This window comes from Mycetocola manganoxydans, from assembly GCF_003667545.1.
Lineage (GTDB): Bacteria > Actinomycetota > Actinomycetes > Actinomycetales > Microbacteriaceae > Mycetocola_A > Mycetocola_A manganoxydans.
This window is the reverse complement of sequence record NZ_RCUV01000012.1, coordinates 1-56,551: the sequence shown is the minus strand read 5'-3', so window position 1 is coordinate 56,551 and position 56,551 is coordinate 1. Positions and strand designations below refer to the sequence as shown.

The following is a 56,551-nucleotide window of genomic DNA, read 5'->3' as shown; positions in this document are numbered from 1 at the left end:
GCGCCGAACTCCGCCGCGCGCCGTTCGAGGTCGGCGAGGAGATCCTTGCCCCAGCCCTTGCCGCGCGTTTCCGGCCGAAGGAACAGGTGCTTGACCTCGTACTGATGAGGGGCGAGACGACGGATGCCGCCGCAACCGACAGCGCGTCCGCCGTCGCGCACGATCACGAAGACGCCGGCGGGAGGGTCGAACTGTTCGGGGGAGGGGAACGTGACGGCGTAGGTCCCGCCGACGAACGTGAGTTCACGGCTGGAGAAGTACTCGGACAGCAATTCGTGGGCGGTGGTATCGGTGACGGGAGCGGTCGTGAACTCGGGCATTCGTTCAGCCTAAACCGGCCGGGCGGCAACGGGGCGCGCTGTAGATTGGAACCATGGTTACGAGCGTGGCAGTGGTTGGTGCGAACGGCACGATGGGGCGGTTGTTCACGCGTCTGATCGACGAGGCACCCGGGTTCGAGGTCACCGCTCGACTCGGTTCGTCGAGTGCCCTCACCGAGATGGACGGTGCGGACATCGTCGTCGACGTCACGGCCCCAGCCGTCTCACCTCACGTCGTCGAGCACGCACTCAACTCCGGCGCGAACGTTCTCGTCGGCACCTCCGGCTGGTCACAGGAGAGGCTCTCCGCGCTGCGGACCCGCCTCGCGGATGCCGACAACGGCGCCATCATCATCCCCAACTTCTCGCTCGGTTCGGTTCTCGGCACCACGCTCGCCACCATCGCCGGCCGTTTCTTCGACTCGATCGAGATCGTTGAAGCGCACCGAGCAGCGAAGGTCGACTCGCCGAGCGGTACGGCCGTGCGCACCGCTGAGCTGATCGGCCAGGCACGCGCCGGGCTCGGACCGGTCGAAGCGCCACACGTCGACCAGCGCGCCCGCGGACAGCAGGTGTCGAGCATCCCGATCCACAGCCTCCGCCTTGCCGGCGTCGTCGCCCGCCAGGAGGTCACGTTCGGTGGAACCGGGGAAACGCTGACGATCACCCACAACACGGTGGACGGCAGTTCGTACGAGAAGGGCATCCTGCTCGCCCTCGAGGCAGCCCGCACCGCGACTGGACTCACCGTCGGGCTCGAGAATCTCATGGATCTGGGGATCACCCGCGCATGACCACCCGTATCGGGGTCGGCGTCATGGCCGCACTCCTTGTTCTGTACCTCGTGGTCGTCGGCGACCGCGCTTTCAAGTTCCTCGCGACGGGGCAGCCGGTCGCGATCGTCATCGGCGTCGCCCTGCTCGTGCTTCCGGTCATCGGCGTCTGGGCTCTCGCGCGTGAGCTGATGTTCGGCGTCCGCGCCGAGCGCCTCGGACGTATCCTCGAGGCGGAAAATGCCCTTCCCGCCAACGAGCTGCCGGTGCGGCCCAGCGGTCGGCCGGAGCGGGATGCCGTCGACGCGATCTTCCCCGAATACCGGGCGGCCGTCGAGGAATTCCCGGAGGACTGGCGCGCCTGGTACCGCCTCGGCATCGTGTATGACGGTGCTGGCGACCGCAAGCGTGCGCGGCACGCGATCCGTGAGGCGATCAAGTACAGCTCGGCGCGCTGACGGGTTCTCGCAGCGGCGGCGGCATCCGTCGATCGGTCCCAAACGGTTGTTCCCGCGATCGATCGGTCCCAAGGGGTCGTTCCCGCGATCGATCGGTCCCAAGGGGTCGTTCGTGGTCGGCGTGCATCGCCCTTTGGGCCCGATCGATGGGTGCTGCGCGATGGTGAGCGTGTGGCATCCGCCGAATCGCCACGAAATGTCACTTCACGTGCCTTCGTAGCGCAGATCGTGGCGTTTCGTGGGCGCGGTGCAGCAGTTTGTGGTCACTCGAGCGTTGGCGTCGAGGTCAGTTTCGGTTGATCTGTCGTCAGCGGATGCTCATGTGTTCGATCGGTCCCAAACGGTTGTTCCCGCGATCGATCGGTCCCAAGGGGTCGTTCCCGCGATCGATCGGCCCCAAAGGGTCGATCGTGGTCGGCGTGCATCGCCCGTTGGGACCGATCGATGGGTTGTGCGCGATGGTGAGCGTGTGGCATCCGCCGAATCGCCACGAAATGTCGCTTCACGTGCCTTCGTAGCGCGAAGTGTGGCGATTCGAAGCCAGCGAGCAGCAGTTTGCGGTGACTCGACGCGTCAACGACGCCGGCGAAGCGCCGCGTCCACGGCCTGCTCGACCGTCGTGTGCCTGAAGACATACCCGTCGTCGAGGAGCCGCTTCGGGTGCGGATGCTGGTCCACGAGCAGCAGGTCGCGGGCGGCGTCCCCGAGAACCGCCGTCACGGCAAAGCCGGGCACCGGCAGGAAGAACGGTCGTTTCATGCGCGCGGCGAGGTGCCGCATCAGGTCGTTCGCCGACCCGGGGGTCGGGCCGACGAGGTTCACCGGACCGGACACGGTGCCGTCGAGCACGTGCAACAGCCCACCGATCTCATCGTCGAGGCTCACCCACGGCCACAACTGCTTCCCGCCGGCGAGGGGCCCGGAGATCCCGGCGCGCGTCAGCACCAGGAGCGGTTTGAGCACGCCGTCGGTCGCGACGACGATACCGCTCCGCGCGAGGACCACCCGGGTCACATCCGCCGCCCGCAGCGCCGTGCGTTCCCACTCGGCGGTCACATCGCTCAGGAACCCGGTGCCGCGCGGACTCTCCTCGGTGAGCTCCTCCCGCGGGCGAGAACCGTAGAACCCGGACGCTGACGCACTCACGAAGACCTCAGGCGCAACCCGGGCGGCGGTGATGGCGGTGACGAGCGTGCTCGTCGCATCGATCCGCGACGACAGGATCTCCCGCTTGTAGCCGGAGGTCCACGGTAGACGCCCAATGGATGCCCCCGACAGGTTCACGACAGCGGTCGCCCCGTCGACGACACCGGCATCGAGCCGGCGCTCGGCCGGGTCCCACAGCACATCGCCCGGGCCGGGGTTCGCGCGAACCAGGCGCACCACCTCGTCGCCGCGGGCGCGAAGCGCGTCGGTGAGTGCTGTTCCGATGAGGCCGGACGCACCGGCGAGAACGACGCGCTTCACAGCATCCGCCCGCTTCTTCGCGCCGACGTCAGGCGAGGCTCGCCTCGATGGTGATCGTGATCCCGGCAAGCGCCTGCGACACCGGGCAGGTCGCCTTGGCCTCGTTGGCGATGCGGTCGAAGTCTTCTTCGCTGATGCCGGGCACATTCGCGCTCACGAGCAGGTGGCTTCCGGTGATGCCTGTCCCCGGCTGGAACGTCACAGCCGCCGTCGCCTGGATGCTCTCCGGCGGGTTTCCGGCTTCGGTGAGCATGTTCGAGAACTGCATGCTGAAGCACGCGGCGTGCGCGGCCCCGAGCAGCTCTTCCGGAGTCGTGACGCTGTCTGACCCTTCGGCGCGGGCCTTCCAGTTCACGGGCAGTTTCGCGGCTGTCGACGAGTCAAGCGAGACGGTGCCCGAGCCCTCGAACAGTGTTCCATTCCATACGGTCGTTGCTTCGCTGGTTACAGCCATGGTGTCCTCCAAGAAATGCTCGCGCGGCGGTCTCGCCGCACAGCCGAGCCTAACGGGAAGCCCCCACGAGGTCACCCGCTTGCGGAGCATCCCCAGCGGATGCCACACCGCACACGGATGCGACGGCATCCGCTCGCGCGGAAAGGCCCCCGGGGTACGCTTGGAGCCATGGCTGAGACGATCCCCACCCCGTACGAGGACCTCCTGCGTGACACTCTCGAGAACGGCACCCGCAAGGGTGACCGAACGGGTACAGGGACACGGAGCGTCTTCGGGCGCCAGCTCCGGTTCGATCTCGCCGAGGGCTTCCCGCTGATCACGACGAAGCGCGTGCACTTCAAGTCCATCGCGTACGAATTGCTGTGGTTCCTGCGCGGCGAGAGCAACGTCGGCTGGTTGAAAGAGAACGGCGTCAGCATCTGGGACGAATGGGCAGACGCCGACGGCGAACTCGGCCCGGTCTACGGTGTGCAGTGGCGCTCCTGGCCCACCCCCGGCGGTGACACGATCGACCAGATCTCCGAGGTGATCGAAGCGATCCGCACCACCCCTGACTCCCGCAGGCTCATCGTCTCGGCGTGGAACCCCGCCGACATCCCGACCATGGCGCTCGCGCCCTGCCACGCGCTGTTCCAGTTCTACGTGGCAGACGGCAAACTGTCGTGCCAGCTGTACCAGCGCAGCGCCGACCTCTTCCTCGGCGTTCCGTTCAACATCGCGAGCTACGCACTTCTCACCCACCTCGTCGCCGACCAGGTCGGGCTCGAGGTCGGAGATTTCGTTTGGACCGGCGGTGACTGCCACATCTACGACAACCACGTCGAGCAGGTCACCGAACAGCTCACGCGTGACCCGTACCCGGCGCCGAAACTTCGGATCACCGCGAAACCGGACGACATCTTCGGGTACTCCTTCGAAGACCTCGTCGTCGAGGGGTACCAGCACCACCCGGCGATCAAGGCTCCGGTGGCGGTATGAGCCTCCCACGCGTCGGGCTGATCTGGGCCGAGGCGCGAAACGGAACCATCGGCAAGGGCGGGGTCCTTCCCTGGCATCTCCCGGAGGACCTCGGTCATTTCAAGGAGATCACCCTCGGCAGCCCGGTCGTGATGGGCCGCAGAACCTGGGAGTCCCTCCCCGAACGCTTCCGCCCACTGCCGGGGCGCCGCAACATCGTGATCACCCGCCAACCGGAATTCGAGGCGGAAGGGGCAGACGTACGCAACTCGCTGGCATCCGCTCTCGAACTCGCCGCGACGGACACCGGCACCGACGGCATGGTCTGGGTGATCGGGGGAGCCGAAGTGTTCTCAGCGATCGTCGACACCGCCGACCGCCTTGAAGTGACGACGATCAACGCCGACATCGATGGGGATGCTGTCGCTCCAGCGATCACGGAACGCTGGCACGTCGCCGCGGAGGACCCCGTCGATGCCTGGCACACGGCCGCCAACGGCACCGAGTACCGTTTCGTCCGCTACGAGTCGCGCTGATCCGCCGCGCACGAGACGTCATTGCGGTGCGGCCGCGCCAGCACCCGGTACCCTGATACCTGTGTCTAACGTCGTGAATCCCTTCGGTCAGGTCCTCGTAGCGCTCGTCACCCCCTTTACCGCTGACGGTGAAGTCGACTGGCCCGGCGTCGAGAAGCACATCGACGACGTCATCACCGCTGGAGCCGACGGCATCGTCGTCACCGGAACGACGGGGGAGACCTCCACCCTCACCGACCCGGAGAAGCTGCGTCTCGTCGAGATCGGCAAGTCCGTCTCATCCGGCCGGGCGAAGATCATCACCGGCGGCGGATCGAACGAGACCGCCCACGCCATCGACCTCTACAAGAAGAGCGAGAAGGCCGGCGCAGACGGTGTCATGATCGTCACGCCGTATTACAACAAGCCCACCCAGGCGGGCGTTCTCACCCACTTCCGGATGATCGCGGATGCCACGGACCTGCCCGTGATCCTCTACGACATTCCCGGGCGTACCGGCATCCCGATCACCTACGAGACGATCCTCCGCGCCGCGAAGCACCCCAACATCCTCGCGGTGAAGGACGCCAAGGGTGACTTCTCCGAGGTCAGCCGGGTTCTCAACCAGACCGACCTGCTCTACTTCTCCGGCGACGACGCCAACGCCCTCCCGCACCTCTCCATCGGTGCGGCAGGACTCATCGGGGTCACCGCCAACATCGCGGCGACGCCGTACCGCCAGATGGTCGACGCCGTCAACGCCGGAGACCTCACCGCGGCAACCACCGCACACAAGCAGCTCGAGCCCCTCGTCCGTGCCGTGATGACTCACGTGCCGGGAACAGTGGCCGCAAAGTACATCCTGCACGGGCTCGGCCGCATTTCGAGCCCGCGCGTTCGCCTCCCCCTCGTCGGACCAGAGGAATGGGAAGCAGCACAGATTGAAGACGAGATCGATCTCGTCCGGAACATCCCGGGAGTGGACTTCTCCAACTTCCGTCCAGACCGCAACGCGGCAGCTGGCGGTGCACTGCCTCAGGTGCACGGCACCACTCGCTGACGCACACATCCAAGGAGGGCATATGCCCACATCCGTTTACAATCCGCCTGCCCTGAAGAAGGGGACGCTCCGCGTCATCCCCATCGGTGGCCTCGGCGAAATCGGCCGGAACATGACAAGTTTCGAGATCGACGGCAAGATCCTCATCGTCGACTGCGGCGTGCTGTTCCCCGAGGAGCACCAGCCGGGCGTGGACCTCATCCTGCCTGACTTCAGCCCGATCAAGGACCGCCTCGATGACATCGTCGGCGTCGTCCTCACCCACGGTCACGAGGACCACATCGGCGCGGTTCCTTACCTGCTGCGCCTGCGCAAGGACATCCCGCTGATCGGTTCGGGCCTGACCCTCGCGCTCGTCGAGGCCAAGCTCAAAGAGCACAGGATCCAGCCGTACAGCCTCACCGTCACCGAGGGCCAGAAGGAACAGCTGGGCCCGTTCGATCTCGAGTTCGTCGCGGTCAACCACTCCATCCCTGACGCTCTCGCCGTCGCCATCAAGACCGACGGAGGCACCGTCCTTGCGACCGGTGACTTCAAGATGGACCAGCTGCCGCTCGACGGCCGCCTCACCGACCTCCGCGAGTTCGCCCGCCTCGGTCAGGAGGGTGTCGACCTGTTCCTCGTCGACTCCACCAACGCCGACGTCCCCGGCTTCACCCCGCTCGAGCGGTCCATCGGCCCGGTCCTCGAGCAGGTCATCTCCAAGGCGCCGCGACGTGTGATCGTCGCGAGCTTCTCGAGCCACGTCCACCGGGTGCAGCAGGTGCTCGACGCCGCCCACGCCAACGGTCGCCGCGTTGCACTGCTCGGCCGTTCGATGGTCCGCAACATGACCATCGCCGCTGACCTCGGCTACCTCAAGGTTCCCGAGAACGTACTCATCGACTACAAGAAGGCCAAGGACATCCCCGACGACAAGATCGTCTACATGTCCACGGGTTCGCAGGGCGAGCCGATGGCCGTTCTGAGCCGCATGGCCAACATGGATCACGCGATCGAGGTGGGGGAGGGCGACACCGTCATCCTCGCCTCGAGCCAGATCCCCGGCAACGAGAACGCCATCTACCGCGTGATCGACGGCCTCACCAAGCTCGGTGCGAACGTCGTTCACAAGGGAAATGCGAAGGTACACGTCTCCGGTCACGCCGCCGCGGGCGAACTGCTCTACTGCTACAACATCATCAAGCCCAGGAACGTGCTTCCCGTTCACGGTGAATACCGTCACCTCGTCGCCAATGCGAAGCTCGCGATCGACACAGGGATTCCCGAGGAGAACACGATCCTCGCCGAGGACGGCACCGTCATCGACCTCAAGGACGGCGAAGCTCGTGTCGTCGGCCAGCTCGAGATCGGGTTCGTCTACGTCGACGGCTCCAGTGTCGGCGAAATCACGGACGCCGACCTCAAGGACCGACGCATCCTGGGTGAAGAGGGCTTCATCTCGATCATCGTCGTCGTCGAAGCGCAGACCGGCAAGGTCATCGTGGGCCCCGAGATCCACGCCAAGGGATTCGCCGAGGACGACCGCGTCTTCGACTCCGTCAAGCCCAAGATCGTGCAGGCCCTCGCCGAAGCCGCGAAGAATGGCGTCCGCGACCCGCACGCCCTCTCGCAGATCGTGCGTCGTACTGTCGGTCGCTGGGTCAACACGTCCTACCGCCGCCGGCCGATGATCGTGCCGCTCGTCATCGAGGCGTAACCCCGCCATCGAATTGCCCGGTTTCGCGGGTCCCGGCCCGCCCGGACCCGCGAAACCGGGCAATTCGTGTTTGTTCATCCGGGCGAAACACTGGCGGCGTAGCATCCGTCTCATGGCCGGGTTCACCCTCCGGGAAGCGACGGGCAGCGATGCCCGCTTCCTCGGCGACATGCTCGTCGAGGCGTCCGAATGGATGCCTGGACGCACGCGGTCACGCATCGACGTCCTCTCGGACCCTGACACAGCGAAATACATCGACCGCTGGCAACGGCCGGGGGACGCGGGAACCGTCGCAGTCGACAGCGCCGGTTCACCGATCGGCGCCTGCTGGTTCCGGCTCCTTCCCGTGCACAATCCCGGTCGGGGTTTCGTCGCGTCCGGCGTTCCCGAGCTGACTCTCGGGGTCGTGCCGGTGTGGCGGGCGCAGGGTGTCGGCCGGGCGCTCATCTGTGCGGTGCTCGAGCAGGCCCGAAGCGCGGGCTATTCACGGCTGAGCCTTAACGTCGGCCGGGCGAACTACGCCCAGCGCCTGTATCTCAGCGAGGGGTTTCTCCCGGTAGTGCGCGGTCCCGATTCCGACACGATGGTGCGAATCCTGCGCTGACCCCTGGACCGGACTGGCCCGGGTCAATGCGGGGCAAAGTCGCCGGCCCAAAGTAGCGTGGAACCATGGCTACGACTAGCAAATCGTCCAGCCGCGGTCGGGGCACGTCGGCGCGCGGAGGAAACTCGAGCGCCACCAAGGCGACGACCAAGACAACGCCGGCAAAAACGGCGACGGCAAAGACCACCAAACTCCCGGCAACGAAGACCGTGGCGTACCCGGCAGCGGAGACTCCCGAGAACGTTTTCGTCAAGATGTGGCTGGGCCTCGCCCACCTCGCCGGCGGAACCGCTCGCGCCTTCGGGCCGGAACGGTTCAGCAAGGAGGAGCGCCGCGACGGCATCCCCTTCCTGATCCTTCTCCTGTCGATCGTCGGCATGGTGGTGCAGTGGTTCGGCGTCAACAACGAGGTGGCCCAGAACCTCAACAACTTCACCTTCGGCGGTATCTTCGGCCGACTGGCGTTCGCTCTTCCCGTCGTGATGCTGCTGCTCGCGATCTGGCTGTTCCGCCACCCGAGTTCGGTCAACGACAACGGCCGGATCGGCATCGGCCTCATTCTCGCTCTCGTCGCGACATCCGGTCTCTGTCACGCGTTCGGCGGTCAGCCCAGCCCCAGTGAGGGGATGCCGGCTCTCGCGGTTGCCGGGGGACTGGTCGGCTGGATCGTCGGGGCGCCTCTCGTCGCCTTGACTACCCAGATCGGCGCGGCGATCATCCTGTCGCTCGTGTTGTTGCTGAGCGTCTTCATCATCACCAAGACCCCGCCGAACAAGATCGGCTCTCGCCTCCGTCAGCTGTATGCCTGGACCTTCGGTACCGAGCTGCCTACCGAAGAGGAGCGCGAAGCCGCGAAGCTCGAGCGCACCAAACAGGTCGAACTCGACGGCATCGACGGCGACGAGTCCGACGATGAATCGCTGCCGTGGTGGCGACGCAACAAGGGCCAGCGCGAGGTCGACCCCGCCTTCGATTCAGCGATCGAAGCCAACGACATGGACGAACTTCTCGGCGGCCCTGCCCGCGGCAACGGTGAATTCGACTCGGCGCTCGAGGGCCAGGACCTCGACATGTTCGGGAACCCGATCGACGACGAGGCGATGACGGAGGTCATCGGCGACCTTTCCGCCGCCGAGGCAGCGCTCGGTGCATACGAGAACGCCGCAGAGCCCACCTCCGGTCTCCACGACGACGGCCCCAACGCAGAGACCGATGTGCTCCCCGGCATGGAGGGCCTGGGACTGATGGGCGACACCAGCCCGCAGAAGATGGCGCGACCCACGGCGCCCGTAGCGCCGTACCGGTTGCCGTCCGCATCCACCCTCGGCGCTGGAGACCCCGCGAAGACCCGCTCGGCTGCGAACGATGACGTCGTGGCTGCCGTCACGAGCGTGCTCCAGCAGTTCAAGGTCGACGCGAAGGTCACCGGGTTCTCCCGCGGCCCGACCGTCACGCAGTACGAGATCGAAGTCGGTCCCGGCGTGAAGGTCGAGCGCATCACAGCGCTCACCAACAACATCGCATACGCCGTCGCCTCGAACGAAGTCCGCATTCTCGCGCCGATCCCCGGCAAGAGCGCCATCGGTGTCGAAATCCCCAACACCGACCGTGAGATCGTCACGCTCGGCGACGTGTTGCGCTCCGCGAACGCGACGAAGAGCGTTCACCCGATGACCATCGGTGTCGGCAAGGACGTCGGGGGAGGGTTCGTCGTTGCGAACCTCGCCAAGATGCCTCACCTCCTCGTCGCCGGATCCACCGGTTCCGGAAAGTCCAGCTTCATCAACTCGATGATCACGAGCCTGCTCATGCGGGCGAAGCCTAGCGACGTCCGCATGGTGCTCATCGACCCGAAGCGCGTCGAGCTCACCTCGTATGCCGGGGTTCCGCACCTCATCACGCCCATCATCACCAACCCGAAGAAAGCGGCAGAAGCGCTGCAGTGGGTGGTGAAGGAGATGGACATGCGGTACGACGACCTCGCCAGCTTCGGCTTCCGCCACATCGACGACTTCAACAAGGCCGTCATCAACGACGAGATCGTGCTTCCCGCGGGCAGCGAACGGCAGCTCAAGCCGTACCCGTACCTGCTTGTCGTCGTCGATGAGCTCGCCGACCTCATGATGGTCGCGCCGCGTGACGTCGAGGACTCGATCGTCCGGATCACCCAGCTCGCGAGAGCATCCGGCATCCACCTCGTTCTCGCGACGCAGCGTCCGTCCGTCGACGTCGTCACCGGTCTGATCAAGGCCAACGTGCCGTCACGCCTCGCGTTCGCCGTGACGAGCGTCACCGACTCGCGTGTCATCCTCGACCAGCCGGGCGCAGACAAGCTCATCGGCCAGGGCGACGGGCTGTTTCTCCCGATGGGAACGAACAAGGCCATCCGCGTGCAGGGCGCCTGGGTTTCAGAGACCGAGATCGAGAAGGTCGTCAAGCACGTCACCCAGCAGGCGCGGCCGGAGTACCGCAAGGATGTCGCCGCCGTTGTCGAGAAGAAAGAGGTCGACGCTGACATCGGTGACGACCTCGACCTGCTGCTCGCGGCGACGGAGCTCGTCGTCGGTACCCAGTTCGGTTCCACGTCGATGCTCCAGCGCAAGCTGCGCGTCGGCTTCGCCAAGGCCGGTCGTCTGATGGACCTCATGGAGTCCCGCGAGATCGTCGGCCCGTCCGAAGGTTCGAAGGCGCGCGACGTTCTCGTCACCGCAGAACAGCTGCCGGGGCTTCTCGCGAAGCTCAAGGGTGAGGACGGACCAGCGTTCGCGCCGTCGACGACGGACGATCGCTACGCCGGAGACAAGGTCGAGGAGCAGTTCGCCGGTTACGATGAGGAGGAGGGCGACTCCGACGAGGACGCCTGGCAACTCACCGGCAAGGACTAGATCATGGCTTCCTCCAGCGCCGCGCAGCCGCGCTCCGCCAATCTCAACCTGCCGAATACGATCACCGTCGTTCGCATCCTGCTCGCTCCCGTCTTCGTCTGGATGCTGCTGGCCGACGGGGGCGCGGACGGTGGGCTCCGCTGGGCCGCGGCTGCCCTGTTCGTCCTCGCCATCGCGACCGACGGAATCGACGGCGCCATCGCGCGCCGGTACGGCCTCGTCACCGACCTCGGCAAGCTCCTCGACCCGATCGCCGACAAAATCCTCACCGGCGGAGCGCTCATCGCCCTGTCGATCCTCGGCGAACTGCCGTGGTGGGTCACCGCCATCGTCCTCGTGCGTGAACTCGGTATCACCGTGCACCGGATGATCGTCGCGACCGACCATGTTGTCGCCGCCGCGTGGATGGGCAAGCTCAAGACCCTTGCCCAGGCCATCGCGATCTCGATGGCGCTCGCACCGCTCTACCTCGTCGTCGGCGAGTGGGTGTTCTGGCTGAACGGTGCCCTCATGAGCGTCGCTGTCGCGCTGACCGTCGCCAGCGGCATCGACTATGTGATCACAGCGGCGAAGGCCGGCAGGCGGAGATGACTTCCGCCGGCGGGCGCGAGGCGGATCGAACAGCCGCGTTGATTCGCCACCTCACCGCGCGAGGATTGACCCTCGGGGTGGCCGAGTCGCTGACCGGGGGACTGCTCGCGGCCGAACTCATCCGGCCGGCGGGGGCATCCGCTGTCGTTCGCGGGGGCGTCGTGGCATACGCGACAGAGGTCAAGGCATCCGTGCTGGGCGTGAACCGGGATCTCCTCGCCGAACACGGCCCTGTTCATCCGCAGGTCGCCGAGCAGATGGCGGCGGGGGTGCGCCGCGTCCTGAGCGTCGACGGGCGTGAGGCGGACATCGGAATCTCGACAACGGGGGTCGCCGGCCCGGACCCCCAGGCGGGCAAGCAACCGGGCACGGTCTACCTCGGCCTCTCGATGGCCGGTGGAACGAGATCGATCGGGCTGACCCTTTCGGGAACGCGGGATGCCATCCGGCGCGACACCGTGACATCCGCCATCGATTACCTGCTCGCGATCACCGGGGCAGGGTCGGGAAGCGCCTGATCGAAACGTATGTGATCGCTGCGGAATACGACGGCGGCAATCCGCGTTGGGCATGACAGATTCACAAGAAAAGATCAGTCAGCAACACTAAGGTTTGTATCTGGATCGGTGTAGTAATGTTGCCATCCACAGACTTACCCGGCGGTGAGACTGACCGGCAGAGAAGGAGGGGTCAAATGATACTTGTTCGTCAAGAAATCGGCGACGTGCTTCGTGACTTCCGGCTGCAAAAAGGGCGGACTCTTCGCCAGGTTGCAAGCAAAGCGAGCGTGGCTCTTGGCTACCTCAGCGAAGTCGAGCGCGGACAGAAAGAAGCATCGAGCGAGATTCTCGCTTCGGTCGCTGAAGCACTCGAAACGCCCATATCGGTGATCATGCGTGAGGTCGGAGATCGCCTCGCTGTCCTCGAAGGCATCGACCCCATCCCCGACACGGTCCCGGACGAATTCGTCGCCGAGCTGGATGCGAACCTCGTACGCCAGTAACGACAAGAGTCGATACCCCGGAGTGCTCTGGCGCTCCGGGGTATTTCTCTGTTTGGCGCCAGTACGCTTGATTGCGTGAAACTCAGCGAATTCTGGACGGCCATGACCACCGAGTTCGGTGGCGCGTATGGGCGCGTTCTCGCCAGCGACCTCGTCCTGCGCGAGCTGGGTGGCCGGACGGCGAAAGAAGCGCTGGCCGCGGGTGAGTCCCCGCGGACCGTCTGGCTGGCCCTGTGCCGCGAGACGGATGTTCCGGTCGAGCGACGCCACGGTGCCGGAGTGCCGCCGCCCCGCGATTGACCTGGGCGGTCGCCCGCAGCGAGCGAAATTGACTTCGACACGCCGAGCGACGTCTCTCGAACATCTGTTCGGATTGGGTTAGGCTCCTTCACAAGGGCCCTTCGGGTTCGTTTACTCCACTGTTTTCCTCCTCCCGATATCAATGTCGGGGGTGCACAATACAGTCGAGAACGTTCCTGACAGACGCTCCCAGCCTTGTCACAGCACCGGAATCCACCGGGCGCGACAGCCTACAGGCGCACCGATATCGACAGAGAAAGAGGCATGACATGCCATCACCAGAAAACCGCGAGAAGTCCCTCGAGACCGCGCTCGCGCAGATCGACCGCCAGTTCGGCAAAGGTTCCGTCATGCGCCTCGGGAGCGATGAACGCGCCCCTGTCGCTGTCATCCCCACCGGATCCATCGCGCTCGACGTCGCGCTCGGCGTCGGAGGGCTCCCTCGTGGCCGGATCGTCGAGATCTACGGGCCTGAGTCGTCGGGTAAGACGACACTCACCCTCCACGCCATCGCCAACGCGCAGAGGGCGGGCGGCATCGCTGCCTTCATCGACGCCGAGCACGCACTCGACCCCGAGTACGCCAAGAAGCTCGGCGTCGACATCGACGCCCTCCTGGTGTCGCAGCCAGACACCGGTGAGCAGGCCCTCGAGATCGCCGACATGCTCGTACGCTCGGGTTCCATCGACCTCATCGTGATCGACTCCGTCGCCGCTCTCGTGCCTCGTGCCGAGATCGAGGGCGAGATGGGTGACTCCCACGTCGGGCTCCAGGCACGACTGATGTCGCAAGCCCTCCGCAAGCTCACCGGTGGGCTGAGCCAGACAAACACCACCATGATCTTCATCAACCAGCTGCGCGAGAAGATCGGCGTCTTCTTCGGCAGCCCGGAGACCACGGCCGGCGGTAAGGCACTCAAGTTCTACGCCTCGGTCCGGCTCGACATCCGCCGGATCGAAACGCTCAAAGACGGTACGGATGCCGTCGGTAACCGCACACGCGTCAAGGTCGTCAAGAACAAGATGGCCCCTCCGTTCAAGCAAGCCGAGTTCGACATCCTCTACGGCGTCGGCATCTCCCGCGAGGGAAGCCTCATCGACTTCGGTGTCGAGCACCTCATCGTCAAGAAGTCGGGCTCCTGGTACACCTACGACGGCGAACAGCTGGGGCAGGGTAAGGAGAACTCGCGCAACTTCCTCCTCACCAACCCCGACATTGCCAACGAGATCGAACACAAGATCAAGGTCAAGCTCGGCATCGGCGGCGCCGTCGCCGCACCGGAGGCCGCTGTCGAGGCCCCCGTCACTGGCAAGGCCGCCAAGGCTGCCGCTGACCAGCTCGCCGCGCGGCGCGGCGCGTAGGGCGGTCGCAGATGGTCCGGTTTCTTGACCCCGACGACGACTCGACGGAGAACGGTGGAGACCGGATCGCGCCGGTGACCTACCTCCCAGGCGCGGCGCGGGAGCCTGACGCTCCCGTCGCCGAGCCGCAGGCAGAGCCCGAGGCGGTCGAAGCTGCCCTGGTGCGGAAGCTCGCGCGCCGAGCGCTCAGCGAAGCCGAGGTACTCGCCTTCGGCATGGATGAAGGTCTCGACGCCTCCCAGGCCAATGCGGTGCTCGATCGCCTGCGCGACCTCGGTTACGTCGATGATCACGTGCTGGCCGAGCAGTTGAAGCACGCGTTGTACGAGCGCAAAGGCCAGAGCAAATCCGTGGTCGGTCGAGCGATGGCCGGGCGGTCGATTCCGCGCGACGTGATCGACGAGGTACTCGACGACATCGACTCAGGCGACGAGTTGAGCGCCGCGACCGAGCTCGCCGCGAAGCGAGCATCGCAGCTCAGCGGTCTCGACAAGCAGACTCTCGAGCGCCGGCTCGTTGGATTCCTTGCGCGGCGGGGGTACCCGGGCAATATCGTTCGGGAGGCTATTGCTCCGCTCCTGACCGGGCGGTCCAGCGCCTCCGCGTCGACGGTGCGGTTCCGCTGACACGTCTGTCTGAACCCGACCCGACCCGGCCTGTGTCGATCACTCGTGATCGACACAGGCCGGTCTTCGTATCGACACGACAACACCGGCAGGTGTCCGTCGCCCGGTCCGCCGGGCGAACGTAGACTGGAACGATCATGAGCACGCTGCAGGAACTCCCCACCGTCATTCCGGCGTCAGCCGCCGCCATCGACGGGTCAGGGCGAGCACGAACCTACGAAGTCCGCACTTACGGGTGCCAGATGAATGTGCATGACTCGGAACGCCTGGGCGGCTCACTCGACGCCGCCGGGTACGTCAAAGCCGACGGGGTCGAGCCGGACGTCGTCGTCATCAACACGTGCGCCGTGCGCGAGAACGCCGACAACAAGCTCTACGGGAACCTCGGCTACCTGGCTTCGGTCAAGAAGCGTCACGCGGGCATGCAGATCGCCGTCGGTGGCTGCCTCGCCCAGAAAGACAAGAACGTCATCCTCGAGAAGGCACCGTGGGTGGATGTCGTTTTCGGCACCCACAACATGGGCTCACTGCCGAGCCTGCTCGAACGGGCTCGCCACAACGACGAAGCCCAGATCGAGATCCTCGATTCCCTGGAGACGTTCCCGTCGACGCTCCCCACCAAACGTGAATCGACCTACAGCGGCTGGGTGTCCATCTCGGTCGGCTGCAACAACACCTGCACCTTCTGCATCGTGCCCGCTCTGCGTGGCAAAGAGAAGGACCGGCGCCCGGGCGAGATTCTCGCCGAGATCCAGGCCCTCGTCGACGACGGAGCGATCGAAGTCACCCTGCTCGGCCAGAACGTCAACTCTTACGGCGTCGAATTCGGCGACCGGCAGGCATTCTCGAAACTGCTTCGCGCGGCCGGCGCCATCCCGGGACTGGAACGCATTCGCTTCACCAGCCCTCACCCCGCTGCGTTCACCGACGACGTCATCGATGCCATGGCCGAGACGCCCAGCGTCATGCCCCAGCTGCACATGCCGCTTCAATCCGGCTCCGACCGCATCCTGAAGGCGATGCGCCGCTCGTACCGCAGCGAGAAATTCCTCGGGATCCTCGACCGGGTCCGGGAACGGATGCCGCACGCGGCGATCTCGACGGACATCATCGTCGGGTTCCCCGGCGAGACGGAGGAAGACTTCCAGGAGACTCTGCGCGTCGTCGAAGCGAGCCGCTTCGCGACCGCGTTCACCTTCCAGTACTCGATCCGTCCAGGCACGCCTGCGGCCACGATGCCCGACCAGGTCCCGAAGGCGGTCGTCCAGGAACGCTACGAACGGCTGACCGCGCTGCAGGACCGGATCAGCCTTGAAGAGAACCAGGGCGTGATCGGACGCGAGGTCAACCTGCTCGTCGCCGTCGGTGAAGGCAAGAAGGACGCCGCAACGCACCGCATGTCCGGCCGTGCCGAAGACTCGCGGCTCGTGCACTTCGACGTACCCGCCGGTTCCGAGATCCCGCGTCCCGGAGACGTCGTGACCGTCCGAGTGAGCCAGGCCGCACCGTTCTACCTCATCGCAGACACAATCGACGGCGCACCACTGCGCGTGCGCCGGACGACCGCCGGTGATGCCTGGGACCGCGCCCAGGCCGAGTCCTGCGGTGTGCCCGCCACCCCATCCGCGACGCCCGGCCGGGTGTCGCTCGGGTTGCCGTCCCTGCGCGTCGGTCCGCCGGCATCCGTTGCCGGCGCTACCACCCCGATCTACGACGCGTTGGACGGTCAGCGCTGAACCCGTCGCCCGGTGCCGAAGTGATCTGCATCATCGGCCCAACCGGCACCGGAAAATCCGAGCTCTCGCTCACTCTCGCCGAGCGCCTGGCGCGTGCGGGGCGTCCGGCTGAGATCGTCAACGCCGACGCGATGCAGCTGTACCGCGGAATGGACATCGGCACCGCGAAACTTTCCCCCGAAGAACGCCGCGGCATCCCCCACCACATGCTCGACGTGCTCGACGTCACGACCGAATCGACCGTCGCGGGCTACCAGGCGGATGCCCGGGCAGCGGTCGAGGACATCATCGCGCGGGGCTCCACCCCGATCCTCGTCGGAGGCAGCGGGCTGTATGTCGCGAGCGTGATCTACGACTTCCAGTTCCCGGCATCCGACAAGGCGGTGCGCGCGCGGCTCGAGGCGGAACTGGAGTCTCACGGACCCGGTGAACTCTTCCGCCGCCTCTCCGCCCTGGACGCGGACGTCGCGGCACGGATCGGTTCGCAGAACACGCGCAGGCTCGTGCGCGCCCTCGAGGTCGCCGAGCTCACCGGGTCGCCCGTCGCCGGGATGCTGCCCGAGGCTCCGGTCTACTGGCGGCCGACACGCATCCTCGGGTTGCGTGCGCCCAGGGACCAGCTTGTCGCCCGCCTCGATGAGCGGGTCGAGCGGATGTGGAGCGCCGGCCTTCTCGACGAAGTCCGCGGCCTCGTGCCGCAGGGAATTGAGCAAGGCGTCACCGCATCCAGAGCGATCGGATACGCGCAGGCGCTGCGACAGCTCGCCGGGACGGCGACAGAAGCCGAAGCGATCGACGAGACGCAGCAGTTGACGCGCAGGTATGCCCGCAGGCAGGTGAGCTGGTTCCGGCGTTACGCCGACATCGTCTGGCTCGACTACGACGCGGCCGACCTCGGAGACGCTGCCGAGGCATCCGTCACCGGCTAGCGAACCCTAGACTCGAGCCATGGCATTCACGCTCCCGTTCACCAAAGGCCACGGCACCGGCAATGACTTCGTTCTCTACGCTGACCCGGATGGCAGGATACCGCTGAGCGTGGAGCAGATCGCCGCGATTTGTGACCGGCACTTCGGCGTCGGCGCCGATGGTGTCATCCGCGCCGTGCGTTCACGGAACCTCGAAGCGGGTGCCGCCGCACTCGCCGAGGACGAGAACGCCGAGTGGTTCATGGATTACCACAACGCGGACGGGTCGATCGCGGAGATGTGCGGAAACGGCATCCGCGTCTTCGTTCGCTACCTGCTCGACCAGGGCCTTGTGGAACTCGAGTCGGGTGACACCCTCGCCATCGGCACACGTGCCGGTGTGCGCGACGTGCAGCGGTCGACGAACGGATTCCAGGTCGATCTCGGCCGGTGGACGCTCGACGGGGGAGAGCCACTCGTGCGCGCCAAGGAGCTCAAGGTCGCCCGGCCGGGGCTCGGGATCAATGTCGGCAACCCGCACGTCGTCGTCGCCCTCGCCGATGAGAGCGAGCTGGCGTCCGCAGACCTCAGCTACGTTCCGCGGATCGAACCGGAACCCATCGATGGAGCCAACGTCGAGTTCGTCGTGCCGCACGACCCGCTCGTGACCGACGGGATCGGCCGCATCACGATGCGCGTGCATGAACGGGGGAGCGGTGAGACCCTGTCCTGTGGAACCGGAGTGGCCGCCGCCGCCCTGGCGACGCGGCACTGGGCCGGCTCATCCGCCCCGAACGCCTGGCGCGTCGACGTGCCAGGAGGAACCCTCGGGGTACGAATGTTCGCCACCCAGGACGGTGAGCACGTGGGGCTCAGTGGCCCGGCCGACCTCGTCTACACCGGGACGCTCGAACTGGGCTGAGGTCAGTCGGCGTGCCGGGAGGCGCGCAGGACGCGGTAGCCCTTGCTGATCGCTTCGCGCGTCACGTCGAGATCGCTCCCGAACTGCTCCTGCAGCCAGCGATGGAGGCTGTCCGCGCCGAGGTTCTTCTGCACGACGAGCCAGGCGTCCGAACCAGGGGTGAGCCGGGGGAGCCAGTGTTCGAGCATCTCGTGCAGGGCCTGCTTACCGATGCGGATCGGCGGGTTCGACCAGATCGAGTCAAACAGGAGGCCGCCGGGAACCTGGTCGGGAAGTACAGCTTTGACGTTGGTCAGTCCGAGCTTCTCGGCATTCATCCGAACGAGTTCGAGCGAGCGCTCGTTGACGTCCACGGCCCACACCGTGGCATCCGGCGATGCGAAAGCGATGGTGAACGCGATCGGTCCCCAGCCGCAACCGAGGTCGAGGATGTTGCCCGTCGCGGGAGGACGCGGCGTCTCGCTGAGGAGCACCTGGGTGCCCTGGTCGATCCGGGCCGGGCTGAAGATGCCGTTGGCGGTCGTGAGCTCACGCTCCTCGCCTGCGAGGTGCACCGTGACGGTCCGCAGCTTGAGCTCGGTCCCGGGCACGCCGGTGAAATAGTGTTCGCTGGCCATACCCGAACGTTACTCGACCGCACGGGTTAGGGTTAACACTGATGACATCTCAGAGCGACACCCCAGACCTCACCGAAGGCGACGACGCCGTGGCCCGCGTGCTCAAAAACGCTGAGACGCGTGCGTCCGGTTATGCACTTTTCGGAGCGGGCAGGGCCGAGGCGCTCGACGCCGACAGCGGCGCCCGCGACGATGACAACCACGATGGCGAGCAGTTCGACCGCGAAGACCGTCAGGCACTCCGCCGTGTCCGCGGTCTCTCGACAGAGCTCGAAGACGTCACCGAGGTCGAATACCGACAGCTCCGGATCGAGAATGTGGTGCTCATCGGCATCTACTCGCAGGGTTCCCTGCAGGAAGCTGAAAACTCCATTCGCGAACTCGCCGCCCTGGCAGAGACCGCCGGCGCCGTCGTCCTCGACGGAATGCTCCAGCGCCGCCCGACTCCTGACCCGAGCACCTACCTCGGCAAGGGCAAGGCGGAAGAGCTGCGTGGCATCGTGGCCGCGCTCGGCGCAGACACCGTGATCGCCGACACCGAGCTCGCACCCAGCCAGCGTCGTGCGCTCGAGGACGTCGTCAAGGTCAAGGTGATCGACCGCACGGCCGTCATCCTCGACATCTTCAGCCAGCACGCGAAGAGCCGCGAGGGTAAGGCGCAGGTCGAACTTGCCCAGCTCGAGTACCTCCTCCCGCGCCTTCGCGGTTGGGGTGACTCGATGTCCAGGCAGGCCGGTGGTCAGGTCGGTGGAGCCGGAGCCGGTATGGGTTCCCGCGGTCCGGGTGAAACGAAGATCGAGCTCGACCGCCGCCGGATCCACACCCGGATGGCGAAGCTGCGCAAGCAGATCAAGGGCTTCGGCCCCGCACGTGAGGCGAAGCGCGCCAACCGCCACCGTTTCGAGGTGCCATCCGTCGCGATCGCCGGGTACACCAACGCCGGTAAGTCAAGCCTGCTCAATCGGATCACCAAGGCGGGAGTTCTCGTCGAGAACTCCCTGTTCGCGACGCTGGACGCAACGGTCCGCCGCACCGCGACCGAGGACGGCCGGCTCTACACGATCTCCGACACCGTCGGCTTCGTGCGCAATCTGCCGCACCAGCTCGTCGAAGCGTTCCGCTCCACCCTGGAAGAGGTCGCGGAATCGGATGTCATCGTGCACGTCGTCGACGGGTCGCACCCCGATCCTGCTGCCCAGTTGATGACCGTCCGCGACGTCATCGGCGATGTCGGTGCCCGTGACATCCCTGAGCTCGTCGTCTTCAACAAGAGCGACCTCGTCAGCGAGGACGACCGGCTGTTGCTGCGCGGCCTCGAGCCGAACGCGATCTTCGCCTCAGCGCGCACAGGGGAGGGGATTGACGAGATCCTCACCGCGCTCGGAACCCTTCTGCCGAGCCCGTCGATCGAGCTCGACCTCCTCGTACCGTACGACAGGGGAGACGTCATCTCGATGCTGCACCGCCGGGGGCGGGTGGATCACCTCGACTACCTCGAGGAAGGCACCCACGTGCGCGCGATGGCATCCGAGGAACTTGCCGCGCAGGTCGCGGAGTTCACCCGCCGGGGCTGACGCCTCCGCGGCGCATTGTGTGTGTCGCTCGGTCGGTTTCGGCTGTTCGCGCGGCTGCCCGGTCAGTCTTGGTCGAGATTCGGCGCCGGTTGTAGCCAGAATCGACCGGGCAGGGATGCCGGATGCCGCGTGGCGCGTCGTTCCCGTTACTTGTCGGCCGGAGTCCCGATACGGATCAGGTTTCCGCTCGGGTCGACGATGGCGAACTCGATCATCCCGTAATCGGTGACGACTGGCGGGACGATCCGACTGCCGGTGGCACGGTTGCCGACGACGAGTTCGCGCCACTCATCGAACTGGGCGTTCGCGTCATCGACGTAGAGGTAGCACATCGACGCCGTCGTGAGGGGGTCGACGCCGGGCTCCGATGAGAAGTGCAGCTCAAGTGATCCGCGTCCGAGGATGAGGTAGTCCCATTCCTCGGGCGGCGCACCACGGTTCTCGAAGCCGAGTCGCTCATAGAAGCCGAGAGTCTCGTTCAAATCGCGACCGGGGAGGATGGGAACGGCGCGCTCGGACATGCCGATCACGATAGTCGCGCCGCTCTCGCGCCGGAAGCGCCGGTATCCGTCGCACGACGAGTGGCGGGTACGGCTAGACCGCGCGGAGAACCGCCACGATCTTGCCGAGGACGTCGGCCTCATCGCCCAGGATCGGTTCGAAGCTCGAGTTGCGGGGGAGCAGCCAGGTGTGGCCGTCGCGCTGGCGGAACACCTTCACGGTCGCTTCGCCGTCGAGCATTGCTGCGACGATGTCTCCGTTCTCGGCCGTCTGCTGCTGACGGACGACAACCCAGTCGCCATCGCAGATCGCGGCGTCGATCATCGACTCACCAGACACTTTGAGCATGAACAGGTCGCCCTTTCCGACGAGCTGCCGGGGGAGCGGGAACACTTCTTCGACCTGCTGGTCTGCCGTGATGGGAACGCCGGCGGCGATCCGGCCGACCAGCGGGACCATGGCGGCGTCACCGACGGGCGTCTGGTTCTCGAAGTCGGTTTCGGCCGACTGGGAGGGCAGGTCGATGAGGATCTCGAGGGCGCGCGGTCGGTTCGGGTCGCGGCGGAGGTATCCGCTGAGCTCGAGTTGGTTGAGCTGGTGTGTGACGCTCGATAGCGAGGCGAGGCCGACGGCGTCACCGATCTCGCGCATGCTCGGCGGATAACCGCGAGAGGTCACCGACCGCTGGATCACGTCGAGAATGGCCAGCTGCTTCTCGCTCAGGTTCTTGCGGCGACGTGTGGTCGGCTTCTCGGCAAGCACACGCTTGGGCTTCGCCGAAGCAGCAGCGCTCCCGGTAGTTGCAGCGGCATCCCTCTTGTTGAGCGTCATGTCACTCCCGTCTGGCGGGCGGGGCCGGCCAATGTCAGTGGTCGCTGGTTGAGTTTCAACCAGTAGTCAAACCCTAGCTTCGGAGTCGACTGGCAACAAACATTTGTTCGAGTGTGTCGGCACTCTTTTCAAAGAAAGTCCGAATATGGGGTTGAATGTTCGAACAATCGAATATATATTCGGAACACAGCTTCGTATCCGGCTCCCCCGGCCGGGAGTCGGATACGAATACTCCGAAGCAGCACAGCACCGCAAACAGCACAGCATCGTCAGCACGCAGGAGGCACACACCATGAGCACAGCAGTCATCACACCGATCCGCCCGGCACTTTCGTCCCGATCGGCAGCGATGCGACCGACGCCCGTCGCTCCGTCCCGCCAGTCAGGCTCGCAGACGCAATCCCGGCCGGCGACCAAAATGCGCCTCACGCGTCGCGGACGAGTGGTCTTCACCTCTCTCGCGGCAGCGCCCCTCGTCGGCATCGCCGCCTGGCTCGGGGTCAACGCCCTGCCGGCTGTCGCAAACTCCACCTCAAGCACGGTCGTCTTCGAGTACGAGACCATCGAGTCGGGGCAGTCCCTCTGGCAGCTCGCAGCAACCGTTGCACCCGAGTCTGACCCCCGCGACGTCATCGCCGACATCATGCGTCTCAACCAGCTCGACACCTCTACCGTGTCTCCCGGCCAGCGCATCGCGATCCCCGAGCAGTACGCGAACTGAGTCTCTGACGCGGCGGGCAGTGGCCCTGCCGGCCGCCGGTAAACTTACCGGGTGAGTTCTCTCGAGTCCCTGCCCATCCGCGACGACCTTCGCGGCAAGACGCCCTACGGGGCTCCCCAGAAGAGCGTGCCTGTCGCGCTCAACGTGAACGAGAACACTCATGCGATCCCCGAAGAGGTCGCTCGCGACATCGTCACCTCGCTGGCGTCTGCGGTGCTCGGGGCCAACAGGTACCCCGACCGCGAGTTCAGCACACTGCGCGACAGCCTCGCGCACTACCTCGGGCACGGCCTCACGCGGGACAACATCTGGGCGGCCAACGGATCCAACGAAGTGCTCCAGCAGGTCCTCCAGGCCTTCGGTGGACCCGGTCGTTCCCTCCTGGGTTTCGTTCCCACCTATTCGATGTACTCGCTTCTGGCATCGGGGACCGGTACCGCCTGGATCGGCGCCGAACGCGACCCTGAGTACGAGCTCTCACCGGCTACTGCGGCGGCTGCTGTCGCCGAGGCCCAGCCCGACATCGTGTTCCTTTGCTCTCCGAACAATCCGACGGGTACACCGCTGTCACTCGAGACGATCGCTGCGGTCTACGACGCGACCGACGGGATCGTCGTCGTCGACGAGGCCTACGTCGAGTTCGCACCCCATGACATCCCGAGCGCTTTGACGCTTCTCCCCGGACGAGACCGCCTCCTCATCTCCCGCACAATGAGCAAGGCGTTCGCGTTTGCCGGCGTCCGCGTCGGCTACCTCGCGGCAGACCCGGCCGTGACGGATGCTCTCCGTCTGGTCCGCCTGCCCTACCACCTCTCCGCGCTGACGCAGGCGGCAGCAACGGCGGCGTTGTTGCACAGCACGGCCATGCTTGCCATGGTGGACGACATCCGTGTGCAGCGGGACCGGATCAGCGCCGGCCTCACGGAGCTCCGATTTCACCCGTACCGCAGCCACAGCAACTTCGTTCTGTTCGGGGGAGTGGAGAACCCGCACGCCCTGTTCGAGGCATTACTCGAGCGCGGCATCCTGATTCGTGACATCGGGCTCCCAGGGCAGCTGCGGGTGACCGCAGGAACCGAGGCCGAGACCACCGCATTCCTCGACGCCATGGCCGCGATAGGCTCGAAGCCATGAACTCCGTAGAGCGCACAGCGCACGTCCAGCGTGAGACGAGCGAGTCGACCATCGACCTCGCGATCAACCTCGATGGCACGGGCACGAGCGACATCCACACGACGGTGCCGTTCTTTGATCACCTGCTGACGGCATTCGCGAAGCACTCGCTCACCGACCTCACCGTGCGGGCCAGCGGAGACACTGACATCGACGTGCACCACACGGTCGAAGACATCGGCATCGCCCTCGGCCAGGCCATCCGGCAGGCGCTCGGCACCAAGGAGGGCATCTCACGGTACGGCGACGCTCTCGTGCCGCTCGACGAAGCCCTTGTGCAGGCGGTCGTCGACATCTCCGGACGCCCCTACCTCGTGCACTCCGGCGAGCCGGCGGGGTTCGAATTCCACCTCATCGGCGGTCACTTCACCGGTTCCATGGTGCGCCACGTCTTCGAGGCCATCAGCTACAACGCCGCGCTCACCGTTCACGTCCGCGTGCTCGGCGGACGCGACCCGCACCACATCGCCGAAGCGGAATTCAAGGCGTTCGCCCGTGCATTCCGGCAGGCCAAGGCGTTCGACGCCGAGGTGACCGGTATCCCCTCTACAAAGGGTGCCCTGTGAGCAGCGGCTCCACCCCGAGTGTCGTCGTCCTCGACTACGGCAGCGGCAACGTGCACTCCGCCGTCAAGGCTCTCGAAGCCGCGGGCGCGTCGGTCGAACTGACCGGCAATCGCGCCCGCGCCCTCGAAGCCGACGGGCTCCTCGTGCCAGGAGTCGGCGCGTTCAGCGCAGTGATGGAACAACTCCGTTCGTCGCGTGCCGCTGAAGTCATCGACCGCAGGCTCGCCGGCGGTCGCAAAGTGCTCGGCATTTGCGTCGGCATGCAGGTGATGTTCGAACAGGGCGTCGAACGAGGGCTCGAAACCGAGGGCCTCGGCGAATGGCCAGGCACCGTGGCCGAGCTCGACGCCCCGGTATTGCCTCACATGGGCTGGAACACCGTCGACGCTCCCGAAGACTCCGTGCTGTTTCGCGGACTCCGCGACGAGCGTTTCTACTTCGTGCACTCCTACGCCGCTCAAGACTGGACGCTCGACGTGACCCCACCGTTCCCCGCACCCCGGGTGACCTGGGCCGAACACGGCACCCGGTTCATCGCCGCCGTCGAGAACGGCCCCCTTTCCGCTACCCAGTTCCACCCCGAAAAATCGGGGGATGCCGGGATCCGGCTTCTCAAGAACTGGGTCGCCTCCCTCTCCACCGACTGACGTTCATCTTCTGCGGCACCCCGTTGCCACACCCGAGCAAACAACAAGGACAACCATGAGTGAGTTCAACACGACCCCGAAGCTCGTCCTGCTTCCTGCGGTCGACGTCGCCGACGGCAAGGCCGTGCGCCTGACGCAGGGCGAAGCCGGCACCGAAACCAACTACGGTGACCCGGTCGACGCCGCTGCGGACTGGGCGAACCAGGGGGCCGAGTGGATTCACCTCGTCGACCTTGACGCCGCTTTTGGGCGTGGCAACAACGCCGGCGTGATCCGCAAGGTGATCAAGCAGGTCCGCGGCGTCAAGGTGGAGCTGTCCGGCGGCATCCGTGATGATGCCTCGCTCGAAGCGGCTCTCGCCACCGGTGCGAAGCGCATCAACCTCGGAACCGCCGCGCTCGAGAACCCCGAGTGGGCGGCCAACGTCATCGGCCAGTACGGCGAGGCCGTTGCCGTCGGCCTCGACGTCCGCGGCACCACGCTCGCCGCGCGCGGCTGGACCCGCGACGGCGGAGACCTGTGGACGGTCATCGACCGGCTCGAGCAGGCCGGCTGCGCCCGTTACGTCGTCACTGACGTGACCAAGGACGGCACACTGCAGGGCCCAAACCTCGACCTGCTCCGCCAGGTCCTCGAGCGGACCAACCGGCCGGTCGTCGCGTCCGGCGGTGTGTCGAGCCTCGACGACCTCGTTGCGTTGCGGTCGCTCGTCCCGCTCGGACTCGAGGGTGCGATTGTCGGGAAGGCACTCTACGCGGGCGCCTTCACGCTCGCTGAGGCGCTGGATGTCGCATCCGACTAACCCAGCGGACTCCGCCGGCCAGCCGTGGGAGGGTCGCTCATTCGGCGACCACACCCCGTCCACCGATGACGGGTCGGCGCCCCGGCCGCTGATCGATGCGCTTGAACGGTTCCACAGCGGCAACGCCGGAGAAGCGGATGTCGTCGACGCGTTCCGCGCGTCCCGCCTCTTGATCCCGCTGGTCGCGCACGCCGGCGACGTCGGCGTCGGCCCGAACGGCCAGAAGGTCGACAAGACGCAAGAGCTGTCCATCGTCACCGTCGGCGGGCCGGACGGACGCAACGTCCTTCCCGTGTTCTCCTCGGTCGACGCCCTGTCGGCGTGGAACCCGAGAGCGAGACCGGTGCCAGCCGACGGCATCCGTGTCGCACTCGCGGCGGCGAGCGAGAACACCGACCTCGTCGTGCTCGACCCGACGAGTCCGACCGAATTCGCGATCCGGCGGCCAGCACTGTGGGCGATCGCGCAATCGCAGCCCTGGGCGCCCGGCTACCTCGACCCGGATGTTCTCGACGCGTTCCTCACGAGCGTCACGTCGGAACTCGCGGTCCTCAACGTCCGGCTCGCGGCGGGAGACCCCGCCGCCAGGCTCGGCGGACCGGAAGTGGTCGTGCGACTGGAACTCGTTGACGGTCTCACCCGGGCGGAGCTCGACACGACGCTCAACCGGCTGGCGCAACGCTGGGCGGCCAGCGACGTGATCGCCACCCGCGTGGATTCGCTCCGCGTGAAGCTCGAAGCGTCGGCCTGATCCGCAGCGAGGGAGCGGCATCCGTCCTTGACCTGACCGCTGCAGCGTGGTCCGATGGGAGAGCTCGGAAGGAGCCCCATGCCCGGTGCAACAGGCCACGTCGTCCGGAGAACGTCAGAGGTCGTCGAACTTGCGCTCACCCGGACGTTCGACGCGACAGCCGCAGACGTGTGGGCGAGCCTCACCGATCCGGGAAGAACCGCAGGATGGCTCGGCCCGTGGCGGGGCGAACCGGGCGTCGGCCGCACCGTCGAACTCCGGATGTCGTTCGAAGAGGGCGATGCATGGAGCACCGTCCACATCGAGGCGTGCGAACCCGAGAAGCGACTGCGGGTGATCGTGTCTGATGACCCCCAGGAGGACGACTGGGTGCTCGAGGCACGACTGGAGGAGCATGCCGGGCAGACCGAACTGACCTTCGTGCACGCGCTCGCGGATGCCGCCGTCGCGGAATCGAGCGGACCGGGCTGGGAGTACTACCTCGACATGCTCGTTGCCTCGCGCGCAGGAGTCCCGCTCCCTGACTGGGACGATTACTACCCGGCGCAGGTCGCCCACTACGCCGCGGAAGTCGCGCGGGTCTCGAAAGGGTAACCTCCCGATTGCGGGATGCCTGCGGCAACCTGGCTGCGCCATACTGACGACATGACGCACGATACTTCAGCTCCTGTCCGGCGGAACCTTCTCCTCCTTTTCGTCGCGATCGCGGTCCTCGTCATCGTCGCGCTCGCCATCGTGTTCACGCGGGGCGAACCGGAGGTGCTCGATGAGTCCACTCCTGAGGGTGTCGTGCAGCGGTATGCCGCAGCGGTGCTGGATGGCGATGACGATGAAGCGCTCAACTGGCTTTCGGACGACGCGCGTGAGGAATGCGGGACAACACAGAGCGTCACAAGCGATCTGAGGGTCGCCCTGATCTCCACCGATGTTCGTGAGAACTCAGCGGATGTCCGGGTGCAGATCAGCCAGAACGGCAGTGGACCGTTCGGGAGCGAATACAGCTACGAGGAAGACGTCAAACTGACGCGGGAAGGCGGCGACTGGCGCATCGAGGTTGCGCCGTGGGAACTGACGATCTGCCTGATGGACGGTGAGATCCGATGACCGTCAGCGCACCATACGAGCCGGCGACAGGGTCATCGGCAGGGCAGACCATTCGACGTGTCATCGTCTACTCGCTGCTCTTCGCCCTCGTCATCATTGCGGCGACCGGTCTGCAGGGCCTTCTCGCTCTCGTCCTCGAACCGGATACGGTAATCGCCGGCGAGAGCACGGGAGCACTCGCACAGTCTCTCGCGTTCACTCTCATCGGTGGCCCCCTCGCGACCTTGCTGTGGTGGGCGTCGTGGCGCCGCCTTTCGGAGCCCGCCGAGCGCGCCGCGCTGACCTGGGGGCTCTACATCTCACTGGCCTCTGTCGTCGCGGTGATCACGGCAACGGTCTCGCTCGTCGGGGTCGTCGCCGCCCTCATCGACGGGGAGTGGGATGGCTCCGCCTGCGCCACGGCTGTGGTGTTCGCGGCGGTGTGGGTGTGGCATCGGTGGATGTGGCGGCATCCGGCGAAAAGCCCCCTCCGGCTCGCGGAGGTACCGGCGGTTCTCGGCGCAGCGTTCGGAATTCTGCTCGGTGCTGGGAGCGCGATCGCGACGCTGGCCGGGATTTTCGATGCAGCGATCATCGATCTCACGGCGGCGCCCACGATTGGCGAGCGGTGGTGGGTGGGAACATTCCAGACCCTGGTCTGGGCGGCCGGGGGACTGCTCGTCTGGGCATGGCACTGGTATCGGGAGGGCGCCCGCACCACGACCACGGGTCTCGCGAACGTCGCACTCATTCTGATCGGCATTCTCCTCGCCGCCCTCGCAACGCTGGGTGGCGTCGGAACCGTTCTCTACGTTGTCCTCCGGCTTCTGCTCGACAGCACCGATCCGATCCGGGTCCTGCTGTCGCCGCTCGGAGTCGCGATTGCCGCCGCACTGATCGGAGCGGTGATCTGGACTTATTCACGCGGGGTCGCCCTGGGCCGCACTCCCGCCGTGAGGCAGGCGAGCATCCTGGCCACCAGCGGTATCGGCCTCGTCGGGGCGGCATCCGGACTCGGTATCGTCGTCAACTCGGCTCTCGGAATCTTCGCGACACGGCTGGCGGGCGATGACCTGCGATCACTGCTCCTCGGAGGCCTGAGCGCTTTGCTCGTCGGGGGAGTCGTGTGGTGGTTCACCTGGCGGCCCTTCCGGCCGACGGATGCCGCCGCGGCGGGAACAGGACGGCGCATCTACCTCATCGCCGTCTTCGGGCTGAGTGCCATCGTTGCGCTCATCACGCTGCTCGTGATCGGGTACCGGTTGTTCGAGTTCTTCCTTCAGGGCGGTGGGAATCTGATCGAGCAGATCCGTGCACCGCTCGGGCTCCTGACGGCGACAGCGCTCGTTGCCGGGTACCACTTCGGTGTCTGGCGGCACGACCGTGCGGATGCCGCTGCGTCCGCGCCCGCCGAACGGTTGCGCACCATCGGCGAGGTGATCCTCGTCACTGCTGCAAACGCCTCACCGCTCGTCGACGTTATCCGGGACCGAACGGGAGCGACCGTGACCGTCTGGCCGACGGCATCTGCGGTGCAGCTGGACGCGGCGTCGCCCGCAGTGGCGGAGCCGTCACCGGATCCGGAGAGTCTGGCTCGTGCCCTCGACGGGGTCACCGGCAGGAGGGTCCTCGTTCTCGCGGGTCCTGCGATGCGCCTCGAGGTCGTGCCGCTGGCGGACTGACGCGCGCCGGCGTCGCTCATCGGTCCCAAATGTCGCTTTCGCGGCCGAAAACCGAACATTGCGGGCCGATGAGTCCAGCAGCCTTCCAGCCGAAGTGAACTGGCAAACGAAGGCGAAGCGGTGTGTGCCGCGTCCAGGGCGTGGACGGGCGTCCACGGGCGGGGACGCGGCGCACGCCGCGGAGCCGTTGGTGGCCTAGTTAACCGGCCCCGTCCACTTCTCTCCCGGCCCCTTACCGATGGGGTCGGGAAGAACGGATGCCTCGCGGAACGCCAGCTGCAGCGAACGCAGTCCGTCACGGAGACTCCGTGCGTGCATGTCGCTGATCTCCGGGGCTCCCGCGGTGATCAGGCCGGCCAGCGCGTTGATGAGCTTGCGCGCCTCATCGAGGTCCTGCTGCGAATCCGGGTCATCGGCGAGCCCGCACTTGACGGCTGCTGCGCTCATGAGGTGGACGGCGGTGGTGGTGATCACCTCGACGGCGCCGACGTCTGCGATGTCGCGTGTGGCATCCGTTGCTGCGTCTTCCACGTTGTCGTAAGGGGATTCGTTAGTGCTCACTGCCAACCTCTGCTAGACTTCTGGACGGCTCCGGGACTTTTGTCCTGGTACGAAAGAGGAAATTTCCCACCCGCGCTTGACCGCTTCACTAAGGTTACCGGGTTGTTGTACTCCGCCGAACGCATGGTTTCATGCCGAGGTAGTCAGGGTACGAGCCGCTGCGATGGTGTTTAACCATCGTGGTTGCAGTGTGGTATTTCTCCTCTCTCGCCCGGTACAGGCATCCGTCTGAATCGGTGGTCACGAGATTTGAGTTAGAGGAGCTACGCATTAGCGATCCCCGTACAAACGACCGTATCCGCGTCCCCGAGGTTCGCCTCGTCGGTCCCGCCGGAGAACAGGTCGGCGTCGTCAAAATCGAGGTGGCACTGCGTCTTGCGCAGGATGCCGAGCTCGATCTGGTTGAGGTCGCCCCGAACTCCAAGCCACCGGTCGCAAAGATCATGGATTACGGCAAGTTCAAGTACGAGGCTGCGCAGAAGGCGAAGGAAGCCAGGCGCAACCAGGCGAACACGATCCTCAAAGAGGTTCGTTTCCGCCTCAAGATCGACAAGCACGACTACGAGACGAAAGTAAAGCGCGCTGAGGGATTCCTCAAGGGTGGCGACAAGGTCAAAGCAATGATCCTGTTCCGCGGCCGTGAGCAGTCCCGCCCCGACCAGGGCGTGCGCTTGCTCCAAAGATTTGCCGAAGATGTGGCGGAGCTGGGCACTGTTGAGTCCGCCCCGACGATCGACGGTCGAAACATGGTCATGGTCATTGGACCTCTGAAGAACAAGTCAGAGGCCAAGGCCGAGGCCAACGCACATCGTGCTGCCGACAAGGCAGCTAAGCAGGAGGAAAACAATGCCTAAGCAGAAGACCCACTCCGGCGCCAAGAAGCGATTCAAGCTCACTGGCTCCGGCAAGATCAAGAAGCAGCAGTCGGGCATGCGTCACAACCTCGAAGTGAAGTCCGGCCAGCGCAAGCGTCGCCTGAACACTGACCAGCTTGTGTCCAAGGCCGACACCAAGAACATCAAGAAGCTTCTCGGTCACTAGACCAGACCCGTTAGGAATATAGACAATGGCAAGAGTAAAAAGGGCGGTAAACGCTCACAAGAAGCGTCGGAAGATCCTCGAGCGGGCTGAGGGTTACCGGGGTCAGCGTTCGCGCCTGTACCGGAAGGCCAAGGAGCAGGTCACCCACTCCATGGTTTACGCGTACCGTGACCGCCGCCAGAAGAAGGGCGACTTCCGTCGTCTCTGGATCCAGCGGATCAACGCGGCATCGCGCGCCAACGGCCTGACCTACAACCGCCTCATCCAGGGTCTTGGTCTTGCCGGCATCGAGGTCGACCGTCGCATCCTCGCTGAACTCGCCGTTCACGAGCCCGCCACGTTCGCCGCCCTCGTCGAGAGCGCGAAGAAGGCCCTCCCGGCCGACACGTCGGCTCCGAAGGCTGACGCAGCAGCGTAGGTTTTTCGCTTCATGCAACGGGTATTCCGCTTCGGCGGGATGCCCGTTGTTGCGTTAACGCGCGAGCCTGTCAGACGCTGCCTCCCGCCGCTCGTAGACTGGGCCTGTGCTTGATAATCCACGTTCTCCGCGCGTCCGATCGGTCGCCAAGCTCGCCAAACGACCCGGTCGTGCCGAGACGGGACTCTTCCTCCTTGAAGGACCTCAGGCCGTCTCCGAGGCGCTAACATTCCGGCCGCAGCTGTTCGTCGAGCTGTTCGCGACGCCGACGGCGCTCGAGCGTTACAGCGACATCGCCGAAAAGGCCGCCGCCGCGAACGTCGAGGTGGAGTTCGTCTCCGAAGAAGTCCTCAACGTGATGAGCGACACCGTCACCCCGCAGGGGTTCATCGCCGTTGCGCACCAGTTCCCGACCTCGATGAAGGACATCTTCGCTGCGGGCCCCAAGCTCATCGCCATCCTCGAGGAGGTGCGCGACCCGGGCAACCTCGGAACGATCATCCGGGCCGCGGACTCAGCGGGGGCGGATGCCGTCATCCTCACCGGTCGCTCGGTGGATCTCTACAACCCCAAGGTCGTCCGTTCGACCACGGGTTCGCTCTTCCACCTGCCGATCGCCGTCGGCGCTGAACTGCCCAACGTGATCCAGCGCGCCCACGCCGCCGGTCTCACCGTTCTCGCCGCCGACGTCAAGGGCACGAGTCTCCTCGATGCGCGTGCAGACGGCACCCTCGCCAAACCGACCGCCTGGTTGTTCGGCAACGAAGCGCACGGTCTCACCGACGAGCAACTGCTCGAAGCGGATGCCGCGGTCACGGTGCCGATCTACGGTCACGCCGAATCCATGAACCTCGCCACGGCGGCATCCGTCTGCCTGTACGAATCGGCGTTCGCGCAGCGTTCCGTCGTCTCCTGACCTCGGACGGGTTTGGTTACAACTGAGTAACGGGAACGGGCGCGTCATGCGCGCGAAACATGGCGTCCCCTACGTTGGACTCCATGGAGTCGAACGCGCATGAGACACCGGCGGCTGCGGCCCGTAACCGCCCCCGGTATGAGACGACAAGTAACCCGATCGTCGCTGGTGTGGGGGAGCCGCTCGTCGTCGTGGAAGGCGTCGAGAAGTACTTCGGTGACTTCCAGGCGCTGAAAGACATCAACCTGACCGTCACCAAGGGTGAGGTGGTCGTGGTGATCGGGCCGTCGGGGTCCGGCAAGTCGACTCTGTGCCGCACGATCAACCGCCTCGAGACGATCAACGCCGGCGAGATCCGGATCGACGGCAAGAAGCTCCCGGAAGAGGGCAAAGCGCTGGCTGCGCTGCGCGCTGACGTCGGAATGGTGTTCCAGTCGTTCAACCTCTTCGCGCACAAGACAATCCTTCAAAACGTCACCCTCGGACCGATCAAGGTTCGCGGGCAGAGCAAAGCGGATGCCGAGAAGGCCGCGATGGTTCTGCTGGAACGGGTCGGAGTCGAGAAGCAGGCGAACAAGATGCCTGCCCAGCTCTCCGGTGGCCAGCAGCAGCGTGTCGCGATCGCCCGCGCCCTCGCGATGAAGCCCAAAGTGATGCTCTTCGACGAGCCGACAAGCGCCCTCGACCCCGAGATGATCAATGAGGTCCTCGACGTCATGATCCAGCTGGCGTCCGAGGGCATGACGATGATCGTCGTCACCCACGAGATGGGCTTTGCCCGAAAGGCCGCCGATCGGGTCGTGTTCATGGCCGACGGCGAGATAGTCGAGGAAGCAACTCCTGAAGAGTTCTTCTCGGCACCGAAGAGCGACCGCGCGAAGGACTTCCTGTCCAAGTTGCTCTCCCACTGATACCTGCACCAGCAGACCGAGGATCCGGCTGGCCGGCTCCTCACCGAGAAAGGAAGATCATGAAGAAGAGACTGACGCTTCTCGCAGCCACAGCTGCAGCTGCCCTCGTCCTCACCGGCTGCGCCGGCACTGACGGCGGCGGAGACACCGGCACGGACGCACCCGCCGAAGGAGAAACCAGCGGCGAGCTGTTCGAGGTCGCGACGGATGTCGACCTCGAAGGCAGCCCGACGTTCGACGAGATGACCGAGCGCGGCTCCGTCAAGATCGGCGTCAAGGAAGACCAGCCGGGTCTCGGCTACCTCGACGCAGCAACAGGCGAGCGCACCGGCTTCGATATCGAGATCTCGAAGTGGATCGCTGCATCGCTCGGCTTCGCCGAAGACAAGATCGAATTCGTCGCCATCCCGAGCGCCAACCGTGAGTCCGCAATCGTGAACGGTGACATCGACTACTACGTCGGCACCTACTCGATCACGGACAAGCGCAAGGAGCAGATCGACTTCGCTGGACCGTACTTCATCACCGGCCAGGGCATCCTCGTCGCCGCTGACAACGAAGACATCAAGAGCGAAGACGACCTGGCAGGTACGACGGTCTGTTCCGCGACCGGATCGACGCCGATCCAGAACATCAAGGACAACTTCCCCGACACCGACACCGAGGAATTCGACACGTACTCTCAGTGCGTCGAAGCGCTCAACGACGGATCGGTCGACGCTGTCACCACTGACGCCGCTATCCTCATCGGCTACGCGGCACAGGACCCGGACAACCTCAAGGTTGTCGGCGAGCCCTTCACCGAAGAGCGTTACGGTGTCGGCCTCCCCAAGGGTGACGACGCTCTCCGCGCGTTCATCAATGACATGTTCACGGAGGGTGGAGACACCTGGCAGGCCATCTACGACGCGACGCTGGGACTCTCCGGCACCGAGGTCGAGCAGCCTGCGGTGGACGCGTACTAGAAACCGATAACGGTGGCGGGGCATCACGCCCCGCCACCACATCTGCAACACTTCACACTCGATAAACCGGAAGAAGGTGGGACCCAGTGGACACCCTGCTGAACAACAGCGATCTCTTCATTTCAGGGTTTCGCAACACACTGATCCTGTTCTTCTTCTCGGCGATCTTCGCGCTCGTGATCGGTATCGTGGTCGGCGCAATGCGCGTCTCCCCGGTGCCGATCATGCGCGGGGTCGGCACCGTGTACGTGAACTTCATCCGTAATACCCCGCTGACCCTTCTCATGTTCTTCTTCGCCTTCGGCTACCCGAAGCTGGACCTTCCGAACCCGGGTTACACCGTTCTGGCGATCATCGCATTGAGCGTGTACACCGCCACCTATGTGGCCGAGGTCCTTCGGTCGGGGTTCAACACCGTCCCCGTCGGTCAGGCCGAAGCAGCGCGCGCAATCGGGCTGCCGTTCGGGCCGACAATGTCGCTCGTGATCATGCCCCAGGCGTTCCGCGCGGTGATTCCACCGATGATGAGCGTCTTCATCGCCCTTCTCAAGAACACCACCGTTGCTGCGGGATTCTCGGTGGCCGAAGCCGGAACAATACGAGCGAACCTCTCCGAACGCGGTGAGCCGGCGATCGTTGTGTTGCTCTGGGTGGCCTTCTTCTTCGTCATCCTCGTCGGCTTTCTGGCCTGGCTGCAACGATCACTCGAACGTCGATGGAAGGTCCTCCGATGAGCAGCGTCCTCTACGACGTCCCCGGCCCGCGCGCCATCAGACGCAACCGCATTCTCGGTGTCGTCACCATCCTGGTCATCGCTGCCCTTCTTACGTTCGTCGTCTACCAGTTCGCGCAGACCGGCCAGTTCTCCGCGGCGAAATGGCGCATCTTCTCCTTCCCCCTCGTGCAGCAGAAGGTGCTCGAAGCGACGATCGCCACGCTCACCGCCTTCGGAATGGCGGCGGTCCTCAGCCTCGTTCTCGGGTTCGTCCTCGCTATCGGCCGGTTGTCGCAGCATGCCTGGATTCGCCTCCCGGTGACGTGGTTCATCGAACTGTTCCGGGCCATCCCTGTCCTCATCCTGATGATGATCATGTACTACGGACTCCCGCCGCTTGGCGTCACCTTCGTGACTCCGCTCGTCGCTGTCGTGACCGGGTTGACCCTGTACAACGGCTCGGTGCTCGCCGAGGTTTTCCGCGCCGGCGTCGAATCGCTGCCGAGCGGCCAGAAAGAGGCGGGTTACGCCCTCGGCCTCCGCAAGAGCGGTGTGATGAGTCTCATCCTGTTCCCGCAGGCGATCCGGGCGATGATGCCCGTCATCATTTCTCAGCTGGTCGTCGTGCTCAAGGACACCGCGCTCGGCTTCATCGTGACTTTCCAGGAGCTGCTCTACCTCGCCAAGTTCTACGGAGCTCAGGTCACCTACGGCTCACCGATCATCCCGGCGACGATCGTGTTCGGCACCATCTACATTGTGCTCTGCCTCATCCTCGCTGGCATCGCCAAATGGGTCGAGGTCCGCACTCGCCGCAGCCCGAAGATTGCCAAGCCAGGCAAGGGCGATGCAGACACCCTCGAAGCAGCCAAGGCGCCATTCATCGGTCAGCAGATGGGCGGCACCGCCGGCCCGATCCAGTAGCGCTGCGTGGGGCACTGCTCCACGTCGGTAGACTTGGGGACCGTGTCCGACTCTCCCGAAATTTCCGAAACCACTGTGAACGCTGCGGTGGAGGCGGCGCTCGAGGCTATCGCTGCCGCAGCCGACTCCTCCGCCCTCAAGCAGGTGCGCACCGAGCACACCGGTGAGTCCTCGCCCCTGGCGAAACTCAACGGCATGCTCCGCTCCGTCGCCCCCGACCAGAAAGCGCCGCTCGGCAAGCTCGTCGGTCAGGCCCGCGGCCGGGTCAACGGCGCATTCGCTGCCCGCGAGCAGGAGATCGTCGAGGCCGAGAACGCCGCGCAGCTTGCCGCAGAGGCCGTTGACGTGACCGCGATCGCCAGCCGTTACCGGGCCGGGGCGCGGCATCCGCTCACCCTCCTGCAGGACCGCGTGAGCGAGATCTTCACCGGCATGGGCTGGGAGATCGCGGAGGGTCCCGAGGTCGAGAGTGAGTGGTTCAACTTCGACGCCCTCAACTTCGACGCGGACCACCCCGCCCGTGCGATGCAGGACACCTTCTTCATCGACCCGCCCGAGTCGCACCTCGTCCTTCGGACCCACACGTCACCGGTGCAGGTCCGGTCGCTTCTCGACCGGGAGCTGCCCGTCTACGTGCTCGCCCCTGGCCGCGTGTACCGCACCGATGAGTTCGACGCGACGCACCTGCCCGTCTTCATGCAGTTCGAGGGGCTCGCCGTCGACAAGGGTCTCACCATGGCGCACCTCAAGGGCACACTCGACCATTTCGTCAAGTCGATCTTCGGCGACGAGGCGAAGATCCGCCTGCGCCCGAGCTACTTCCCGTTCACGGAGCCGAGCGCTGAGCTCGACTTCTGGCACCCCACGTTCAAGCACGGTCCGCGCTGGATCGAATGGGGCGGCTGCGGCATGGTCAACCCGAACGTGCTCCGCGCCGCCGGGATCGACCCGGACGTGTATTCAGGTTTCGCCTTCGGTATGGGAATCGAGCGTGGCTTGATGCTGCGTAACGACGTCCAGGACATGCGGGAGATGGTTGAGGGCGACGTGCGCTTCTCACAGCAGTTTGGAATGGTGGTTTAGCATGCGGGTGCCCCTCAGTTGGCTCGCCGAATACGTTGATCTCGCACCGGGATCGACAACCGACGACGTACACGCCGCCCTCGTCAAGGTCGGCCTCGAAGAGGAAGACGTCCACACCTTCGACGTCACGGGACCGGTCGTCGTCGGCGAGGTCCTCGAGTTCACCGAGGAGCCGCAGAAGAACGGCAAGACCATCCGCTGGTGCCAGGTGCGAGTCGCCCCCGACGGCGAACTCGCGGCCGACGGCGGCCCCGCCGTGCACGGCATCGTGTGTGGTGCGGGCAACTTCTTCGTCGGTGACAAAGTCGTCGTGACCCTGCCCGGCGCCGTGCTGCCCGGCCCGTTCCCGATCACACCGCGCAAGACCTACGGGCACGTCTCCGACGGAATGATCGCCTCGACCCGTGAGCTCGGCCTCGGCGACGAGCACGACGGCATCCTGCGCCTGTCGACCCTCGGCGTCGACGCCCCGGTGGGGACGGATGCCATCGCCCTGCTCGGCCTGGACGACGCCGCCGTCGAGATCAATGTCACCCCGGATCGCGGCTACGCCTTCTCGATCCGCGGCGTCGCCCGCGAGTACGCCCACGCCACCGGCGCAACGTTCCGGGATCCGGCGCTGCGGCCCGAACTGGACACGCCCATCGGCGATGGCTACTCCGTCGCGATCGACGATGCATCCCCGATCCGCGGGCGTCAGGGTGCGAGTGTCTTCGCGACCCGCATCGTGCGCGGCGTCGACGCTTCGCTTCCGACACCACCGTGGATGATGTCGCGACTGAAGCTCGCCGGCATCCGTTCGATCTCACTCCTCGTCGACATCACCAACTACGTCATGCTCGAGCTCGGCCAGCCGATCCACGGTTACGACCTCGACGCTCTCGCCGGCGGCATCGTCGTGCGCCGGGCTGTCCCGACCGAGACGCTCGAAACCCTCGACGGGCAGAAGCGCACGCTCGACCGCGAAGACCTGCTCATCACCGACGGCTCCGGCGCGATCGGAATCGCCGGCGTCATGGGTGGCGCTCGCACCGAGATGGGCGACTCCACCCGCAACGTGCTCATCGAGGCCGCGAACTTCGACCCGGTGTCGATCGCCCGCACAGCCCGCAGGCACAAGCTGCCGAGCGAAGCGTCGAAGCGCTTCGAGCGCGGCGTCGACCCGAGTATCGCTGTCGCCGCCGCGTCACGCGTCGCCGAACTGATGGTCTCGCTCGCCGGGGGAGAAGCGGATGCCGTCGCCGGCGTCGTCGGCGAACCGACCGCACCGCAGGCGGTTTCGTTCCCCGACGGCTACGTCTCCACCCTCATCGGCGTCGACTACACCGATGAGGAGATCCGCGGCTCACTGCAGGAGATCGGAGCGACGATCGAGGACACCGACGGGGGACTGCTCGTCACCCCGCCGACCTGGCGCCCCGACCTCACCGACAAGTCCGACCTGGCCGAAGAGGTCGCGAGGATCGTCGGGTACGACCGGATCCCGTCCGTGCTGCCCGTCGCTCCCGCCGGTCGCGGGCTCAGCCGGTCGCAGCGCATCCGTCGCACCGTCGCAGACACGCTCGCCGCTGCCGGGTCGACCGAGATCCTCGCGTTCCCGTTCCTGGGAGCCACCGAGAACAACGTCTACGGCTCGGCGGACTCCGAAGAGGTTGCCGCCATCAAGGTCGCGAACGCGCTCGACGCGACCTCGCCCTACCTGCGGACGACCCTGATCCCCGGGCTCATCGAAGCCGCGAAGCGCAACCTCTCCCGCGGGCTCACCGACCTGTCGCTCTTCGAAGTCGGGCTCGTCTTCCGGCCCGAGGCAGGCAGGAAGTACGGTCAGGTCGACCTGCCGTCCGGCGTGACGTTGCCGACCGACGACCAGCTCGCTGAGCTCAACGCGGGCATCCCGCCGCAGCCGCGCCACGTCGGTGTGCTCATCCTCGGCAACGCCGTGTCGAAACAGCCCGGCCAGCAGGTCGTGCCGTCCGGCATCGCGGATGCTCTCGCTGCGGTCACGCAGATCGGACTTGCGACCGGTGCAACCATCGACGTCGTTCAGGGGAGCCACAAGGCGTTCCACCCCGGCCGCACCGCTGAACTCCGGGTGGGCGACCGCGCCGTCGGGTTCGCCGGCGAGCTCCTGCCGCAGCTCGCACTCGACTCCGACCTGCCTCGCGTCGTCGCCGTCGTCGAGCTCGACCTCGACGCGGTGATCGCGTCGACCGATGCTGTCTTCACCGCCGGGGTGATCGGGACGCTTCCGGCAGCGACCCAGGACCTGTCACTCGTCGTCTCGGTGGATGCGCCCGCCGCAGCGGTGGGTGCAGCCGTGCGTGAGGGTGCAGGGGAGCTGCTGGAGAGCATCCGTCTCGTGGACGACTACCGGGGTTCGGGGCTCGAGGACGGCACGAAGAGCCTGACCTTCGCCCTGCGATTCCGTGCACCTGACCGCACGCTCACCGCTGCCGAAGCCACCGAAGCGAAGCTTGCCGGCTCAGCTCTCGCGGCCGAGCGCTTCGGGGCAGCGATCCGGGACTGATCGCGTCGAGAGTGCAGTAGTGGCCCGAAAACCTCGAGTTCGGGCCACTACTGCAATCTCGCTCGGTGATCGGCCGCACGAGCTGCTCGACGAACGCGGTGCGCTACCAGGCGCCCGGCTTGTAGTCCTTGAGGAAGCATCCGAAGAGGTCTTCGCCCGCCTCGCCACGCACGATCGGGTCGTAGACGCGAGCAGCGCCGTCGACGAGGTCGAGTGGGGCGTGGAAGCCCTCCTCAGCAAGCCGTACCTTCGTCGGATGTGGGCGCTCGTCGGTGATCCAGCCGGTGTCGACAGCGGTCATGAGGATGCCATCGGTCTCGAGCATCTCTCCGGCGCTCGTGCGCGTCAGCATGTTGAGCGCGGCTTTGGCCATGTTGGTGTGCGGGTGCCCGGGGCCCTTGTAACGACGAGAGAACTGGCCTTCCATCGCCGAGACGTTGACGACGTACTTGCGGCGGGCGGGCGACGCAGCCATCGACGGCCGCAGGCGGCTGATCAGCAGGAACGGCGCTGTCGTGTTGCACAACTGCACCTCGAGCATCTCGAGCGGGTCGACGTGTTCGATGTTCTGCACCCAGCTGTTCGTTCTCTGCAGGTCGGGAACGAGCCCGCCGGCGTCGATCGCCGTGCCATCGGCGTGCTTTGCGAGCGATGACGAACCCGGTGCCATCGCGAGGTTGGCGAGGTCGGCGGCCGTGAGGGCAGGCGAGCCGGCCTCGGCAACCGTGCCGGCGAGGGATGCGACCGAGAGCAGCGGGTGGGCGGCGACGGATGCCGCAAGCGCCTCCGGGTGCTGATCGGCGGTGTGCCCGAAGGTCTCCATCTCGGGGAGCGGACCGTCCGGGAGTGGCTGCAGTTCGGCATCCGCCAGCAGCGAATACGAACCGGCAGAGCGGCGAACGGTCTGCGCCGCGTTGTTGATGAGGATGTCGAGCGGGCCCTGGGCCGCGACGGAGTCGGCGAGGCCGATCACCTGGGCGGGATCACGCAGGTCGATGCCGACGACACGGAGTCGGTGCAGCCAGTCGGCAGAGTCCGGCAGTGACGCGAAGCGGCGGACGGCATCCCGCGGGAACCGCGTCGTGATCGTCGTGTGCGCACCGTCGCGCAGCAGGCGGAGGGCGATGTACATGCCGATCTTGGCTCGGCCACCGGTGAGCAGCGCACGCTTGCCCGTGAGGTCCGTGCGAGCATCGCGCTTGCCGTGACTGAACCGGGCACAGTCCGGGCAGAGCTGGTGGTAGAACGCATCGACGAGGGTGTACGGCTGCTTGCAGATGTAACAATTGCGCGGCTTGAGCAGTTCGCCGGCCGTCGGCGCCTCGACCGTCGTCGCGAGCGGGATGCCGCGCGTCTCGTCGTCGATGCGATCGGATGCCCCGGTGGCGGTGGCCGCGATGACGGCCTTGTCGGCGTTGGCGATGGTGTCGCGCAGTTCCCGGCGGCGCGTGCGCTTCACGGCCTTGAACATGGCGGCGGTCGCGCGGCGGACGGTGACGTAGTCCGGGTGCTCTTCGTCGAGGGTGTTCATCGAGGAGAGGACGCGGAGGGTGGTCTCGAGGTCTGAGGGGTCGATCCCGTCGCCGGTGGGAGCGGGTGTCGATGTGGCGGCGGTCATTTGGGCGATTCTACCCGAGGACATCTGGGCTCCGGCCGTGCGCCGGGATGGAATGATGGGGGCATGAACCCGATCGAGTGGCTCTTCGACGCGCAACTGGTGATCGGCGACCAGACAATCCTCTGGCGGGAGATCCTGGGCAACGCGTTCGGCATGGCCAGCGCCGTCGGCGGGATGCGCCGCAAGGTGTGGGCGTGGCCGGTCGGAATCATCGGCAACGTGATGCTGTTCACGGTGTTCCTCGGCGCTGTCTTCGGGACACCCAACCCGGTGAACCTCCTCGGCCAGGCGGGCCGCCAGGTCATGTTCATCATCGTCTCGATCTACGGCTGGGTGCAGTGGAGGCAGAGCCGTAACTCCGAGAAGCACACGGCGGTGACCCCGCACTGGGCGTCCAACAAGGCCCGGTTCTTCCTGATCCTCGGCCTGTTCGGCGGAACCCTCGTCCTCATCCCGATCTTCCGGGCACTGGGCTCGTTCGAACCGGTGTGGGCAGACGCCTGGATTTTCATGGGCTCCCTCCTCGCCACCTACGGCATGGCCAAGGGCTGGGTCGAGTTCTGGCTGATCTGGATCGCTGTCGACATCGTCGGTGTTCCGCTGCTGGTCAGCGCCGGCTACTACGCGTCCGCTCTGCTGTATCTCTTCTACGGCGGGTTCACCCTCGTCGGCTTCTTCATCTGGATGCGGGTGCAGAAGAAGAACTCGCTCACGATCGAGACGGCGTTCCCTGACCCGACCGTCAAGCGGTGACCGGGGAGGGTGGCATGATCGAAGGACCATGACGCCACCGAAGCTCGATCCGCACGCCCTCCGCTCGAGCCTCGGCACTTCGATCGAAGCGGATGCCGTCTACGACGCGTTCTCCGCGTGGGTCGACGCCACCGGCATCCGTCTGTATCCGGCACAGGATGAGGCGATCATCGAGATCGTGTCTGGACAGAATCTGGTGCTCAGCACTCCGACGGGAACCGGGAAGTCCCTCGTCGCGATCGGCGCTCACTTCGCCGCGCTGGTCGCCGGAAAGCGCAGCTTCTACACCGCACCGATCAAGGCGCTCGTCAGCGAGAAGTTCTTCGCGCTCGTCGACGTGTTCGGCGCCGAGAACGTCGGCATGATGACGGGGGACTCGTCGGTCAACGCCGACGCCCCGATCATCTGCTGCACAGCGGAGATCCTCGCGAACCTCGCCCTGCGCAACGGGGAAGACACCGAGGTCGACCAGGTCGTCATGGACGAGTTCCACTTCTACGCCGACCCGGAGCGTGGCTGGGCGTGGCAGGTTCCACTCCTGAGCCTGCCGGGGGTGCAGTTCATCCTGCTGTCGGCGACCCTCGGCGACGTGACGGCGCTCGCCGAAGACCTCACCCGTCGCACGGGGCGCGAGACGGCCCTCGTCACGGGTGTCGACCGCCCGGTGCCGCTGCACTTCTACTACGAGACGACGCCGATCCACGAGACGGTCGAGGAGTTGCTCACCACCGGGCAGGCGCCGGTCTACATCGTGCACTTCTCGCAGGCCGCTGCGATGGAACGCGCGCAGTCGATGTCGAGCATGAAGGTCGCCACCCGGGAACAGCGGGATGTCATCGCCGAGCTGATCGGCGAATTCCGCTTCACGACAAGCTTCGGCAAGACACTGTCGAGACTGATCCGTGCAGGAATCGGCGTTCACCACGCCGGCATGCTGCCGAAGTACCGGCGGCTCGTCGAGCAACTCGCGCAGCGCGGATACCTGCGGGTCATCTGCGGAACGGACACGCTCGGCGTCGGGATCAACGTGCCCATCCGCACCGTGCTGTTCACCGCGCTCACCAAATACGACGGAACCCGGATGCGCCAGCTCAAGGCGCGCGAGTTCCACCAGATCGCCGGGCGGGCCGGCCGTGCCGGCTTCGACACAGCGGGAACCGTCGTCGTGCAGGCTCCCGAGCACGAGACCGAGAACCTCAACGCCATCAAGAAGGCCGGAGACGACCCGAAGAAGAAACGCAAGATCATCCGCAAGAAGGCGCCGGAAGGCTTCGTTTCCTGGGGTGAGCCGTCCTTCCAGCGCATCGTCGCGGCGGAACCGGAGACGTTGACCTCGAGCATGCAGATCACTTCCGCGATGCTCATCAACGTGATCGGGCGAGGGGGAGACGTGTACAGGCACGTCCACGACCTCATCTTCGACAACCACGAACCGTGGAAACGTCAGCTCGAACTCGCCCGCCGCGCCCTCGGGATCTACCGGACCCTTCGCGAGTCGGGGATCGTCGAACAGTCCGCAAACGGGACCATCCGCCTGACCGTCGACCTGCAGCCCAACTTCGCGCTCAACCAGCCGCTGTCGCCGTTCGCGCTCGCCGCGTTCGAGCTGCTCGACCCGGAGGACCCCGGCTACGCCCTCGACATGATCTCCATCGTGGAAGCGACGCTCGACGATCCGCGCGCCGTGCTCAGCCAGCAGCAGTTCCTCGCCCGCGGTGAAGCCGTCGCGGCGATGAAATCCGAGGGAATCGAATACGACCAGCGGATGGAACTTCTCGAGCAGGTCACGCACCCGAAACCGCTCGAAGAACTGCTCACCGCCACCTTCGAGACCTACAGCGCTCACCAGCCGTGGATCCGCGACTTCGAGCTCAGCCCCAAGTCGATCGTGCGCGACATGTACGAGCGCGCGATGTCGTTCGGCGAGTTCATCGCCTTCTACAAACTCGCCCGCTCCGAGGGTGTCGTTCTCCGCTACCTCTCCGACGCCTACCGGGCCGCCCGGCAAACCATCCCGGACGACGCCAAGACCGAAGACCTCCTCGACCTCATCGAGTGGCTCGGCGAACTCGTCCGCCAGGTCGACTCGAGCCTCCTCGACGAGTGGGAGGAACTCAGCCACCCGGATGCCGCGAAGCACGCCACACAGGCGGAGGCGATCGTGCCGCCGGCACCGAAACGCCTCACCGGCAATGCACGCGCGTTCCGCATCCTCGTGCGCAACGAATTGTTCCGCCGGGTTCAGCTCGCCGCCCTCGAAGACTATGACGCCCTCGGAGAGCTCGACGCGGCATCCGGCTTCGACGCTGACCGCTGGGCCGACTCGCTCGACGGCTACTTCGAGGAGTACGACCAGGTCCTCACCGGGCCGGACGCCCGGAGTTCGAAGCTGCTGATCCTCGACGAGAGCGGCCCGGTCTGGACCGCGCGTCAGATTCTCGACGACCCGGCCGGAGACCACGACTGGGGAATCAGCGCCGAGATCGACCTCGCCGAATCCGACGAACAGGGCTTCGCCGTCGTCACCGTCACGGGCGTCAACCGGCTCTGAACTCGAGGGCCGATTGGCGGATGCCGCTCCGGTGCGGCTACAGTCGACTCATGGCCATTTCCGACAGCAGCGTTTTCGCACAGGGTGTCACCCCGTGCAGCCTGCGTCGACGCCGTACCTCAGAGCGACGATAGGCGACGCCGGGCGAGGAGTGCACCGCACGACTCCGACAGGCGCCGCCGAACTCTCCCACGATCGTTTCTCAATAAGGTAGAGCCATGTCCTTTTCTGTAGCCGTAGCCGGTGCATCCGGTTACGCCGGGGGAGAGTTGCTGCGGTTACTCGCGGCACACCCCCAGTTCGACATCCGCACGGTGACCGCGCATTCCACCGCGGGCCAGCCACTGGCATCCGTCCAGCCACACCTGCGCTCCCTCGCGCACCTCACCCTCACCGAGACGACGCCCGAGAACCTCTCCGGTCACGATGTCGTGTTCCTTGCCCTGCCCCATGGCAAATCCGGGGAGGTGACGGCGCAGCTCGACGAGAACACCCTCGTCGTCGACTGCGGTGCCGACCACCGGCTCACGAGCGAGGCCGACTGGGCCGCCTTCTACGGCGGCGACTACTTCGGCGCCTGGGCGTACGGCGTTCCCGAGCTGCTCGTCGCAGGCTCGAAACAGCGCAAGCACCTCGCCGGGGTCCGCCGCATCGCCGCGCCGGGCTGTAACGCGAGCACCGTCGCCCTCTCACTCGCGCCCGGTATCGCAGCCGGAGTGATCGAAGCAGCGGATATCGTCAGCGTCCTCGCCGTCGGGCCGTCCGGTGCGGGCAAGGCACTCAAGACCAACCTGCTCGCCGCCGAGATCCTCGGCTCAGCAAACTCCTACGCCGTCGGCGGCACCCACCGGCACATCCCCGAGATCGCCCAGGGACTGCGCGGAGCAGGGGCAACCGACGTGAGCATCTCGTTCACCCCCGTCCTCGTTCCGATGTCCCGCGGCATCCTCGCAACCTCCACCGCGCGCATCGTGCCTGGAACGAGTGCGGATGCCGTCCGCGCGGCCTGGCAGAACGCCTACGGCGACGAAACCTTCGTGCAGCTCCTGCCGGCAGGAGAGTTCCCGCGCACCGCCGATGTTCTCGGCGCCAACACCATGCTGATGGGACTCGCCGTCGACGAAGCAGCCGGCCGCGTCGTCGTCGTCACCGCCGTCGACAACCTCGCCAAGGGCACCGCAGGCGCTGCCATCCAATCCGCCAACATCGCCCTCGGCATCGAGGAATCGACCGGTCTCCCGGTGAACGGAGTCGCACCATGAGTGTCACAGCAGCACAGGGTTTCGAAGCAGCCGGCATCGCCATCGGCCTCAAAGCATCCGGGGGCAAGGACCTGGCACTCGTCGTCAACCGGGGACCAGGAGCGGCATCCGCAGCGGTCTTCACGAGCAACCGCGCGCTGGCCAACCCGATTTTGTGGTCGAAGCAGGTCATCGCCGACGGAACGGTCAGCGCGATCGTCCTGAACTCCGGCGGCGCGAACTGTTTCACCGGAACGCAGGGATTCCAGACCACTCACGCCACCGCCGAAGCCGTCGCCACCGCGCTCGACATCTCAGCCGGCGACGTGCTCGTCTGTTCCACCGGGCTCATCGGAGAACAGCTCGACCGCGACAAGCTCCTGCCGGGGGTCGCCACCGTCGCCGCAGAACTCAGCGCGGACGGCGGCGCCGACGCCGCAGACGCCATCCTCACCACAGACAGCCACCCGAAGACCGCGGTGTTCGAGGGGAACGGCTGGGTCATCGGCGGAATGGCGAAGGGGGCGGGGATGCTCGCTCCCGGCCTGGCAACGATGCTCGTCGTCCTGACAACGGACGCGGATGTCGCCTCCGACCAGCTCGACACCGCCCTTCGCGCCGCCACGCGGGTGAGCTTCGACCGGCTCGACTCTGACGGCTGTATGTCGACCAACGACCAGGTCTCGATCCTCGCCTCCGGAGCATCCGGCGTCGAACCGGACGCCGACGAATTCGCCCACGGTCTCCGCGAGATCTGCCTCGACCTCGCCCGCCAGCTCCAGGCGGATGCCGAGGGCGCTGCTCACGACATCACCATCGAGGTCGTCGGTGCCGTGACCGAAGATGACGCCGTCGAAGTCGGGCGCTCGGTCGCTCGGAACAACCTCTTCAAGGCGGCGGTCTTCGGCAACGATCCCAACTGGGGACGCGTCCTCGCGGCGATCGGAACCACGACAGCGCCGTTCGACCCGTACGCCGTCGACGTGAGCATGAACGGCGTCCGCGTCTGCCACGCCGGAGCGCCCGACCAGTCACGCGACCTCGTCGACCTCACCGGTCGCGCCGTCCACGTGCTCATCGAACTTCACGAGGGCACCGAATCGGCCACCATCATGACCAACGACCTCACGCACGACTACGTGCATGAGAACAGCGCGTACTCGAGCTGATCGCCATGGCCACCGTCATCCCCGCATCCACCGCCGAAGCCATCGCCAAGGCCGCCGTCCTCATCGAAGCCCTGCCATGGCTCAAGCGCTACAACGGAGCGATCGCCGTCGTGAAGTTCGGCGGCAACGCCATGGTGAGTCCGGAACTCACCCGCGCCTTCGCCGAGGACATGGTCTTCCTTCGCCACGCCGGCCTCAAGCCCGTCGTCGTGCACGGGGGAGGCCCGCAGATCTCCGCTCGCCTGAAGGACCTCGGTATCGAGAGCGAATTCCGCGGCGGTTACCGGGTCACCACTCCCGAAGCCATGACCGTCGTTCGCGACGTGCTCCGCGGAGAGGTGAACCGCGAACTCGTCGACGCCATCAACGAGCACGGCGACTTCGCCGTCGGGTTGAGCGGCGAAGACTCGTCGCTCTTCACCGGCAGGAAGCGCGGTGTCGAAATCGACGGTGAGACCGTGGACCTCGGTCTCGTCGGAGACGTCGTCGCGGTCAACCCCGATGTCGTGCACACGGCCATCGACGACGGCCGCATCCCGGTCATCTCCTCCATCGCGCCGGACGGGGACACAGCAGGCCAGGTGCTCAACGTGAACGCGGATGCCGCGGCATCCGCCCTCGCCGTCGCTCTTGAAGCCGACAAGTTCCTCATCCTCACCGACGTCGCCGGACTGTACAGCGACTGGCCGAACCGCGACTCGCTCGTATCGGTCATCACCGCGAGCGAATTGCGGGAGCTGCTGCCGTCGCTCGAATCGGGCATGATCCCGAAAATGACAGCGTGCCTCGAGGCAGTCGACGGCGGTGTGTTCAACGCCGCGATCATCGACGGGCGGCTGGAGCACTCTCTCCTGCTCGAGGTATTCACCCAGCAGGGCATCGGAACCCAGGTTGTCGAGGACGGATCATGAGCGACTGGACCCAGGCAGCAGCCAGCGACATGATGCAGGTGTTCGGTGAGCCGCAGGCGATGCTCGTTCGCGGCTCCGGCTGTTTCCTCTGGGACGCAGACGGCACCGAATACCTCGATTTCCTCGGCGGTATCGCCGTCAATGCGCTCGGTCACGCCCACCCGGTCATGGTCGAGGCGATCAGCAGGCAGGCTGCCGAACTCATCCACGTGTCGAACTACTTCGTCACGCCACCCCAGCTCGAACTTGCCGCGCGACTGAAACGCCTCACCGGTGCTGGCGAGGCGGGCAGGGTCTACTTCTCCAACTCGGGCGCCGAAGCGAACGAAGCAGCGTTCAAACTCGCCCGTCTCCATTCCGGGAGCGGGGCGCGCACCCGCATCCTCGCGCTCAACGGATCGTTCCACGGCCGCACCATGGGCGCGCTCGCGCTGACCGGCAAGCCGGCGATCCAGACAGACTTCGCCCCGCTGCCCGGCGGCGTCACACACATCGACGCCACTCTCGATGCGCTCGAGGCGGAGATGGACGATACGGTCGCGGCGCTGATCGTCGAGCCGATCCAGGGCGAATCCGGTGTCGTCGAACTCCCCGACGGGTACCTCGCCCGTGCCCGCGAACTGACCCAGGAGAACGGCGCTCTCCTGATCCTCGACGAGGTGCAGACCGGTGCCGGGCGCACCGGAGACTGGTTCGCCTTCAAGCGCGCCGGTATCGTCCCGGATGCCATCACCCTCGCGAAGGGGATGGGCGGCGGTTTCCCGATCGGCGCTCTCGTGACCTTCGGCGCGGCATCCGACCTGTTCACCCCCGGTAAACACGGAAGCACCTTCAGCGGCAATCCGCTCGCGACGGCGACAGCGAACGCCGTCCTCGGTGAGATCGAGGCGTCCGGACTCGTCGAGAACGCCCGCGAGCGGGGCGAGCAGCTCCGCGAGCTCATCCTCGGCATCGGTTCTCCACTGATCACCGGTGTGCGGGGCAGGGGGCTCCTCCTCGGCATCGCCCTCGCCGAACCGGTCGCCGCCGACCTCGTGCGCGCCGCGCTCGACGTCGGCCTCATCATCAACGCGCCGAACCCGACCACCATCCGCATCGCACCGCCGCTCACCGTCGGGGATGACGAATTGCGCGTGTTCACCGAACGCTTCACCGCCGCCATCGCCCGCATCGCGGCCGGCACCCCGAACGAAGGAACCTTGTGACCAGACACTTCCTGCGCGACGACGACCTCAGCCCCGCTGAGCAGTCGGAGATCCTCGACCTCGCGATCGAGCTGAAGAAGGATCGGTTCAGCCGTCGCCCCCTCGAGGGCCCGCAGACCGTCGCCGTCATCTTCGACAAGTCATCCACCAGGACCCGGGTCTCGTTCGCCGTCGGAATCGCTGACCTCGGTGGGGTTCCGCTCATCATCTCGACGGCATCGAGTCAGCTCGGAGGCAAGGAGACCGCCGCGGACACCGCCCGCGTGCTCGAACGCCAGGTCGCCGCCATCGTTTGGCGCACCTACGGACAGGCCGGTCTCGAAGAGATGGCCCAGGGCACGACAGTCCCGGTCGTCAATGCGCTGTCCGACGACTTCCACCCGTGCCAGCTGCTCGCCGATCTGCTCACCATTCGTGAGCACAAAGGCGCCCTCGCCGGACTCACGCTCACCTTCGTCGGGGACGGCGCCTGCAACATGGCTCAGTCCTACCTGCTCGCCGGCGCAACCGCCGGCATGCATGTCCGCATCGCGTCGCCGGAGGGGTTCACCCCGAATGACGAGGTCGTCGCGGATGCGACGGCCATCGCGGCGACGACGGGCGGCTCGATCGCCCTGTTCTCCGATGCCCGCGAAGCGGCGACCGGGAGCGACATCCTCGTCACGGACACCTGGGTGTCGATGGGCAAGGAAGAGGAGAAGGCAGCGCGCGTCGCCGTGCTCGGCCCCTATCGGGTCGACGCGTCGATGATGGAGCTCGCACGGCCGGATGCGGTGTTCATGCACTGCCTTCCCGCCGACCGCGGTTTCGAGGTCACGGCCGATGTCATCGACGGCCAGCAGTCGATCATTTGGGACGAGGCGGAGAACCGCCTCCACGCCCAGAAGGCATTGCTGACCTGGCTGCTCGAACGCGCCTGACCGGCGCAGCCGGAACCAACCGGCGTCACTACACTTATTTCACAAGCAATCAAGGAGAAGAACTTCATGGCGGAACGCGTCGTACTCGCATATTCGGGCGGCCTGGACACCTCGGTGGGAATCGGCTGGCTGAAGGATGCCACGGGCAAAGAGGTCGTCGCCCTCGCAATTGACGTCGGTCAGGAGGGCGAGGACATGGAGGTCATCCGTCAGCGCGCCCTCGACTGCGGCGCCGTCGAGTCCGTCGTCGTCGACGCCCGCGAGGAATTCGCGAGCGACTACCTCATGCCTGCACTCAAGGCCAACGCGCTCTACCAGAAGCGCTACCCGCTGGTCTCTGCTCTCAGCCGTCCGCTGATCGCCAAGTACCTCGCGTCGACCGCCAAGGAACTCGGCGCGAACAGCGTCGCCCACGGTTGCACCGGCAAGGGAAACGACCAGGTCCGGTTCGAAGCCGCTGTCGCCGCCCTCGCACCAGACCTGACGAGCATCGCGCCCGTCCGTGACCTCGCCCTGACCCGCGACAAGGCGATCGTCTACGCCGAGAAGCACAACCTGCCGATCGCCCAGTCGAAGAAGAGCCCGTACTCGATCGACCAGAACGTCTGGGGCCGCGCCGTCGAGACCGGATTCCTCGAGGACCCGTGGAACGCTCCGATCGAGGACCTCTACACCTACACGAAGAACCCCGCGGATGCCGGTGCTCCGGTCGAGGTGGTCATCACCTTCGACCAGGGAATCCCCGTCGCCTACGACGGCAAGCCGATCACGCCGCTCGAAGCCGTCGAACTGATGAACCGTATCGCCGGTGACCAGGGTGTCGGCCGCATCGACATCGTCGAGGACCGCCTCGTCGGCATCAAGAGCCGTGAGGTCTACGAGTCCCCGGCGGGCATCGCACTCATCACCGCCCACGAAGAGCTCGAGAACATGACCATCGAACGCGACCTCGCCAGGTACAAGCGCACCGTCGAGTCCAAGTGGGCAGAGCTCGTCTACGACGGCCTGTGGTTCTCCGGCCTCAAGAAGGCACTCGACGTCTTCATCGACGAGACCCAGAAGCACGTCTCCGGCGACATCCGCCTGAAGCTTGCCGCGGGCAGCGCCGTCGTGACCGGTCGCAGGAGCGACTCGAGCCTGTACGACTTCAACCTCGCCACCTACGACACCGGTGACACCTTCGACCAGTCGTTGGCCAAGGGCTTCATCGAGCTGTGGTCGCTGCCGAGCAAGATCTCGGCTCGCCGCGACGCCGGACAGGAGTAGAGCATGTCGGGTGACGGCAACGACAATCGCGCCGGTGAGGCGGGCGCACTCTGGGGCGGCCGCTTCGCCAGCGGGCCGTCACCCGAGCTGTCTCGGCTGAGCAAGTCGACGCAGTTCGACTGGCAGCTCGCCGCGTACGACATCGCCGGATCGCGCGCCCACGCCAAGGCGCTCGCCTCGGCCGGGTACCTCAGCGAGATCGAACTCGAGGCGATGCTCGACGCACTGGTACGCCTGAAGGATGATGTGGCATCCGGTGTCGTCACCGCTGCCGAATCAGATGAAGACGTTCACTCCGCTCTGGAGCGTGCACTCATCGAACGGGCGGGCGCCGAGCTCGGCGGCAAGCTCCGCGCCGGGCGGAGTCGTAACGACCAGATCGCCACCCTCGTTCGGCTGTACCTGCTCGACCACTCCCGCCTGATCGGGCACATGGTCGTGCAGCTCATCGACGCGATCGCGTCCCAGGCCGAAGTGCACGGCGACGCTCCCATGCCGGGGCGAACCCACCTCCAGCACGCACAACCCGTTCTCCTCGCCCACCACCTGATGGCGCACGCGTGGCCGCTGGTGCGGGATCTGGAACGGCTCGCCGACTGGACGAAGCGGGCGTCGGCATCTCCATACGGAGCGGGGGCGCTTGCCGGAAGCTCGCTGGGCCTCGACCCGCAGCTCGTGGCATCCGAACTGGGCCTCGACCGTCCGACCGAGAACTCGATCGATGCCACCGCCAGCAGGGATGTCGTCGCCGAGTTCGCGTTCGTCACCTCGCTCATCGGCATCAACCTGTCTCGGTTCGCCGAAGAGATCATCGTCTGGAACACGCGCGAGTTCGACTTCGTCACCCTCGACGACGGCTATTCGACCGGTTCGAGCATCATGCCGCAGAAGAAGAACCCCGACATCGCCGAACTGGCACGCGGCAAGTCCGGACGCCTCATCGGCAACCTCACCGGACTGCTCGCGACGCTCAAGGGGCTGCCGCTCGCGTACAACCGTGACCTGCAGGAAGACAAGGAACCCGTGTTCGACACCGTCGAACAGCTCGAGGTCCTGCTGCCCGCGTTCACCGGGATGGTCGCGACGTTGCGGTTCAACACCGAACGGATGGCGCTCCTCGCGCCCCAGGGATTCTCCCTCGCCACCGATGTGGCCGAGTGGCTCGTGCGGCAGGGCGTTGCGTTCCGTGATGCCCATGAGATTTCGGGCGAACTCGTGCAGTTCTGTGAGGAACGCGGACTCGACCTTCATGAACCGTCCGATGCTGACCTTGCCGGGCTCTCGCCGCACCTGACTCCTGCGGTGCGCGACGTGCTCACCGTTGCCGGGTCGATCGGGTCGCGCACGGGCGTCGGTGGAACCGCTCCTGAGCGGGTCGCGGAACAGCGCGTCGCTCTGACCGAGCGGGTGCGGGTTCTGGCGTCGGCTCTCCGCGCCTAGATCGTGACGTTCGACCGCGCGTTTCTCGAGCGTCCAGCGCTTGAGGTCGCTCCACATTTGCTCGGTGCGGTGCTGCGGCACACGACGGATGCTGGAACCGTCGCGGTGCGCATCACCGAGGTCGAGGCATATGTCGGCCAGGGCCTCGACCCCGGCTCGCACGCCTTCCGCGGGAAGACCAAACGGAACGCGAGCATGTTCGGCGAACCGGGGCACCTGTATTGCTACTTCACCTACGGGATGCATGTGTGCGCCAACATCGTCTGCTCGCCCGAGGGCGAAGCATCCGGGTGTCTGGTCCGCGCGGGTGAGGTAATCGAGGGAATCGACCTCGCGCGCCAGCGGCGGACGACCTCGAAGTCCGATCGCGACCTGGCGCAGGGGCCGGCGCGGCTCGTCGTCGCGCTCGGCATCAGCCTGACCGATGACGGGAGCGACCTGTTCGCGCCGCCGTTCTCGCTCGAGCGACCGGCGGCATCCGTCGATTACCTCACCGGCCCTCGCACCGGGCTTGCCGGGGGAGCGGACCTGCCGTGGCGGTTCTGGATCCCGGGCGAGGCGTCGGTGTCGCCGTACAAGAAGCATCCGAAAGCCTGAACCGGTGTCGTCTCGGCTCGATCGGTCCCGAAGGGCCGTTCGCGCTCGGGTTCGGTGGCCCTTTGGGACCGATCGAGCTCGAGTCGCCGCAAAACGCTGCTCGCGCGGGGCGAAAGCGACACACTGCGGTGATTCGGCAGCATCGCGTGCGCACAAACGACAGAGTTGGGTGATTCGGCGCGGTCGACCCGACGCGGGAGTCTTAGTTCAGCGCGAAGTGAAACAGTGCCGCACTCGACGCAGCCCAGATGAGGCTCGCGAAGGTTCCGATGATGAAACGTTCGCGCGCTTCTGCCGCCTCCAGTTCGGTGAACCGGCCGACGCCCTTGATCGCGATGATCACGGCGATCGCTTCGGCGAACCCGGCCATGAGCGTCGCGGCAACGGCGAAGCGTTCGAGGTAGCCGATGGTCCGCCCGCCGCGGAGTACTTCGTGCTGCTCGCCGGCATTCGCGCGCAGGGCTCCGCCGGCAGTGCGGCTGGGCTCCGTCACGATGATGCCGCCGAACAACCCAGGCCGTACGAGCCCGCGAGTCGCGAGCTTGAGCACGTACGTCGTGGCGATGCCGCCGCCGAGGACGGCGATGGAGATCGAGAGGATGCCGAGGGCGATCGTCACACCGAGAGGTGACTCCGGCGACGGGAGCGCGACCAGGACGAGATCGACAGCGAGAAGTGCGGCGGCGATGGCGATGATCTTATTCTTGCGTTGCCAGTGGGCGACTCCGATGACGGCAAGGCACCCTGCCGCGAGCACCAGGACGGCAATCCAGTACAGCGTGATCGGAAGTGCTCCGGTGATCGGGCTCACATTCGTCTCCTCGCGGTTGTTTCGGCCGTTAGCCCGGTGAGTCGGTCGAAGCCGGATCGGCCGAGCGGTCGACCGTGTCGAGAAGCCTAACAAGGGCCTCCGACGACGCCCGTTCGACACGGATGCCCGCGGCCCGCGCCCGCAGACTGGCTGCGCCGGCGGTGATGCCGAGCTTGTCCGCGGATTCCGACTGGGTGAGCCCCGTGTTGAGCAGGTCGTACAGTTCCCACCCGCCATCCGTCCTCCGCTCACGAAGCACGAGCAGGAGTGAGATGAGCGCTTCGACGTCGTCGCCACGGATGCCCTCGTCGGAATCCTCGCCGGCGCGGGAGAGTGCGAAACGGGTCTGTGATTTCTTGGCGCGCGTGACGGCATCCCTGGCAGCGAAGAACGCTTCACCGGTCGCCTCACGAGTCGCACGGGGGAGGGGAAGTCGCGCCGGCCCGATGCCGACCCCGACACTCCACGCGTCCTCGCGCGTCAGCTCGAGCACGATGGCAAGGGTGCCAGAGGCGGTCGCCGGAAGGATCTGAATCTCGTCGCCGGCGGTGCGATCGGCGGGCAGGAGCAACTCCGGGCCCTTCTCTCCGTTCAGGCGGTTGAGAACGGATGCCGCGCGGTCCGGCTGATTGCGGCTGTCCACCTGGTCGGCGGTGATGACGAACATGCCCACTCCTCTGTTTAGGTTGTGAACCTAACTCTTTTGAGATTAGGCAATTTCCTAAACATCGTCAAGAGTGAGCTTCGAGGCTCAAGAGTCGGAGGCGCTGATACTCTTGCTGTCGTGCCGCAGACCCCACTGAAGACCCAGTCCAATGACCCGTCGTTCGAGGACGTCTGGGAGGAGATCGTCTGGCGCGGTCTCGTCCACGTCTCAACGGATGCCGCCGAGCTGAAGACCCTGCTCGCCGGTCCGCCGATCACCTACTACTGCGGATTCGACCCGACGGCACCGAGCCTGCACCTGGGCAACCTCGTGCAGTTGTTGCTCCTGCGCCGCATTCAGCTTGCCGGCCACAAGCCCCTCGGGCTCGTCGGCGGATCGACCGGTCTCATCGGTGACCCGCGACCGACCGCTGAGCGGACACTCAACACCCCGGACACCGTCGCGGAGTGGGTGGGTTACCTCCAGGCCCAGGTTTCGCGCTTCCTCGACTTCGAGGGTGACAACGCCGCACGGCTCGTCAACAACCTCGACTGGACCGCGCCGCTCTCGGCGATCGACTTCCTTCGCGATGTCGGCAAGTACTTCCGTGTCGGCACGATGCTCAAGAAGGATGCCGTCAGCGCCCGCCTCAATTCCGATGCCGGAATCAGCTACACCGAGTTCAGCTACCAGATCCTGCAGGGCATGGACTTCCTCGAACTGTTCCGCAGCTACGAATGCGTGCTCCAGACCGGTGGCAGCGACCAGTGGGGCAACCTCACGAGCGGTACCGATCTCATCCACAAGGCCGAGGGCAAGAGCGCGCACGCCATCGGGACGCCACTCATCACCAACTCCGATGGATCCAAGTTCGGCAAGAGCGAGGGCAACGCTGTCTGGCTCGACCCCAAGCTGACAAGCCCGTACGCGTTCTACCAGTTCTGGCTCAACTCCGACGATGCGGATGTGATCGCACGTCTCAAGATCTTCACCTTCCTCACACGCGCCGAGATCGAACAGCTCGAAGAAGCAGTGGCGAGTGAGCCCTTCCGTCGTGAAGCGCAAAAGCGACTCGCGTGGGAGGTCACGTCCCTCGTCCACGGAGCTGTAGCGACGGATGCCGCGATCGCCGCGTCCGCTGCCCTCTTCGGGCAGGGGGAACTGGAGAGTCTCGACGCCGACACCCTCGCTGCCGCACTGCGCGAACTTCCGAACACCGCGGCGCCTGCCGGCACCCTGGTCACCCAGTTGCTCGTCGACACCGGCCTGACGTCGAGCCTCGGAGAAGGCCGTCGCGCGATCAGCCAGGGTGGGGTGTACCTGAACAACGTGAAGGTCACCGATGATTCGGCTGTCTTCCAGCCGACGCTCGCCGGGGGAGTGGCGGTTCTCCGCCGCGGCAAGAAGACGCTCGCCGGCGTCTTTCCGGCCTGAGAAGGGCGCGACACGCCCGGACTGCAAGAGCAATTTGCGGGGGTACCGGGATGTGCGTAAAGTAATCACTCGTCACCCCAAAGGTGCGGCAGAGCGGAACAGCTCGCCGGCCTCATGCGGGACCAAACCCCACAAAAGAATCGCCCCGAATTATTCGGATTCCGGTTCTTGTGGGGGTAATCCTTTCACAGGATTTCTCTCGTACTCGGGACTCGGACTTCGGTCCGGGAGCGTGTACAACACAAGAGAAAATCGGTGCTAGGCTAGAGAAGTTGCCCTGCGGAGCAGCCCGGAAGGGTGAAAAGCAGGAGCATCCGATCCTTGAGAACTCAACAGCGTGC

General features: G+C 65.9%; 58 protein-coding genes (1 of these 58 cut by a window edge). 48 read left to right on the top strand and 10 right to left on the bottom strand.

The features are described from left to right. Positions 1 to 320, bottom strand: the 5' portion of a protein-coding gene (locus D9V29_RS11175) for a GNAT family N-acetyltransferase (RefSeq protein ID WP_121673410.1). 139 nt of this gene lie to the left of the window's left edge; 320 of the gene's 459 nt are visible here — the first part of the coding sequence; it begins with the start codon at positions 318 to 320; the stop codon falls past the left edge of the window. A gap of 53 nt (positions 321 to 373) precedes the next feature. Here D9V29_RS11175 and dapB point away from each other — a divergent pair, with 53 nt between their 5' ends. Continuing rightward, complete coding sequence (gene dapB / locus D9V29_RS11170) at positions 374 to 1,114, top strand: 4-hydroxy-tetrahydrodipicolinate reductase (RefSeq protein ID WP_121673409.1); 741 nt, start codon at positions 374 to 376, stop codon at positions 1,112 to 1,114. Beyond that, positions 1,111 to 1,551: a tetratricopeptide repeat protein gene (locus tag D9V29_RS11165; protein WP_121673408.1), complete on the top strand. Its 441-nt coding sequence runs from the start codon at positions 1,111 to 1,113 to the stop codon at positions 1,549 to 1,551. Before dapB ends, D9V29_RS11165 begins: the two co-directional genes overlap by 4 nt. A 573-nt stretch (positions 1,552 to 2,124) precedes the next feature. On the opposite strand, the gene D9V29_RS11160 is transcribed toward D9V29_RS11165, so the two are convergent. Both D9V29_RS11160 and D9V29_RS11155 read right to left on the bottom strand, forming a co-directional pair. Continuing rightward, complete coding sequence (locus tag D9V29_RS11160; protein ID WP_229790537.1) at positions 2,125 to 3,018, bottom strand: TIGR01777 family oxidoreductase; 894 nt, start codon at positions 3,016 to 3,018, stop codon at positions 2,125 to 2,127. Between the two features lie 28 nt (positions 3,019 to 3,046). Next, positions 3,047 to 3,472, bottom strand: coding sequence for an OsmC family peroxiredoxin (locus D9V29_RS11155; RefSeq protein WP_121673406.1), 426 nt, complete (start codon positions 3,470 to 3,472; stop codon positions 3,047 to 3,049). Between the two features lie 168 nt (positions 3,473 to 3,640). Between D9V29_RS11155 and D9V29_RS11150 the strand changes: the two genes are divergently transcribed. From D9V29_RS11150 to dapF, 15 genes are all read left to right on the top strand, one after another. Continuing rightward, entirely contained in the window at positions 3,641 to 4,450 is an 810-nt protein-coding gene (locus D9V29_RS11150; RefSeq protein WP_121673405.1) for a thymidylate synthase, read from the top strand. Further along, the gene (locus D9V29_RS11145; RefSeq protein ID WP_121673404.1) at positions 4,447 to 4,965 is read left to right on the top strand and encodes a dihydrofolate reductase; all 519 of its coding nucleotides are present in this window, start codon (positions 4,447 to 4,449) and stop codon (positions 4,963 to 4,965) included. Before D9V29_RS11150 ends, D9V29_RS11145 begins: the two co-directional genes overlap by 4 nt. Before the next feature lie 61 nt (positions 4,966 to 5,026). Continuing rightward, complete coding sequence (dapA, locus tag D9V29_RS11140) at positions 5,027 to 6,004, top strand: 4-hydroxy-tetrahydrodipicolinate synthase (protein WP_121673403.1); 978 nt, start codon at positions 5,027 to 5,029, stop codon at positions 6,002 to 6,004. 22 nt (positions 6,005 to 6,026) lie between these two features. Next, the gene (locus D9V29_RS11135; RefSeq protein WP_121673402.1) at positions 6,027 to 7,703 is read left to right on the top strand and encodes a ribonuclease J; all 1,677 of its coding nucleotides are present in this window, start codon (positions 6,027 to 6,029) and stop codon (positions 7,701 to 7,703) included. A 112-nt stretch (positions 7,704 to 7,815) separates the two neighbouring features. Continuing rightward, positions 7,816 to 8,307, top strand: a complete 492-nt coding sequence (locus D9V29_RS11130; protein ID WP_121673401.1) for a GNAT family N-acetyltransferase — start codon at positions 7,816 to 7,818, stop codon at positions 8,305 to 8,307. Between the two features lie 65 nt (positions 8,308 to 8,372). Next, the gene (locus tag D9V29_RS11125) at positions 8,373 to 11,192 is read left to right on the top strand and encodes an FtsK/SpoIIIE family DNA translocase (RefSeq protein WP_121673400.1); all 2,820 of its coding nucleotides are present in this window, start codon (positions 8,373 to 8,375) and stop codon (positions 11,190 to 11,192) included. 3 nt (positions 11,193 to 11,195) lie between these two features. Next, positions 11,196 to 11,783 (top strand): CDP-diacylglycerol--glycerol-3-phosphate 3-phosphatidyltransferase, encoded by a 588-nt coding sequence (gene pgsA, locus D9V29_RS11120; RefSeq protein ID WP_121673399.1) that lies wholly within the window; start codon positions 11,196 to 11,198, stop codon positions 11,781 to 11,783. After that, on the top strand, positions 11,780 to 12,301 hold the full coding sequence (locus D9V29_RS11115) for a CinA family protein (RefSeq protein WP_121673398.1): 522 nt from the start codon (positions 11,780 to 11,782) through the stop codon (positions 12,299 to 12,301). Before pgsA ends, D9V29_RS11115 begins: the two co-directional genes overlap by 4 nt. 176 nt (positions 12,302 to 12,477) lie before the next feature. Further along, complete coding sequence (locus D9V29_RS11110) at positions 12,478 to 12,786, top strand: helix-turn-helix domain-containing protein (RefSeq protein WP_121673397.1); 309 nt, start codon at positions 12,478 to 12,480, stop codon at positions 12,784 to 12,786. A gap of 75 nt (positions 12,787 to 12,861) precedes the next feature. Beyond that, entirely contained in the window at positions 12,862 to 13,086 is a 225-nt protein-coding gene (locus tag D9V29_RS11105) for a DUF3046 domain-containing protein (RefSeq protein WP_121673396.1), read from the top strand. A gap of 269 nt (positions 13,087 to 13,355) precedes the next feature. Next, complete coding sequence (recA, locus tag D9V29_RS11100) at positions 13,356 to 14,447, top strand: recombinase RecA (RefSeq protein WP_121673395.1); 1,092 nt, start codon at positions 13,356 to 13,358, stop codon at positions 14,445 to 14,447. 11 nt (positions 14,448 to 14,458) lie between these two features. After that, on the top strand, positions 14,459 to 15,073 hold the full coding sequence (locus tag D9V29_RS11095) for a regulatory protein RecX (protein WP_121673394.1): 615 nt from the start codon (positions 14,459 to 14,461) through the stop codon (positions 15,071 to 15,073). A gap of 137 nt (positions 15,074 to 15,210) precedes the next feature. Next, entirely contained in the window at positions 15,211 to 16,809 is a 1,599-nt protein-coding gene (gene miaB, locus D9V29_RS11090; protein ID WP_121673393.1) for a tRNA (N6-isopentenyl adenosine(37)-C2)-methylthiotransferase MiaB, read from the top strand. 20 nt (positions 16,810 to 16,829) lie between these two features. Then, positions 16,830 to 17,738: a tRNA (adenosine(37)-N6)-dimethylallyltransferase MiaA gene (gene miaA / locus D9V29_RS11085; protein ID WP_121673392.1), complete on the top strand. Its 909-nt coding sequence runs from the start codon at positions 16,830 to 16,832 to the stop codon at positions 17,736 to 17,738. A 19-nt stretch (positions 17,739 to 17,757) separates the two neighbouring features. After that, positions 17,758 to 18,639, top strand: a complete 882-nt coding sequence (gene dapF / locus D9V29_RS11080) for a diaminopimelate epimerase (protein ID WP_121673391.1) — start codon at positions 17,758 to 17,760, stop codon at positions 18,637 to 18,639. A gap of 2 nt (positions 18,640 to 18,641) precedes the next feature. Here dapF and D9V29_RS11075 read toward each other — a convergent pair whose 3' ends face one another. Continuing rightward, a complete protein-coding gene (locus D9V29_RS11075; RefSeq protein WP_121673390.1) occupies positions 18,642 to 19,256 on the bottom strand; it encodes a class I SAM-dependent methyltransferase in 615 nt (204 codons plus the stop codon). Positions 19,257 to 19,297: 41 nt separating this feature from the next. On the opposite strand from D9V29_RS11075, the gene hflX reads away from it, so the two are divergent. Next, complete coding sequence (hflX, locus tag D9V29_RS11070) at positions 19,298 to 20,830, top strand: GTPase HflX (protein WP_121673389.1); 1,533 nt, start codon at positions 19,298 to 19,300, stop codon at positions 20,828 to 20,830. 146 nt (positions 20,831 to 20,976) lie between these two features. Here hflX and D9V29_RS11065 read toward each other — a convergent pair whose 3' ends face one another. Continuing rightward, the gene (locus D9V29_RS11065) at positions 20,977 to 21,351 is read right to left on the bottom strand and encodes a bleomycin resistance protein (protein ID WP_121673388.1); all 375 of its coding nucleotides are present in this window, start codon (positions 21,349 to 21,351) and stop codon (positions 20,977 to 20,979) included. A gap of 73 nt (positions 21,352 to 21,424) precedes the next feature. Then, on the bottom strand, positions 21,425 to 22,162 hold the full coding sequence (gene lexA / locus D9V29_RS11060) for a transcriptional repressor LexA (RefSeq protein WP_229790536.1): 738 nt from the start codon (positions 22,160 to 22,162) through the stop codon (positions 21,425 to 21,427). Positions 22,163 to 22,454: 292 nt separating this feature from the next. Between lexA and D9V29_RS11055 the strand changes: the two genes are divergently transcribed. From D9V29_RS11055 to D9V29_RS11015, 9 genes are all read left to right on the top strand, one after another. Beyond that, the gene (locus D9V29_RS11055; protein ID WP_121673475.1) at positions 22,455 to 22,883 is read left to right on the top strand and encodes a LysM peptidoglycan-binding domain-containing protein; all 429 of its coding nucleotides are present in this window, start codon (positions 22,455 to 22,457) and stop codon (positions 22,881 to 22,883) included. Positions 22,884 to 22,934: 51 nt separating this feature from the next. After that, entirely contained in the window at positions 22,935 to 24,017 is a 1,083-nt protein-coding gene (locus tag D9V29_RS11050; protein ID WP_121673387.1) for a histidinol-phosphate transaminase, read from the top strand. After that, a complete protein-coding gene (gene hisB / locus D9V29_RS11045; protein ID WP_121673386.1) occupies positions 24,014 to 24,622 on the top strand; it encodes an imidazoleglycerol-phosphate dehydratase HisB in 609 nt (202 codons plus the stop codon). The genes D9V29_RS11050 and hisB overlap by 4 nt, the downstream gene beginning before the upstream one ends. After that, positions 24,619 to 25,269: an imidazole glycerol phosphate synthase subunit HisH gene (gene hisH, locus D9V29_RS11040; RefSeq protein WP_121673385.1), complete on the top strand. Its 651-nt coding sequence runs from the start codon at positions 24,619 to 24,621 to the stop codon at positions 25,267 to 25,269. The genes hisB and hisH overlap by 4 nt, the downstream gene beginning before the upstream one ends. A 55-nt stretch (positions 25,270 to 25,324) precedes the next feature. Next, on the top strand, positions 25,325 to 26,071 hold the full coding sequence (gene priA, locus D9V29_RS11035) for a bifunctional 1-(5-phosphoribosyl)-5-((5-phosphoribosylamino)methylideneamino)imidazole-4-carboxamide isomerase/phosphoribosylanthranilate isomerase PriA (protein WP_121673384.1): 747 nt from the start codon (positions 25,325 to 25,327) through the stop codon (positions 26,069 to 26,071). Then, entirely contained in the window at positions 26,055 to 26,822 is a 768-nt protein-coding gene (locus tag D9V29_RS11030; protein ID WP_121673383.1) for an SseB family protein, read from the top strand. The genes priA and D9V29_RS11030 overlap by 17 nt, the downstream gene beginning before the upstream one ends. A gap of 78 nt (positions 26,823 to 26,900) precedes the next feature. Then, the gene (locus tag D9V29_RS11025) at positions 26,901 to 27,416 is read left to right on the top strand and encodes an SRPBCC family protein (RefSeq protein WP_121673382.1); all 516 of its coding nucleotides are present in this window, start codon (positions 26,901 to 26,903) and stop codon (positions 27,414 to 27,416) included. A gap of 51 nt (positions 27,417 to 27,467) precedes the next feature. Beyond that, positions 27,468 to 27,926, top strand: coding sequence for an LpqB family beta-propeller domain-containing protein (locus tag D9V29_RS11020; RefSeq protein WP_121673474.1), 459 nt, complete (start codon positions 27,468 to 27,470; stop codon positions 27,924 to 27,926). Continuing rightward, positions 27,923 to 29,587: a DUF5671 domain-containing protein gene (locus tag D9V29_RS11015; RefSeq protein ID WP_121673381.1), complete on the top strand. Its 1,665-nt coding sequence runs from the start codon at positions 27,923 to 27,925 to the stop codon at positions 29,585 to 29,587. The genes D9V29_RS11020 and D9V29_RS11015 overlap by 4 nt, the downstream gene beginning before the upstream one ends. A gap of 195 nt (positions 29,588 to 29,782) precedes the next feature. Here the strand turns inward: D9V29_RS11015 and D9V29_RS11010 are convergent, their stop codons facing one another. Then, entirely contained in the window at positions 29,783 to 30,148 is a 366-nt protein-coding gene (locus D9V29_RS11010) for a DUF1844 domain-containing protein (protein WP_183084991.1), read from the bottom strand. A gap of 236 nt (positions 30,149 to 30,384) precedes the next feature. Here D9V29_RS11010 and infC point away from each other — a divergent pair, with 236 nt between their 5' ends. From infC to pheT, 10 genes are all read left to right on the top strand, one after another. After that, on the top strand, positions 30,385 to 31,002 hold the full coding sequence (gene infC, locus D9V29_RS11005) for a translation initiation factor IF-3 (protein ID WP_121673379.1): 618 nt from the start codon (positions 30,385 to 30,387) through the stop codon (positions 31,000 to 31,002). Further along, positions 30,995 to 31,189 carry a 50S ribosomal protein L35 gene (gene rpmI / locus D9V29_RS11000; RefSeq protein ID WP_108390634.1) on the top strand — a complete coding sequence of 65 codons (195 nt, stop codon included), beginning with the start codon at positions 30,995 to 30,997 and terminating at the stop codon, positions 31,187 to 31,189. The genes infC and rpmI overlap by 8 nt, the downstream gene beginning before the upstream one ends. A 25-nt stretch (positions 31,190 to 31,214) precedes the next feature. Next, positions 31,215 to 31,607, top strand: coding sequence for a 50S ribosomal protein L20 (gene rplT, locus D9V29_RS10995; protein WP_121673378.1), 393 nt, complete (start codon positions 31,215 to 31,217; stop codon positions 31,605 to 31,607). Between the two features lie 106 nt (positions 31,608 to 31,713). Further along, positions 31,714 to 32,523, top strand: coding sequence for a TrmH family RNA methyltransferase (locus tag D9V29_RS10990; RefSeq protein WP_121673377.1), 810 nt, complete (start codon positions 31,714 to 31,716; stop codon positions 32,521 to 32,523). A gap of 83 nt (positions 32,524 to 32,606) precedes the next feature. Beyond that, positions 32,607 to 33,434, top strand: coding sequence for an amino acid ABC transporter ATP-binding protein (locus tag D9V29_RS10985; protein ID WP_121673376.1), 828 nt, complete (start codon positions 32,607 to 32,609; stop codon positions 33,432 to 33,434). 59 nt (positions 33,435 to 33,493) lie between these two features. Continuing rightward, positions 33,494 to 34,399 (top strand): glutamate ABC transporter substrate-binding protein, encoded by a 906-nt coding sequence (locus D9V29_RS10980; protein WP_121673375.1) that lies wholly within the window; start codon positions 33,494 to 33,496, stop codon positions 34,397 to 34,399. Between the two features lie 86 nt (positions 34,400 to 34,485). After that, complete coding sequence (locus D9V29_RS10975) at positions 34,486 to 35,133, top strand: amino acid ABC transporter permease (RefSeq protein WP_121673374.1); 648 nt, start codon at positions 34,486 to 34,488, stop codon at positions 35,131 to 35,133. Beyond that, positions 35,130 to 36,038: an amino acid ABC transporter permease gene (locus D9V29_RS10970; protein WP_121673373.1), complete on the top strand. Its 909-nt coding sequence runs from the start codon at positions 35,130 to 35,132 to the stop codon at positions 36,036 to 36,038. Before D9V29_RS10975 ends, D9V29_RS10970 begins: the two co-directional genes overlap by 4 nt. A gap of 42 nt (positions 36,039 to 36,080) precedes the next feature. Further along, positions 36,081 to 37,121 carry a phenylalanine--tRNA ligase subunit alpha gene (gene pheS / locus D9V29_RS10965; protein ID WP_121673372.1) on the top strand — a complete coding sequence of 347 codons (1,041 nt, stop codon included), beginning with the start codon at positions 36,081 to 36,083 and terminating at the stop codon, positions 37,119 to 37,121. 1 nt (position 37,122) lies between these two features. Further along, entirely contained in the window at positions 37,123 to 39,648 is a 2,526-nt protein-coding gene (pheT, locus tag D9V29_RS10960) for a phenylalanine--tRNA ligase subunit beta (RefSeq protein ID WP_121673371.1), read from the top strand. A 103-nt stretch (positions 39,649 to 39,751) separates the two neighbouring features. Here pheT and D9V29_RS10955 read toward each other — a convergent pair whose 3' ends face one another. Further along, positions 39,752 to 41,266, bottom strand: a complete 1,515-nt coding sequence (locus D9V29_RS10955; protein ID WP_121673370.1) for an SDR family NAD(P)-dependent oxidoreductase — start codon at positions 41,264 to 41,266, stop codon at positions 39,752 to 39,754. 63 nt (positions 41,267 to 41,329) lie between these two features. On the opposite strand from D9V29_RS10955, the gene pnuC reads away from it, so the two are divergent. From pnuC to D9V29_RS10905, 10 genes are all read left to right on the top strand, one after another. Further along, a complete protein-coding gene (gene pnuC, locus D9V29_RS10950; protein WP_121673369.1) occupies positions 41,330 to 42,019 on the top strand; it encodes a nicotinamide riboside transporter PnuC in 690 nt (229 codons plus the stop codon). A 28-nt stretch (positions 42,020 to 42,047) separates the two neighbouring features. Then, complete coding sequence (locus D9V29_RS10945; protein ID WP_121673368.1) at positions 42,048 to 44,570, top strand: DEAD/DEAH box helicase; 2,523 nt, start codon at positions 42,048 to 42,050, stop codon at positions 44,568 to 44,570. Between the two features lie 218 nt (positions 44,571 to 44,788). After that, positions 44,789 to 45,832 (top strand): N-acetyl-gamma-glutamyl-phosphate reductase, encoded by a 1,044-nt coding sequence (gene argC, locus D9V29_RS10940; protein ID WP_121673367.1) that lies wholly within the window; start codon positions 44,789 to 44,791, stop codon positions 45,830 to 45,832. Beyond that, positions 45,829 to 46,980: a bifunctional glutamate N-acetyltransferase/amino-acid acetyltransferase ArgJ gene (argJ, locus tag D9V29_RS10935; RefSeq protein ID WP_121673366.1), complete on the top strand. Its 1,152-nt coding sequence runs from the start codon at positions 45,829 to 45,831 to the stop codon at positions 46,978 to 46,980. Before argC ends, argJ begins: the two co-directional genes overlap by 4 nt. 5 nt (positions 46,981 to 46,985) lie before the next feature. Further along, positions 46,986 to 47,891 carry an acetylglutamate kinase gene (argB, locus tag D9V29_RS10930; RefSeq protein WP_121673365.1) on the top strand — a complete coding sequence of 302 codons (906 nt, stop codon included), beginning with the start codon at positions 46,986 to 46,988 and terminating at the stop codon, positions 47,889 to 47,891. Beyond that, entirely contained in the window at positions 47,888 to 49,096 is a 1,209-nt protein-coding gene (locus D9V29_RS10925; protein WP_121673364.1) for an acetylornithine transaminase, read from the top strand. The genes argB and D9V29_RS10925 overlap by 4 nt, the downstream gene beginning before the upstream one ends. After that, positions 49,093 to 50,016 carry an ornithine carbamoyltransferase gene (argF, locus tag D9V29_RS10920; RefSeq protein ID WP_121673363.1) on the top strand — a complete coding sequence of 308 codons (924 nt, stop codon included), beginning with the start codon at positions 49,093 to 49,095 and terminating at the stop codon, positions 50,014 to 50,016. Before D9V29_RS10925 ends, argF begins: the two co-directional genes overlap by 4 nt. Positions 50,017 to 50,082: 66 nt before the next feature. Continuing rightward, on the top strand, positions 50,083 to 51,282 hold the full coding sequence (locus tag D9V29_RS10915) for an argininosuccinate synthase (protein ID WP_121673362.1): 1,200 nt from the start codon (positions 50,083 to 50,085) through the stop codon (positions 51,280 to 51,282). A gap of 3 nt (positions 51,283 to 51,285) precedes the next feature. After that, positions 51,286 to 52,722 (top strand): argininosuccinate lyase, encoded by a 1,437-nt coding sequence (gene argH / locus D9V29_RS10910; RefSeq protein ID WP_121673361.1) that lies wholly within the window; start codon positions 51,286 to 51,288, stop codon positions 52,720 to 52,722. 3 nt (positions 52,723 to 52,725) lie between these two features. Beyond that, positions 52,726 to 53,319 carry a DNA-3-methyladenine glycosylase gene (locus tag D9V29_RS10905; protein ID WP_229790535.1) on the top strand — a complete coding sequence of 198 codons (594 nt, stop codon included), beginning with the start codon at positions 52,726 to 52,728 and terminating at the stop codon, positions 53,317 to 53,319. A 202-nt stretch (positions 53,320 to 53,521) separates the two neighbouring features. Here the strand turns inward: D9V29_RS10905 and D9V29_RS10900 are convergent, their stop codons facing one another. Both D9V29_RS10900 and D9V29_RS10895 read right to left on the bottom strand, forming a co-directional pair. Continuing rightward, entirely contained in the window at positions 53,522 to 54,130 is a 609-nt protein-coding gene (locus D9V29_RS10900) for a hypothetical protein (RefSeq protein ID WP_121673359.1), read from the bottom strand. 28 nt (positions 54,131 to 54,158) lie between these two features. Further along, positions 54,159 to 54,797, bottom strand: coding sequence for a DNA-binding protein (locus tag D9V29_RS10895; RefSeq protein ID WP_121673358.1), 639 nt, complete (start codon positions 54,795 to 54,797; stop codon positions 54,159 to 54,161). A gap of 117 nt (positions 54,798 to 54,914) precedes the next feature. Between D9V29_RS10895 and tyrS the strand changes: the two genes are divergently transcribed. Then, the gene (tyrS, locus tag D9V29_RS10890; RefSeq protein WP_121673357.1) at positions 54,915 to 56,210 is read left to right on the top strand and encodes a tyrosine--tRNA ligase; all 1,296 of its coding nucleotides are present in this window, start codon (positions 54,915 to 54,917) and stop codon (positions 56,208 to 56,210) included. Positions 56,211 to 56,551: the final 341 nt, after the last annotated feature.

Coding starts and splice junctions, on each gene's coding strand:
- dapB (WP_121673409.1), top strand. CDS start 374: ATGGTTACGAGCGTGGCAGTGGTTGGTGCGAACGGCACGATGGGGCGG.
- D9V29_RS11165 (WP_121673408.1), top strand. CDS start 1,111: ATGACCACCCGTATCGGGGTCGGCGTCATGGCCGCACTCCTTGTTCTG.
- D9V29_RS11155 (WP_121673406.1), bottom strand. CDS start 3,472: ATGGCTGTAACCAGCGAAGCAACGACCGTATGGAATGGAACACTGTTC.
- D9V29_RS11150 (WP_121673405.1), top strand. CDS start 3,641: ATGGCTGAGACGATCCCCACCCCGTACGAGGACCTCCTGCGTGACACT.
- D9V29_RS11145 (WP_121673404.1), top strand. CDS start 4,447: ATGAGCCTCCCACGCGTCGGGCTGATCTGGGCCGAGGCGCGAAACGGA.
- D9V29_RS11135 (WP_121673402.1), top strand. CDS start 6,027: ATGCCCACATCCGTTTACAATCCGCCTGCCCTGAAGAAGGGGACGCTC.
- D9V29_RS11130 (WP_121673401.1), top strand. CDS start 7,816: ATGGCCGGGTTCACCCTCCGGGAAGCGACGGGCAGCGATGCCCGCTTC.
- D9V29_RS11125 (WP_121673400.1), top strand. CDS start 8,373: ATGGCTACGACTAGCAAATCGTCCAGCCGCGGTCGGGGCACGTCGGCG.
- pgsA (WP_121673399.1), top strand. CDS start 11,196: ATGGCTTCCTCCAGCGCCGCGCAGCCGCGCTCCGCCAATCTCAACCTG.
- D9V29_RS11115 (WP_121673398.1), top strand. CDS start 11,780: ATGACTTCCGCCGGCGGGCGCGAGGCGGATCGAACAGCCGCGTTGATT.
- D9V29_RS11110 (WP_121673397.1), top strand. CDS start 12,478: ATGATACTTGTTCGTCAAGAAATCGGCGACGTGCTTCGTGACTTCCGG.
- recA (WP_121673395.1), top strand. CDS start 13,356: ATGCCATCACCAGAAAACCGCGAGAAGTCCCTCGAGACCGCGCTCGCG.
- D9V29_RS11095 (WP_121673394.1), top strand. CDS start 14,459: ATGGTCCGGTTTCTTGACCCCGACGACGACTCGACGGAGAACGGTGGA.
- miaB (WP_121673393.1), top strand. CDS start 15,211: ATGAGCACGCTGCAGGAACTCCCCACCGTCATTCCGGCGTCAGCCGCC.
- dapF (WP_121673391.1), top strand. CDS start 17,758: ATGGCATTCACGCTCCCGTTCACCAAAGGCCACGGCACCGGCAATGAC.
- D9V29_RS11075 (WP_121673390.1), bottom strand. CDS start 19,256: ATGGCCAGCGAACACTATTTCACCGGCGTGCCCGGGACCGAGCTCAAG.
- hflX (WP_121673389.1), top strand. CDS start 19,298: ATGACATCTCAGAGCGACACCCCAGACCTCACCGAAGGCGACGACGCC.
- D9V29_RS11065 (WP_121673388.1), bottom strand. CDS start 21,351: ATGTCCGAGCGCGCCGTTCCCATCCTCCCCGGTCGCGATTTGAACGAG.
- lexA (WP_229790536.1), bottom strand. CDS start 22,162: ATGACGCTCAACAAGAGGGATGCCGCTGCAACTACCGGGAGCGCTGCT.
- D9V29_RS11055 (WP_121673475.1), top strand. CDS start 22,455: ATGAGCACAGCAGTCATCACACCGATCCGCCCGGCACTTTCGTCCCGA.
- hisB (WP_121673386.1), top strand. CDS start 24,014: ATGAACTCCGTAGAGCGCACAGCGCACGTCCAGCGTGAGACGAGCGAG.
- priA (WP_121673384.1), top strand. CDS start 25,325: ATGAGTGAGTTCAACACGACCCCGAAGCTCGTCCTGCTTCCTGCGGTC.
- D9V29_RS11030 (WP_121673383.1), top strand. CDS start 26,055: ATGTCGCATCCGACTAACCCAGCGGACTCCGCCGGCCAGCCGTGGGAG.
- D9V29_RS11025 (WP_121673382.1), top strand. CDS start 26,901: ATGCCCGGTGCAACAGGCCACGTCGTCCGGAGAACGTCAGAGGTCGTC.
- D9V29_RS11020 (WP_121673474.1), top strand. CDS start 27,468: ATGACGCACGATACTTCAGCTCCTGTCCGGCGGAACCTTCTCCTCCTT.
- D9V29_RS11015 (WP_121673381.1), top strand. CDS start 27,923: ATGACCGTCAGCGCACCATACGAGCCGGCGACAGGGTCATCGGCAGGG.
- rpmI (WP_108390634.1), top strand. CDS start 30,995: ATGCCTAAGCAGAAGACCCACTCCGGCGCCAAGAAGCGATTCAAGCTC.
- rplT (WP_121673378.1), top strand. CDS start 31,215: ATGGCAAGAGTAAAAAGGGCGGTAAACGCTCACAAGAAGCGTCGGAAG.
- D9V29_RS10985 (WP_121673376.1), top strand. CDS start 32,607: ATGGAGTCGAACGCGCATGAGACACCGGCGGCTGCGGCCCGTAACCGC.
- D9V29_RS10980 (WP_121673375.1), top strand. CDS start 33,494: ATGAAGAAGAGACTGACGCTTCTCGCAGCCACAGCTGCAGCTGCCCTC.
- D9V29_RS10970 (WP_121673373.1), top strand. CDS start 35,130: ATGAGCAGCGTCCTCTACGACGTCCCCGGCCCGCGCGCCATCAGACGC.
- pheT (WP_121673371.1), top strand. CDS start 37,123: ATGCGGGTGCCCCTCAGTTGGCTCGCCGAATACGTTGATCTCGCACCG.
- D9V29_RS10955 (WP_121673370.1), bottom strand. CDS start 41,266: ATGACCGCCGCCACATCGACACCCGCTCCCACCGGCGACGGGATCGAC.
- pnuC (WP_121673369.1), top strand. CDS start 41,330: ATGAACCCGATCGAGTGGCTCTTCGACGCGCAACTGGTGATCGGCGAC.
- D9V29_RS10945 (WP_121673368.1), top strand. CDS start 42,048: ATGACGCCACCGAAGCTCGATCCGCACGCCCTCCGCTCGAGCCTCGGC.
- argC (WP_121673367.1), top strand. CDS start 44,789: ATGTCCTTTTCTGTAGCCGTAGCCGGTGCATCCGGTTACGCCGGGGGA.
- argJ (WP_121673366.1), top strand. CDS start 45,829: ATGAGTGTCACAGCAGCACAGGGTTTCGAAGCAGCCGGCATCGCCATC.
- argB (WP_121673365.1), top strand. CDS start 46,986: ATGGCCACCGTCATCCCCGCATCCACCGCCGAAGCCATCGCCAAGGCC.
- D9V29_RS10925 (WP_121673364.1), top strand. CDS start 47,888: ATGAGCGACTGGACCCAGGCAGCAGCCAGCGACATGATGCAGGTGTTC.
- D9V29_RS10915 (WP_121673362.1), top strand. CDS start 50,083: ATGGCGGAACGCGTCGTACTCGCATATTCGGGCGGCCTGGACACCTCG.
- argH (WP_121673361.1), top strand. CDS start 51,286: ATGTCGGGTGACGGCAACGACAATCGCGCCGGTGAGGCGGGCGCACTC.
- D9V29_RS10895 (WP_121673358.1), bottom strand. CDS start 54,797: ATGTTCGTCATCACCGCCGACCAGGTGGACAGCCGCAATCAGCCGGAC.